This is a genomic window from Steroidobacter cummioxidans (assembly GCF_003104955.1).
The window spans coordinates 1-57,671 of sequence record NZ_LSRW01000012.1 but is presented as its reverse complement, the minus strand read 5'-3'; the positions used below and the strand labels follow the sequence as shown (position 1 = coordinate 57,671).

Genomic DNA, 57,671 nt, shown 5'->3' with positions numbered 1-57,671 from the left:
GACTTGAAGGTCGGGGCCCTCATCAGAGGCCGGCTCGTGCGGCTGTCGCGTGAGGAACACGTGCTGCTGATCACGATGCATCACATCGTTGCGGATGGCTGGTCCATCGGTGTTCTGTTTCAAGAGCTGGGTGTTTTGTACGGCAGCTTTCGGAGCCAGCGTTCCGCGGGGCTGCCGCCGCTTCCAGTGCAATACGCCGACTACGCGCAGTGGCAGAGAAACTGGCTGGCCGACGAGCAGTTGCAGACTCAGCTCGCATATTGGAGGGAGCACCTGCAGGGTGCTCCGCAAGTGTTGGAGCTGCCCGCCGATCGTCCACGGCCCTCGGTGCAGAGTTATCGAGGAGCCAACGTCGCTGTTTGTATCGAGCCTGCACTCACTGCAGAGCTGAAGCGGCTGTCGAGATCCCTGAATCTCACGTTGGCCATGACATTGCAGACCGCGTGGGCCATCGTGATCGCGCGGCTCAGCGGCACTCACGATGTGGTGCTGGGCATGCCGGTTGCGAATCGGCGCCGGGTCGAGATCGAGGGCCTGATCGGCTTCTTCGTCAACACGCTGGCCGTTCGCCTGCCGGTCGATGATGACTCCACAGCGAGTGATCTATTGCTGCGCGCCAAGGAAACGTTGCTCGGTGCCTATGCGCATCAGGACGTGCCGTTCGAACTCGTGGTCGAGGCGCTGCAGCCGGCGCGAAGCATGAGCCACAGCCCCATCTTCCAGAACATGTTCGTATTCCAGAATGCGCCGCGCCGGGCAACGCAGCTCGAAGGCCTGACCCTCTCCGAGCAGGAAGTGCCGTTGCAGACGGCGCAATTCGAAACCACGCTGACACTGCAGGAGGCAGGCGACCGGATCGTCGGCATGCTCAATTACGCGAGCGATCTGTTCGACGAGTCGACCATCAGCCGTTGGCTGAGATGTTTTCAGACGTTGCTGCAGGGCCTGGTACTGGACCCGCAGCTGCCCGTCGGCCGGTTGCCGCTCCTGACTGCCAGCGAGCAGCAGCAGATCATCGATCGGTGCCAGGCAGTGCAGACGTTTCCGCAAACGCCAGCTTCATTCCATTGAATTTGTTCGAGGCGCAGGCGGGGCGCACGCCTCACGCTCTTGCCGTGACCTACGAGGGCGAGTCGCTCTCGTATGCCGAGCTGAACCGCAAGGCGAACCAGCTTGCGAACTATCTCAGAGAAAAAGGTGTTGGCCCGAACCAGCCGGTGGGCATCTGCGTCGAGCGCGGTCTGGCGATGGTGATCGGCCTGCTCGGGATTCTGAAGGCGGGCGGCGGTTATGTGCCGCTCGATCCGAACTATCCCGCCGATCGATTGCAGTACATCCTGGACGACGCCGCACCGAGCGTGGTGTTGATCGAAGAGAAGTTGAGACCGGCATTGCCGCCGACGCGAGCCACGGTGGTCGCCCTGGACAGCGCGTGGGCTGAGATCGGCCAACGGCCGGACTCAGTGGCTGTCAATCCGGCGGACTCTCATCCCGAGCATTTGGCGTACGTCATCTACACCTCGGGCTCCACTGGTAAACCCAAGGGAGTGATGGTCGAGCATCGCAATGTCACGCGCCTGTTCGCTGCCACCGATCATTGGTTCAAGTTCAACGAGCGCGACGTGTGGACGCTGTTCCATTCATTCGCGTTCGATTTTTCGGTGTGGGAGCTGTGGGGCGCGCTGTTCTACGGTGGCCGTGTCGTCGTCGTTCCATATCGGACCGCACGCTCGCCGCAGGACTTCTATCAGTTGGTTTGCGATGAGCGCGTTACCGTGCTCAATCAGACGCCCAGCGCGTTCGCGCAATTGATCGATGCCCGAGCGCGAGCTCCTCAGAAAAAGCATTCACTGCGCGTAGTGATCTTCGGCGGCGAGGCGCTGGAGCTTCGCATGCTTCGACCGTGGATCGAGCTGGAGGGCGCCGAACAGACGCAGCTGGTGAACATGTACGGAATCACCGAGACCACCGTACACGTCACTTACCGGCCGCCACTGACTAGAGAACAGATCGAGCGGGAGCATGGCAGCGGCATCGGCCAACCCATCCCGGATCTGTCGGCGTACTTGCTGGATCGTCACCAGCAGTTGCTGCCCATCGGAGTCGTCGGGGAAATGTACATCGGCGGTGGTGGCGTCGCGCGCGGCTACTTGAACCGTGCTGAGCTGACCGCCGAGCGATTCATACGCGACCCATTCAGCGCCGACCCGCGAGCCCGCCTGTACAAGACCGGCGATCTCGGTCGCTGGCGGGCCGATGGAACGCTCGAATATCTCGGCCGCAACGATCTGCAAGTGAAGATCCGTGGCTTCCGCATTGAGTTGGGCGAGATCGAAGCGCAGCTCGCGCGGCATGCCGAAGTGAGAGAAGCCGTGGTGCTCGCGCGTGCAGATGTGCCAGGGGACAAGCGTCTCGTGGCCTATGTGATTGCGGTGGATGCAACAGCACCGAAGGCGGACGCGTTGCGTGCGCACCTACGAAACCTGCTGCCGGAATACATGGTGCCGAGCGCCTTCGTGATGCTCGAAACCTTTCCGCTCACATCGAATGGCAAGCTGGATCGGCGCGCCTTGCCGGCGCCCGAGCGCGACGCCTACGCCAGCAGGGAATATGCAGCGCCGGTCGGCGACACGGAGCAGCTGCTGGCGCAGATCTGGAAAGACTTGTTGCATGTGGAGCAGGTCGGTCGAAACGACAACTTCTTCGAGCTGGGCGGGCATTCGCTGCTGATCATGCAAATGATGGAGCGCGTACGCGGACATGGGTTGACGACTGAGGTTCGCCGGGTGTTCGAGAGTCCCACGCTGGCGGATCTGGCGGGAACACTGACCCGCGCGACGACCAGCGCCGTCCAAGCGCCGCCAAATCTTATTCCACCGAACTGCGCGGTCCTCACGCCGGAAATGCTGCCGCTCATCGATCTGAATCTCGAACACATCGAGCGCATCGTGGCTGCAGTGCCGGGCGGAGCGTCGAACATCCAGGACGTCTATCCCCTGGCGCCGCTGCAGGAGGGCATTCTGTTTCATCACCTGATGAGCGAGCACGGCGATACTTACGTCGTTCCGACATTGCTTGCGGTTGCGTCGCGCCGGGAGGTGGACGAGTTGATCGCCGCCTTGCAAGGGGTGATCGATCGTCACGACGTGTTGCGCACCGCCGTGCTGTGGGAAGAGTTGCCCCAACCGGTGCAGGTGGTTCATCGCAAATCCAGGCTGCCGGTTGAAGAGGTCGTGCTGGATGGAGCGCGCGACGTGAGGGAGCAAGTGGCGTCGTGGCTCGACGCGCCAACGCAAATCATGGACTTGCGGCTCGCGCCCTTGCTGAGGTTGCGTATTGCCGCTGACCCGAACTGCGGGCAGTGGTTCGTCTTGCTCACCCAGCACCACATCGTGAGTGACAACACGTCTCAGGCCATCGTCTTCTCGGAGATCGCCGCGCACCTCGATGGTCGCAGTGAAGTGCTGCCAGCGCCATTGCCATACCGCAATCATGTGGCGCAGGCATTGGCTTATGCGCGCACGCACGACGCAGAAGCGTTCTTCCGAAAAAAGCTGGGGGATGTCGACGAGCCTACAGTGCCTTTCGGATTGCTGGACGTGCGCGGTGATCACCTCGACGTTATTGAGGCTCAAGAGACGTTGTCTTCCGAGCTTGCACAACGGGTGCGTGCGCAGGCGCGTCGCCTGGGCGTCAGCGCCGCTACTTTGTTCCATGCGGCCTGGGCAGTCGTAGTTGCCAACACCAGCGGAAAGGATGATGTGGTGTTCGGCAGCGTGCTGCTCGGTCGAATGCACAGTAACAACGGTGCGCAGCAGATCCTGGGAATGTTCATCAACACTTTGCCGTTGCGCTTGAATCTGCGCGCAGCGACGGCCGCCGGGCTGGTCGAAAATACGCAGCGCGAACTGGTGGACTTGCTGAGTCACGAGCAGGCCTCGCTGGCGGATGCACAGCGTTGCAGTGCTATCGACGGCGCCACGCCTTTGTTTACAGCGCTGTTGAACTTCCGGCACGGGGTCGGTGCGGGCGCTGCGAGCTTGTCGAGCAGGCCGGATATTCAGGTGTTGGCGGAGCGCACGGGGACCAACTATCCCATCACGGTGTCGGTGGACGATCTGGGTGAGGGCTTTTCAATCACTGCTCAGACGCATCGCCACGTCGATCCACAGCGTGTCGCGGCGTATTTGCGTACTGCTGTCGAGTCGTTGCTGGACGCGCTGGAGCATTCACCGAATGTTCGGGCGTTGACGTTGCCCATCCTGCCGGCGCTGGAGCGGCAGCAGGTGATAGAGCAGTTCAATGCCGCCGACATCTCCTATCCTCGCGGCAGGCTCGTACATCAGTTGTTCGAGGAGCAGGCGCTGCGTACGCCAACAGCTATTGCCGTGCTTCACGACGAGCGATCGATCACGTATGCGGAGTTGAACGAAGAGGCCAACAAACTGGCGCGCTATCTGCTCGCTCTGGGCGCAGGGCCGGAAGAGCTGGTGGGGATCTGCGCCGAGCGCAGCATCGAAATGGTGATCGGTCTGCTGGGCATTCTCAAGGCCGGCGCTGCTTATCTGCCGCTCGATCCGAACTATCCCGCCGAGCGTCTGCGTTACATGCTCGACGATGGTGCTCCACGTGTCGTGCTGACACAGCAGTCATTGACCGCGTTGTTGGGCCAGCACGAGGCGGCGATCTCCCTCGAAGAAGTGTTCAAAGACATGGGGAGCCTGAGCGCGCGGAACATCGCAGCGTCGGAGGTTGCCCAGGATCCTCGGAACACGGTGTATGTGATCTACACCTCTGGATCCACTGGGCGGCCGAAGGGTACGGCCATGCCGCACGCGGCCATGGTGAATCTGATCGAATGGCATCGCCACACATTCGGAAGCACAGTGGGACAGCGGGTGCTGCAGTTCGCAGCGCTTAGCTTCGACGTCGCATTCCAGGAAGTCTTCTCCACGCTGGGCACGGGCGGCACGCTGGTGTTGCTCGATGAGTGGATGCGTAGAGATCCGCGTGCGCTGGCGGAGTTGTTGGCGAGCCAGGAGATTGCGAGGTTGTTCGTGCCGCCGTTGATGTTACACCGCATCGCGGAGACTGTTGCGACCGAGAGCGCACATGTGGATCTGTCGAGGCTGCGCGATGTGATTACTGCAGGCGAGCAGCTGCGCATCAGCCCGGAGATCTCTGCCATGTTTGGCAAGTTGCAGGGTTGCCGGCTACACAATCATTACGGTCCCACCGAGACGCATGTAGTTACGGCGCTGACCCTGCAAGGCGAGCCGCAGGCCTGGCCGGTGCTGCCCTCGATCGGTCGACCGATCGCGAACACACATATATATGTTCTCAACCGGCAGGGTTTGCCCACTCCGATTGGCGTTGCCGGAGAGGTCTACATCGCTGGAGAAGGTGTGGCGCGCGGCTACCTGCGGCGCCCAGGACTTACCGCCGAGCGATTCATCAGTGCTGCGTTCGGCGCAGCCTCTCGCTGTATGTACAAGACGGGAGACCTGGGGCGATGGTTGTCCGATGGGACCCTGGAGCACTTGGGGCGCAATGACGATCAAGTGAAGATCCGAGGCTTCCGCGTTGAGCTGGGCGAAATCGAGGCGCGGCTGGCTTTGCACGAATCTGTGAAAGAGGCCGCGGTCATTGCTCGGGAGGATGTTCCCGGCGAGAAGCGCCTCGTAGCTTATGTGACGAGTGCTGAGGCCACGCCGCCGACGGTCGAGAGCTTGCGCGAACATATAAAGGCTGCGCTGCCGGAGCACATGGTGCCGAGTGCCTTCGTCGTTTTGGAGTCCATGCCACTGACGCCGAGCGGCAAGTTGAGTCGACGATCGTTGCCGCAGCCCGAGCTGGGCGCCTATGCCAGCAAGGAATACGAACCTCCTCGAGGCGAAGTGGAGCAAGCGCTCGCTGAAATTTTCCAGGAGCTGCTCAGAGCCGATCGGGTGGGACGGGATGACAGCTTCTTCGAGCTCGGCGGCCATTCGATTCTGGCGATGCAAGTCACCGCGCGCATTCGCTCCAACCTGCGCGTGGAGATGCCCATCAAAACCATTTTCGATCGCCCGACGATTGCCGAGCTCGCCGAATATGTAGCGGAGCGGCAGGTCGATACGCACGAGTTGCTGGCGAGAGTGGCGTCGATGGCAGACGAGGATGCACGTGCATTGCTGCACGGACTGCGAATGGAGGCATGATGGTGAGCAGAGATTCCGCGATCGCAAAGGAGCAGCGGGACTCGCTGTCCGAGGAAAAGAAAGCACTATTCGAACTGCTGTTGAAGCAAAGTGCCAGCCACGGGCAAAAGATTCGCGCGTATCCGCGCGTTGTCGGCGAGCGCCAGGATTTCCCCGTCTCGGGAACGCAGCAGCGACTGTGGTTCATCGATCAGCTCGAAGGCGGCAGCCGGGCTTATCACCTCGCGATGAGTGTTCGCTTGCGCGGCCCCTTGGATGCAGATGCATTGCAGAGCGCGCTGGTGGCCTTGGTGGAACGCCACGAGGCGCTGCGGACGGTATTCCATCAAGTCGATGGAGCGCCCGTGCAGAGGATTCTGACGGAGGTGCGTTGTCCGCTGCAGCGGTCCGACGTTAGAGCGATGGAAGAGAGGTCCCGCGAGACACGATTGCTGGAGCTGTGCCAGGAGGAGCTGGCGGCACCCTTCGATCTGGCGGCCGGTCCACTGTTCAGAGCCCGACTGGTTTGCCTGTCCGATGACGACCACGTGTTGCTGCTGACCATGCATCACATCGTCTCCGACGGCTGGTCCATTGGCGTGCTGACGCGTGAGCTCGGCCTGTTGTATCAGGCGCAGCAGCTGAAACAGCCGAGCGCTTTGCCAGCGCTGCCTGTGCAGTACGCGGACTACGCTCAATGGCAGAACCAGCGGCTCGCCGGCGCAGAGCTGCAACGGCAGCTGAACTATTGGCACGAGCAGTTGCGTGGGGCGCCGGAGCTATTCGAGCTACCTACGGATCGGCCACGGCCCGCCGTGCAGAGCTATCGAGGTGCGAGTGTGCCTGTGTCGATTGCACCGGACGTCTCGGCTGGTGTAAGGGCACTGTCGCGGCGTTTGAAGCTGACGCCCGCGATGGTTCTGTACGCAGCCTGGACGATCGTGCTTGCGCGGCTGAGCGGACAAACCGATTTCGTCATGGGCATGCCGGTTGCGAATCGCCATCATCGCGAGTTGGAAGGCGTGGTCGGGTTCTTCGTGAACACACTGGCGTTGCGAGTGCGCCTGGAGGGCGATCCTTCGGCCGCCGATTGGCTGGAGCAGGTGAAGGCGTCGATGCTGGCCGCGTACGATCATCAGGACGCGCCGTTCGAAGCAATCGTGAAGTTGCTCAATCCGACGCGAAATTCCAGTTACAGCCCCGTCTTTCAGACGATGTTTGTGTTTCGTAACACGCCGGACGCCGTGCTGCGGATTCCGGGGCTCGCGGTGACCGAGCAGCCGCTACCGTTGCACACCTCGCATTTCGATCTGACCTTGCTCATGCACGAGGCCGATGAGCAACTCGCCGGCACGATCAACTATTCCGGCGATCTGTTCGACGCCGCCACCATGCAACGGTGGGCGGGATGTCTGGAAGCCGTGCTTCGAAAAGTCATCGCAGCACCTTCGATTCGAATCAGCGAACTCCCGCTCATGAACGACGCCGAGCGTCAGCTGGTGCTGGAGCAGTTCAACAGCGCCGAGTTGGCGCGCTGGCCCGAGCAGCTGCTGCACGAACGATTCGAGCGTTGTGTGCGCCTCGAACCGGATACGGTTGCCATAGTTTATGAAGGGCAGTCGCTCGCGTACGCCGCGCTCAATGCGAAAGCCAATCAGCTCGCACGACAGCTTAGACGAGCGGGCGTCGGCCCCGATCAGCGCGTCGCACTGCTGGTCGAGCGCAGTCTCGATCTGGTCGTCGGCTTGCTGGGAATTTTGAAGGCAGGTGGCGCGTATGTGCCGCTCGATCCCGTGCATCCGGACGATCGATTGGCATACATGGTCGAAGACAGCGCGCCCGTTGCGCTGGTGACGCAAGCTAGCCTGGTCGAGCGTGTCGCTGCGCCGGCGCGATGTGCGGTGTTTCTGATCGATGAGGCATCGTGGGCGGCATCCGATCTGGCTGCCGAGCAGACGGACAATCTGAGTGCCGATGACATCCGCTTGCAGGGCTCGCATCTCGCCTATGTGATTTATACCTCGGGCTCTACTGGCAAACCCAAGGGGGTCATGGTCGAGCACCGCAACGTCCTCTACTTCATACAAGCCATGGAGGCCGGCATTCATGGGCTCGCGCCCGATTGCCGTCACATTGCGTGGAATTCCTCGTTCGGCTTCGACATGGCCGCGAAAGCGTGGGGTCAGTTGCTGATGGGGCGCACGGTCCATCTGTTGCCTGAGTCGAGCCGCTCGAGTGCGGAAGGCCTGTTGGCATTTCTGGAAGAACATCGCATCGAAGCGATGGAATGCACGCCGTCGCACTTGCGCATGATGCAGGAGGCGGGCTTCCTCAAAGGTCGTGCGAGCAGCATGCGAAAGTTGCTGTTGGGCGGTGAAGCCATCGATTCGTCCACCTGGAAATTGCTCGCCGCATCTGAGCAGACGCAGTTCTTCAATATGTACGGACCGACAGAATGCAGTGTCGACGCGAGCTGCGGCCCCATACGAGGCGACTTCCCCAACGTCGGGCGCGTCATGCACAACGCGCGTATCTACATTCTGGACCGTCATCGACTGCCGGTTCCGACCGGCGTGCCCGGCGAAATCTATATTGCTGGAGCGGGCGTGGCCCGCGGCTATCTCAATCAGAACCGACTCACCGCCGAGCGCTTCGTTTCTGACCCGTTCAGTGCGGATCGGCGCGCGCGCATGTACAAGACCGGCGATCTGGCGCGATGGCGCAGCGATGGCACGATCGAGTACGTTGGCCGCAACGATCATCAGGTCAAGATTCGCGGCTTCCGCATCGAGCTGGGAGAAATCGAAGCGCAGTTGAGTGCGCATCCGCAGGTGAAAGATGCTGTGGTGATCGCGCGCGAGGATGTGCCGGGCGACAAGCGCCTGGTCGCATACGTCACTGCGCGACAGAATGAAGCACCTGATGCACAGACGTTACGATCTCATCTGAAAGAAACGTTGCCGGAGTTCATGCTGCCGAGCGCTTTTGTCGCCCTGGCAGCGGTGCCATTGACGGCCAACGGCAAGCTCGACCGCAGAGCATTGCCGATGCCGGATGCCGATGCTTTTGTGAGCCGGCGCTACGAGCGGCCGAGCGGTGAGGTCGAGGAAATCCTCGCCGGCATCTGGCAAGGGCTGCTGCGTGTCGAGCGTGTCGGCCGGCACGACAATTTCTTCGAGCTGGGCGGCCATTCGCTGCTGATCGTGCCGATGAAGGAGCGGTTGAGTCGTATCGGTCTGGCCGTCGAGCTGCGCAGCATCTTCGAGAGCGCGACGCTCGCGGATCTGGCCGGCACCATCACCAAAGCGGTCGTCGGAAAGTTCGCCGTCGCGCCTAATCTCATTCCGCCGGATTGCACGGCCATCCAGCCGGAGATGTTGCCGCTGATCGAGCTGCAGCCAGAGCATATCGAGCACATTGCCCGTGCGGTTCCCGGAGGCGCGGCGAATATTCAGGACATCTATCCGCTCGCGCCCTTGCAGGAGGGCATCCTGTTTCATCACCTGCTGAGCGAGACCGAAGGCGGGGACGCCTATGTAGTTCCCTGCTTGCTGTCGGTCCCCTCGCGGGAACGCCTGGACGATTTCGTGGCCGCGTTGCAGGCGGTTGTTGATCGTCACGATGTGTTGCGTACCGCTGTGCTTTGGGAACATTTGCCACAGCCGGTGCAAGTGGTCAATCGGCACGCCACGGTGCTCGTGGATGTGGTGACGCTACAGCCTGATCGCGATGTCAGGCAGCAACTCGACGAATGGATGGCCCCAGATCAGCAACGACTGGATCTGCGGCGAGCGCCGTTGGTGCGCCTGCAGGTCGCGGCGGATCCCGCAGGGTCCTGCTGGTACGTTTTGTTCCAGTTGCATCACATCGTCGCCGATGCGACCTCCGGAAAAATCATCGTTGCCGAGATCGCCGCGCATATCAAAGGTCGCGCCTGGACCCTGCAGGAATCGATTCCCTATCGCAACCATGTCGCACAGGCACTCGCATACGCGAGCCGGCAGGATGCCGAGGTGTTCTTCAAGAGCAAGCTTGGAGAGATCGATGAACCGACAGCGCCGTTCGCTCTGGTGGATGTTCATGCAGATGGCAGCCACATCGAGGAGCACTCCCAACCCTTCGACGATGGTCTCGCCCAGCGATTGCGTGCGCAGGCAAGACGACTCGGAGTCAGCGCGGCGACGCTGTTCCACGCGGCCTGGAGTCTCGTGGTGGCTCACACGACGGGGCGCAACGATGTCGTGTTCGGCAGTGTTCTGCTTGGGCGATTGCACGGCGAGGCCGGCGGAAAGCTGGTCGTCGGCATGTTCATCAACACGCTGCCGCTGCGCCTGTCGTTGCAGGGGCAGACGGCAAAAGGTCTGGTGGAACTGACTCAGCGGGAGCTGGTGGAGTTGCTGAGCCACGAGCAGGCTTCGCTGGCCGTGGCGCAACGCTGCAGCGGCATCGCAAGCTCGACACCTCTGTTCAGCTCGCTGTTGAACTACCGGCATAGCAGCGGCAAGGGCGATCCGAACTGGGATGGAATCGACGTCCTGCAATCCCGCAACGGCACGAACTATCCGATCACACTCTCGGTCGACGATCAGGGCGACGGATTCAGCGTCACTGCCCAAACGGATCGACGCCTGCCGCTGCAGCGGGTGACGGGGTATCTGATAACGGGCGTGGAATCATTGGTTACTGCGCTAGAGCGCGAGCCTGAGGCACCGGCGCTCTCGCTGGGCATCCTGCCGGATCAGGAACGGCGGCAAGTCATTGAGCTGTTCAACGCAACGGAGCAGGTCTATCCGCAGGATGCGTGGGTTCATACGTTGTTCGAAGATCAGGCCGCGCGTACGCCCGAGGCGCGTGCTGCGGTCTACCAGCAGGAATCCATCAGCTACGACGAGTTGAATCGTCAGGCCAACCGGCTCGCTCGGCATTTGCGGGGCCTGGGCGTGGGCCGCAATCACGTGGTCGGCATCTGTGTCGATCGCAGCCTGGAAATGCTGGTCGGCTTGCTCGGCATCATGAAGTCGGGGGCGGGCTATATGCCGCTGGACCCGAGCTATCCCATGGAGCGACTCCAATACATGCTCCAGGATGCCGCGCCGCCAGTCGTGCTGACCCAGGATCACTTGCAAGAAACATTGTCAGGGCTGTGGAGCGGACCAGCCATTTCACTCACGCGTATGCGCAGCGAGCTTGCGGCGTATTCCGATGAGAACTTGTCGTCGACCGAGCTGGAGTTGACGCCGCGGGATCCGGTCTATGTCATTTATACGTCGGGCTCGACGGGGTTGCCGAAGGGCACCGCCATGCCTCACCGCGCCATGGTCAATCTCATCGAGTGGCATCGTCGGCATCTCAGCAGCGAGGGGCAGCGGGTTCTGCAGTTCGCGGCACTGAGCTTTGACGTTGCCTTCCAGGATACGTTCACGACCCTGTGCACAGGCGGCACATTGGTGCTGTTGGATGAGAGCGTACGCAGGGATCCGCGGGCCTTGATGAGCCTGTTGAACGAGGGCCACGTCGAGAAGGTATTTGTGCCGCCGCTCGTGCTACAGAGTCTTGCGGAGTACTCGCAGACCAGCCGCATCGTGCCGCGCAGTGTTCGAGACATCATCGTTGCTGGCGAGCAGCTTCGTGTGAGTCCCGAGATGGTGCGCCTGTTTGCGCAGCTCAATGGCTCTCGGCTGCACAATCACTATGGTCCGACCGAAACCCATGTGGTTACGGCGCTCACATTGGCTGGCGATCCCGCGGCCTGGCCGGCGCTGCCAACCATTGGTCAGCCGATTGCGAACACCAGCATCTATGTGCTCGGTGAGCACCGCATGCCGGTGCCGGTTGGCGTGCCGGGCGAGATCTACATAGCCGGTCGCAATGTGGCTCTGGGGTATTTGAATCGGGCGGAGCTGACCGACGCCCGGTTTGTGCCCGATCCGTTCGACGACGCTCCGCAGGCGCGCATGTACAAGACGGGGGATCTTGGCTGCTGGCGCGCAGATGGGTCTATCGAGTATCTCGGACGCAACGACGATCAGGTGAAGATCCGCGGCTTCCGGATCGAGCTCGGTGAGATCGAGGCGCAGCTCGCGCTCCATCCGCAGGTCAAGGAAGCCGCTGTCGTCGCGCGAGAAGATGTGCCGGGACAAAAGCGATTGGTCGCGTATGTCACCGTGGCCGAGCCACCGGAACCCACCCATGAGCAGCTGAAGGAGTTTTTGCAAGAACGGCTGCCAGAATTCATGGTGCCCGCGGCCTATGTCGTTCTGGAACAGATGCCGGTCACGCCGAGCGGGAAGTTGAATCGACGTGCGCTGCCGGCGCCAACGATAGGGTCTGACACTTCCGAGCATTACTGCGCCCCCGAAGGAGATGTCGAGGCAGCGATCGCTGCGATGTGGAGCGAGTTGCTGGGCGTCGAGCGCGTCGGCCGACACGACAACTTCTTCGAGCTCGGCGGGCATTCGCTACACGGCATGAAGCTCATCGTGCGCGTCGAAGAGCACTTCTCGGCGCATCTGCCGGTCGCCGCGATCTTCCGTCATTCGACGGTGAGCGCGCTTGCAGAAGTCGTTAGCGAGTTGATGGTGGTGGGCAATACACGCGCCGACGAAATGGCTTTCGTCGAGGGCGTTATTTAACCAGGGAAGGATGACGATGAACGCAGTGAGACAGGACGTTGCTGAGCGGGCGAAGAGTGCCATCGAATACATCCGGGAGCGGGGCGGCATGTTGTGGTCCGAAAATGGCCAGCTTCGCTATCGGATGCCGAAAGGCGCGCTGGAGCCGGACATCATGGAGGCACTGCGCGCGTCGAAGCCGCAGATCATGAAGCTTCTCGATGCGACGGATCATCCTGTGCAGGCGGGCCGCCCCGGGCGCGCGCTTGCGCCGCTCACGTTTTCTCAGCTGGCACATTGGACGCTCTATAATCTCGGCGAGAAGCAGGGTATCCGGCAAGTTGCCTCCGTCACTCGCCTGCGCGGCCGCTTGAACATCGACGCCTTCAATACGAGCGCAGATGCCCTCGTGCGCCACCACGATGCCTTGCGAACTCGCATCGTCAGCATCGACGGCCAGCCAATGCAGGAGATCGCAGAGCACATTCATTACAAGCCGCAGATGGCGGATCTGCGCGGCATGAACGAGAGCCAGTGCGCAGCTGAAGTTCAGCGTGTCATCAACGAAGCGATTCTCGGGCCGGTCGATCTCGCCAGGGATGCGCTCTTCGTCATGCGCTTGCTGACCGTCAAAGCAGACGAGCATCTGGTAATCATGGCGATGGAGCATACGATCTCGGATGCCGCATCGATGAACATCCTATCGCGGGATCTGCTGCTGGGTTATGAGAAAGCCATGCAAGGTCAGGCGCCGTCGCTGCCACCGGTACACGTCCAGTTCGCCGACTTCTCGGCCTGGCAACGAAGCACGCTACCGGCTTGGCTGGAGCGCCATGGCGAGTATTGGCAGCAGGTCGTGGCGCAGAGCGGGCGCTTGCGATTTCCAGCGGACGCGTCGTTGTCACCGGCGGCCGCGCGTCCGGGATGGGAGATCGCCTATTTCGACATCGAGCGGGAGTTGCGAGCGGAGCTTGCTGCCTGGTGCAGACAGCGCCGGACCACCATGGTCATGGCCGCGTTCACCGCATATATCGCAGTGTTGATGCGATGGTGTGATGCGACCAATGCCGTCGTGCCATTTCAGAGCGACAGCAGGACCCTTGCCAAGCTCGAGAACACGGTCGGCTTCATTGCCTCGCTGCTGTACTTTCGCATCCAGCTGACCGGGCGCGAAAGCTTTCTGGATCTGCTCGCACTGGTCGAGGACGAATACTGCCGCGCCACCGAGCACGCGGACTCGTGCTACCTGGAGTCCCGAGTGCCGCGGCCCGATTTCACCCGTAATGGGTGCTTCAACTGGATTCCTCAGGGAGCGGCGACGTCTACTACTGTGCTCGACGGGGCAGACGCGTTGCAGGTCGAGCCAATGACTTTCCAGAGCCCGATGCGTCGTCGGATCGAGAAGGATTGCGAGCCTTCGGTGGTGCTGTTCGACAGCGGCGATGGGGTCCGCGGCGGGGTGTACTTTCCATTGAGCCGATTTGCGATCGAGACGATGAACCGCTTCGGGCAGGGTTATCTCGAATCGTTACGGACGCTGCTGCGGCAGCCAGAATCGCTGGTCAAGGACCCACCGGCAATACAATAGACACAACGGCCCCGCGCGGCTCGTTGTCGCGTATTTCCAATCTGCCTTGATGGGCTAGTGCCACCTGTCGAACCAGAGCGAGCCCGATGCCCGAGCCATCGGGCTTCGTGGAATAGAAAGGCAGCAGCAGCCGGTCGCGCTCGTGCTCCGGCAGGCCCAGGCCGTTGTCGGTCACGGTGATGACGACCTGGCTCGCTTCGACCGTGCATTCGAGCTTCACTGCGGCATCGGTTGTGTGTTCGGTCGCGTCCAGAGCGTTTTGCAAAAGATTGAGAATGGCGTGTTCCAACAGCGCCGCGTCGGCAGGGAAGGTGGCATCGAGCGGCGTCACGCTGGTGAGCAGTCGAACGTTGCACCGGTCAACTTCGGCGGCGACCAGCTTTTGAATGTCACTGACCAGGCGCGCCGCGGAAATTGTTTGAATCACCGGTGGCGGCAGGTCGGCGACGCGTCGATAGCGCTCGATGAAGCTCATCAGGCCAAGACTGCGGCGTCGGATGGCATCGATGGATCTCGCCACGTCGTCGTTCGCCGCAGGCTCGGGCCGATCCCGCAACTGGGCTTCGAGGCTTTCCGAGAGCGAGGCGATGGGCGTCAGCGAATTCATCATCTCGTGCGCAATCACGCGCGCCATGTCCTGCCACGCCTTCACTTCGACCGCATCGAGCTCGCCGGCGACTCGCTGTAGCGAAATCAGCCGTTCAGGCGCGTGACCCGGTGCCGAGAATTGCGCAGCGGTGCACAGCAGATGTCGGCCATCGGTGAACTGCACGATCTGTCTCGCGCCGGGCACGAGCGATAGCAGCGTGTGCACGGCGGTCGCGTCGAACTCTGCAATGTCGCGCAGTTGCGTGGCGGTTCCTTTGAGCAGGCTGTGAGCCGCGCGATTGATGCGTCGAATGCCGCCGTTTGTATCGACAATGATCAGCGCTGCAGCGACGGTATCGAGCAGTGTCTGTAAGTATTCGACGCGACGCTGCTGCGCATGGTCGCCACTGCTCTCAATCGGAATGCCGACGGGTCCGTCAGCGGTTCGTCTGACCGCGCGCACGAAGTCGACGCCGATCAGTAGCAGTAGGGTGAGGACGATCGCGAGCGTCGCGTAGAGCTGCGTGTGCACTAGCAGAATCGCGACGAGCCAGACGAGTCCGCCAATGGCTATCGCCCGAGCGGCGAGACCGAGAGCGAAGCCGCTCGAACGTGGCGCTCTATAGTCCATGCTTCGACATGCGTCGATACAAAGCGGGCCGGCTCAACCCTAACGCCGAGGCAGTGAGAGAAATATTGCCGGCATGTCGAGCCAGTGCTTTCTCGATCGCCTGACGTTCGATAGTTTCCAGATCCAGCGCCTCGCTGCCTCGCCGGGTGCGGGTGAGCTCGATGCCACCGAGCACGGCTTCGACAAGCGCTTCGTTGCGCCAGGGCTTGAGGACGAAATCGGCGGCGCCGCGCTTGAGTGAATCGACCGCCAACGCCACGCCGCCATAAGCCGTCATCAGTACGACTGCCAGCGCCGGGTCAACTTCGCGAATGATGGCCAGCGCGTCCAGTCCGTCTGCGCCGTTGCGTGCGCCCCGAGTGAAATTCATGTCGAGCAGCGCGGCGTCGAACGGCGTGGCTTGCAAAGTGTCGCGTAGCCCATCGGCGGACGTGGCAGTCTCGACCCGCTGCACGTGCGGCTGTAGAGCGAGGCGCGCGGCCCGCAGCACATCCACATCGTCCTCGATGATCAGCACGACGCCATCGTTGCTCATGCTCGAAGCGTAGTCCGTCCCACGCTCAGTCGACAAGCGGGCTGTCGTTGTCCGTTTTCGGACAGCGGCTGCGGCCAGCCCCGAGAAAAAAACGCACAAACCCTTGTCCAGCCGAATGTTTGTACTCGGGTGTAGGTCTCGTACACTGGCTCGCGGAGGTTGGCATGACAGCGGCCATGGATATTGCAATCGTGCGGCCGTGGTGGCGCAAACCGAGGACGTTACGACTCATCGCGATTCCCACGGCTGGTGTGCTGGTCGCATTCATGCTGAGTGCCTGGTTCGGCGATGCTCAACGCAGCTTGCGAGTGCCGGTGACCAATGTGGAGATCTCGACAGTAACGCAAGGGATGTTTCGCGATTTCGTGCCGCTGCGAAGCAAGGTCGTGCCGCGCGACGTTGTGTACCTGGATGCACTGGAGGGCGGACGTGTCGAGCGCGTGCTGGTGGAGCCGGGCGATGTGGTGACAGCCGGACAGCCGTTGGTGGAGCTGACCAATACCCAGCTCGAGCTCGATGTGCTCGATCGCGAGGCGCGGCTGGTCGAGTCGATCACCCAGCTGCAGGCGTATCAGACGCAGCTGGAGCAGAACCGGCTCAGCAACGACAAGGCGTTGGCATCGATCGACTATGACATCGCTAGGCTGACGCGCGCCCTGGAGCGCCGAGAAGCATTGGCGAAGAGCGGCATGCTGCCGAGAGAGGCCAGCGATACGGTGCACGACGAGCTCGAGTTCATGCGCAAGCTGCGGCCCTTGCAGGCACGAAGCAACGAACAGCAGAACCAGTTGCGCGTCCAGCAGCTGCCGCAGATCTCGGCGCAACTGAGCAAATTGCAGCAGGACATTGGCATCACCCGGCGCAAGCTGGAGCAGCTCACCGTGCGTGCGCCCGTCGACGGGCTCATGACTGCCATCGATCTGAAAGTCGGTGAGAATCCGGCCCGAGGTGCGCGCTTGGGTCAGATCACACCGGATACTGGTTACAAGCTCTCCGCCGATATCGATGAGTATTATCTCGGACGGCTGCGCGTCGATCAGACTGGGACGATCGAGTTCGATGCACAGCAGGTGACCGTTCGGGTGAAGCGTGTACTGCCGCAGGTGACGGAAGGGACGTTCAAAGTTGAGCTGGCGTTCGAGGGCGAGCCGCCGAGGGGGTTGCTGGCCGGGCAGGGGCTGCAAGGCAGGCTGGCACTCGGCAATGACACGCCGGCGCTGGTGTTGCCTGCCGGCGCTTTCCTTGTGGAGACCGGGGGCGATTGGGTCTTCGTTCTCGATGTCGGGCGCAACGAGGCGCAGCGGCGACGGATCAAAACCGGCAGGCGCAATGCCGAGCAGGTTGAGGTCCTGAGCGGCCTGGCGGCTGGCGAACGGGTCATCACGTCGAACTACAGTGGTTTCGCGCGCATCGATCGCATCGAGCTGGTGAATTAGATCTGCCTAAGGAGCAGCAGGCATGCTGAAGCTGGACAATCTTTCGAAAACGTATCGCACCGATGAAGTGGAAACGCGCGCGCTGAGCGGCGTGTCCCTGGAGATTCAGGCCGGCGAGTTCGTCGCCATCATGGGGCCTTCGGGGTGCGGCAAGTCCACGTTGTTGAACATTCTCGGGCTGCTCGACAGTCCCAGCAGCGGCTCGTACTGGTTTTTCGGCGAGGACGTGGCGCGTCATTCGGAGCAGCAGCTGACGCAACGACGCCGCAGCGGCATCGGCTTCGTGTTCCAAAGCTTCAATCTCATCGACGATCTGAACGTCACCGAAAACGTCGAGGTGTCCTTGCTCTATCAGGGCATGAGCCGTGCCGAGCGGGTCAAGCGCATCGTCGCGGCGCTGGATCGTGTGGGATTGAGTCATCGTGCCAAACACTTGCCTCATCAGCTGTCCGGCGGTCAGCAGCAGCGCGTGGCGATTGCGCGCGCGCTGGTTGCCAATCCAAAGTTGATCCTCGCCGACGAGCCCACCGGCAATCTGGATACCGAGAATGGCGCGGAGGTCATGGCGATGCTCGGCGATATCAACCAGTCGGGGACGACGGTCGTCATGGTGACGCACTCGCTGGCGCACGCCGCCCATGCCAGGCGCACGATCAAGTTTCTCGACGGTCGGGTGGTCAGCGAGACATTGCTGGCCGCGTAGATCATCGGCATGCTGCGCAACTTCCTGGCCGCAGCCCTGCGCAATCTGGAGCGCAATCGTTTCTATGCGGTCGTAAGTATCGCCTGCCTTTCGGTGGGGCTCGCGGCCACGTTTCTCGCCGTGGCCTATATCGATCATCTGCGTTCCTACAATCGCTGGATCGCCGATTATCAGCAGGTGTTTTGCATCTCGCTGTCCTATACGTTGCCGGGCCTGGCGCCCATCGATCTGGATACGACGCCCATCGATGTTTCGCCTTGGGCCGCGGCAAACGTGCATGGCGCAGTCGAATCCACGCGCATCGTGAACGGGCGTTACGTCGTGCGACAGGGGAACGTCGAGGCGTACGAATGGATCGCCTGGGCCGACAGCAATCTGTTTCGCGTGCTGCCGATGCCCGTTTATGCGGGCGACCTGCAGCAGGCGCTGACACAGCCGAACTCGATCGTGCTGACGCGCACGCTGGCCCGTAAATACTTCGGCGACGAAGCCGTGCTCGGCAGGATACTCGAGTTCAATCGCGAGCATCCCATGGTGGTGCGGGCGGTGCTGGAAGATTTGCCGCCCAACACTCGCATCAACGGGGCTGAAGCCATCGGCATGCTGGCCTCATCGAGCACTGCTTTTTCAGTGATGAATCTGAACCGCGGCGAATGGAGCACTTTCAGCTTCGTGCGCGTGCAGCCAGGGGTGACGGTAGAGCAGTTCAATGCGGGCCTGGCCGGTTACCGACGCGAGGGGTCTTCCGTAAAGGTGCAGTTGCGCGCGACGCCTTTGGATCGGCTCGTGTACTCGCGCGATCGACAGGCTGTGGTGTATGCGACGCCAGTGCTGGCGGTGCTCGTGCTGCTGATCTCCTGCATGAACTTCATCAATCTCACGACGGCACGCTCCATCCATCGCAGCACGGAGGTGGGCGTGCGCAAAGCGGCTGGCGCGGGTCGGGTCAGCCTGATAACTCAGTTCATGGGCGAGGCGTTGATCTTCAGCACCGTGGGCATGGTGATTGCGCTATCTGCGTGCGAGCTACTGTTGCCGGTCGCGCGTACTTTGCTCGATGTGCCGATGACCTTCGAGTACTGGCGTAGCCCGCAGCTGCTCGCGGCGATCGTGGCAATCACCGTCGTCACCGCGGCGTTGTCCGGCTTTTATCCGGCGGTGCTGCTGTCACGATTGAACCCCGCGTCCATATTGAATGGCGGTCGCAGTCGTTCAGGGCAGAGCAGGGGATTGCGTCAGTCGCTGGTGGTCGCTCAGTTCGCGATGCTCGCGGCGTTGGTCGTGTCGGTGATCGTTGCCGGACAGCAGATCGATCATCTGCTGAAAAAGAGCCAGCGCTTCGACGGTGAACACATGCTGCTCATCCACTCGACCTGCCGACGCGCTTTCGTGGACGAAGTGCAGAAGCTGGCGGGAGTGGCGGGTGCAGCGTGCGCGCTGGGTGCGCCGATCAATATCGTGACCAGCAACGCGGCCGCGAAGCTGGCCGACGGCACGCGTCGATCGTTCGAAATCGTGCGCATCGATGCCGGCTTTCTCGAGCTGTATGGCTTTCGACCGCTGGCCGGCCGTTTCTTTCGAGCCGATCAGCCAGCCGATATCACAGCAGGGGATTCGGCTGCAGTACAGCGAGTCGTCATCAGCGCCACGGCGCTGCGCGAGTTTGGCTTCGAATCCGCCGAGGCCGCGTTGGGTCGCGATCCGTTTCCCGGCTCGGGGCAGCCGTTCGAGATCATCGGTGTGGTGGACGACTTTCGGCTCGGGCGTTTCGATGAGCCCATGTACTCGGTGGTGTATGTCGCCGAGCCGTCTCGCGCTCAGTTGCTCAGCGTGAGGCTGCGGGGAGAGCGCCTGCCCGAGACACTCGATCGGATCGACGCTTTATGGCAGCGGCTCGGCGATCCGGCGCCGATCAACCGGCTGTTTCTCAGCGAGTCGCTCGACTCGATGCATCGCTCCATCGTTCGGCAACGTCAGATCTTCAGCGCGTTCGCGGTGCTGGCGGTGAGTCTGGCGATTGTCGGTTTACTGGGGTTGGCCTCATCCGCCGCGGAGGAGCGACGGCTGGAGATCGGCGTTCGCAAAGCCTTTGGCGCCGACACGTCTGCGATCGTGCGCTTGATCCTGTGGCGCTTCATGAAGCTCGCCGCCGTTGCCGGAATCGTTGGCAGCGCGATTGCGTTGCCGCTGATGAAGCGTTGGCTCGATGGGTTCGAAGATCGAATCGACCTCGAGCCATGGATGTTTGCTGCCGCGTGCTCCCTGATCGTGGGCGTGGCGGTGCTGACCGTACTGGGTCATTCCTTAGTCATTGCGCGAGCGCGACCGATTGCAGCACTGCGCATTCAGTGACTGGATCAGACTGCTTTTTCAAAGTCACCCGGCTTCCATGAGCCGTCGAACGCGGCCTGTTGCGGACCGTAGATGCGGAAGTAGGCGAACCACCCCTTGCCGGGAAGGGTTTTGATCCAGCGCTGCTCCTGACCTCTGGGCGTGCTCGGTCCGAAATACAGATCGACGCTCTTGCCGGTGGTCTCTTTCAGCTCGAATAGCGAGCGCAACGCGGCCCGCTTTTGCTCGGTCTGTATCTGCGAACGAGTGTCCGTGTCGTAGACCGTCACGGACCAGAACAGCTTGCCCGGCACGGGCAGCGGCACCGTGAGCTTGTACGCGCTGCCGCCATCGAGAAATGCGCCGGCTTTATCGCTCTGAGCGAGCCAATACAACGAGCCTGCTTTCGGGTCCCGACGAAACATCGCGGGCGAGGCACCGATCGCTTGATAGAACCACTTCTCGCGCGCTTCCAGGTCGAGTCGGTCGTGAGTGTTGAAGTCGCCATCTTCGTAACGCAGGCTCACCCATTGCCATTTGCGATCCGGCCACGGCAAACGATCCGGCCGACGATCGCCAAACGCCTGCACTCGCATCTGCGCATTGGCCGCCCGTGCGGCTTCTTCGAGAATCGATTTCATGCGCCCGTCGGGCTTGAAGGGTTTGCCTTTCTCGATGCCCAGGGCGGCGAGCTCGCCGTACTCGTTGTGATAGCCCTCGAACATGGGTTCGGTGTCCAGCGTCTGATGCAGCACTTCCCAGAATTCGATGTTGTCTTCCCAATCCAGCGGCGTCGTGTCCTGAGTTTTGCCGGTGGCGTCCAGCCACTTCGGTTCCTGCCACGGCGTCTTGGGATCGAGCGGATACACCTTGATCGTCTTGATCCGTTCCTTCGCGCCTTTCACATCGCCTTCCACTGGCAGCGAGCGCACGGCGACGATCTGACGGTTGCTGCTGGCCCGATGGACGAAGTAGCCGGTTTCGGGCACTGCGCCGTGGTAGTACGGGCCGATCAGCAGATGTTTGCCGCCCTGGCCGGCATCGGGCCCTGGCAGGCCCATGTCCGCGACCCAGCGCTGGTTGATATCCATCGAGCAAACAATCAACGGTCCGGGCGCCAGTTCGACGACCAGCGGCCCAATGCTCAGATCGAGCAGCAACGGACCATACGGCGTATCGGAGTTCGCGGTGTACACCAGTTGCTCCGGCGCGCAATCGAGAATGCCAAATACTTTGTTGGGGACGACGCCGATCTGCCCGTTGCCTCGGATGATCGCCGCGCCCGACACGGTCGGATAGAAGAATTTGTAAGCTTGAATTGCGCGGTCGAGATCCGCGTCGTCATAGGCCTGTTTCATCGTGTCGCGCGTGGGGAAGCCACGCTCGAACGTGTAGCGGCTCGGGCTGCCGGCGTATGCCATGGGGAACTCCTGCTGTTGAAGAATCAGTGTGGAGCCCAGTGTCGGCGGCGCACATACGCGCGACGGGCACGCGCATGTTCATCTCGCGACGTACGGCAAACGCCTGCGTCTACTCGGTCTCACACGCCGGCTGACCGGGATATTCCAGCTCCATCATCACCCACTCGCGACGGGCCGCGCCGAAGCGCGAGCCGATGTCGCAGAGGGTGCGGTCGAGTTGTTCCATCGGCTTGAGATCGGCCGCGAGCGGCAGGGGATTGGCATCGACCGCTGCAGGTTCGGGCAGAAGAGTGATGCCGCTGCGAAGCTTTACCGGCGCCGGTGCGGCCGCTTGCACTTTTATATGTCCCGTGCGAGACCAGGCATCGGCGGTGAATGCGAGCGCGATGTCGTCCATGCCTTCGACGACATCGACGCGCATTTCATCGTTGCGCCAGAACGCGAGCTTGTTGAGGATAAAACTCAGTCCGCGTGAGAAGTTGAGGCCGAATAGCGAACTGTCGTGCACGGGTGTCCACGACTCCACGCCAAAGTCGTCCGCGAGCGACTGTGCCTTCTCGGGTCCGCCGATTGCTTCGATCAACGCGAGCATGGTCGGCACCGACGCTGTGATGCCGGTGGTCGTGGCAATGTTGCTGTCGATCACATATCGCTGATGAGGCACATAAACGGCTGCGGGATGCTGCTCGCGCAATTCATCCAGGTAGTACCAGTGTGTCGTGAAGCGACGATGATCCAGCAGGCCGGCGTTGCCCACGACCAGTCCACCGGCGCAGATGCCGATGATGCGTGCGCCGTGATCCGATTGTTGTTGCAGCCAGGTCAGAATCGCGCCATCGGTGTTGTCGCTCATGGCCGGCACGATCACGTAATCGGCGCCCGTAGGATACGTTCGATCGAACGTTGCGAGATCCTGTGCGATTTCGACCTGTAGCGCAGGATATAAAGAGACGGGTCCAGAGCGAGGCGCGACGGCATGCACGTCAGCAATGTCCGCACGTTGCAGAACTGCATGCGTCAGCAAAAAATCCGTGATCTCCGTGCCTTCATTGCGGGCAACGACGGCGATGACGGGCTTGCCGTCACGCCGCGGCTTGATGGCTTCGATGAATGCTGTGGCCTGCTGTGCGGCCAAGGCCGCGTCTGCGGCAGGCGGCGAGGGCACCTTGGAGCCGCAGCCCGTCATTGCACACAGAGCAATCGCAGTCAGTGTGCCAATCCAGCCGATTGTGTTCACGGAAGACTCCTTGTCAACGACCAGGAGCGACCGGTTATACATCTCCTCCGCGGCTGGGGGCACCCCGTAGCGATTACATCTATCGCTGTTTGAGCGCGGCCTCGATCGTTTGAGCGATCGCGAGCAAACGATCGTCGCTGCCGCGCCGTCCGATGAGCATCAAGCCGACCGGCGGCTCGCCAGGACGATGGACCGGCAATGAAATTGCGCAGCCGTCGAGGAAGTTCGCCAGCGATGGATTGCGCAGGCAGAGCACATTCAGCCGCGCGTAATCCGCGTCGTGTTCGAACGCTGTGAACGGCGGCGGAATGATCGGCGTCGTCGGCAACACCAGAGCATCCACGTCGCTGGTGGCGCGCTCGACACTCGCGATCACCTCGGCGCGCGCATCGTGCATGTCGCGCACATCTTGGTAGGTCAAATCGACGCCCTTGATGATCCGGCTCGCGACGCGAGGGTCGTACTGCTCGCGATCGCGTTCGATCAACGGACGATGCCACGCATACGCTTCAGCCGTTGCAATCCCGCCGCGTGAGTTGATCTCCGGAATGCGCAGCAACTCCGGCAACGGCCGGCGCGAGATCGAAACACCTGCGCGTGCCAGTTCATCGACGCCGCGCTCGAATGCCTTCGTCACATGCTCGTCCATGTCATTCAGTACGAGCGACGTTGGCAATTGCAGTCGAATGTCGTTGAGTGAAACGGAAACTGGTGCGCGAGGCGTTACACCTCGCAGGATCGCGTCGAGCGTCGCGCAGCACGAAACACTGTTCGCCAGCGGTCCAATCGAATCGAGCGAATGGGCCAGCGGGGTCGCGCCATCCCGCGGCACGCGGTGTGCCGTCGGTTTGAAACCAACGATGCCGCAGAACGCAGCAGGGATTCGACAGGAGCCGCCGGTGTCCGTGCCCAAGCTCGCCACCGCCATGCCGTCCGCCACAGCAACTGCGCCACCCGACGTCGAGCCGCCGGGAATCCGGCCGGTCGCGCGATCGAACGGGCTCGCGGGGGTGCCGTAGTGGGGATTCAATCCCAGGCCGGAGAACGCAAATTCGGTCATGGTGTTGCGACCGATGAAAATGAACCCGGCGCCGCGCAGCCGGGCAATCACGGGAGCATCGCGCAGGGCAGGCGGCTCATTGGCCAGAATGCGCGACCCCGCGCGAGTGACCTCGCCGGCGACATCGAACAAATCTTTGACTGCGATGGGGATGCCCGCAAACTCGGGCAACGTCGCGCCGGCCGCTCGCTGCCGGTCGATCTCGTCCGCCTGGGCACGGGCGCTTTGCGCAGCGACGGTCATGAAGGCGCGCGAGCCCTCGCCATTTGGATCGGTGATTCGATCCAATGCTTCGTCGACGAGTTGGCGGGCACGCACGGTGCCGCGGGTCAGAGCCTGGGTGAGTTCGTTGAGTGTTCGCATGGGGCGTGAGTTTGCCATGGGGGCGGGTCGGGGAACCCCTCATCCGGCGCTTGGGGACGTCGCTCACAGTAGCGGACCGGCGACATTGCCCTGGGGCGGGCTTTCGGGTCCAATGCCCGACCTCGCGGGTTGCCACTAGGAGGCAGGGTGAAGATTGCCCTCGCCATCATTGCGATGCTGCTGCTGGGCACGTGTTCCCAGCCGCCGAGCGTCATGGAGCAGATATTGCGCAGTGGCGAGCTGCGCGTCGTCACCCGCAACCTGCCGAGCGCCTACTACCTGGGTGCGGATGGGCCGCAGGGGCCCGAATTCGATCTGGCCGCGCGCTTTGCCGCCGAGCTGGGCGTCAAACTGTTCATTTACTCCGTGCCCAACGTCGCCGACGTGGTGCGCGAGCTCGAATCGCGACGGGCTCACATCGCCGCGGCCGGCCTGACTCGCGGCCTGCGCCTGCCGGCGGAAGCGGGATTCGGGCCGCCGTATCAGCAGGTGCGCGAGCATCTGATTTTCCGCCAGGGCGATCCGCGACCGCGACGCCTCGATCAAACCTACGACGGTCACATCGAAGTCGTTGCCAGCAGTGCGCACGCCGCCACGCTCGAGCAGCTGCGCGTTCACTACGGCAACCTGTCGTGGGTCGAGAATCCCGCGGTGGAAACGGAAGAGTTGTTGTATCGATTGTCCCGGCGCGAGTTCGATTACACCGTCGCGGATTCGAATGAGTTCGCCATCGGTCGCGCCTTCCATCCCGAGATTCGAATTGCATTCGACTTGTCCGGCGGCAAGGCACTGGCGTGGGCGGTGGATGCGCGCGATCCAACTTTGCTCAAGCGCGTCACCGCGTTCTTTTCATCGGCACGCGCCGAAGGCCGGCTCGCGTCCATTCTCGATACTTACTATGGCGCCACGGACCGCTTCGATTACATCCAGGCGCGCGTGTTCATGGAACACATCGAATCGCGTCTGCCGCAGTATCGGCATTGGTTCAAAGAGGCAGCCGCGGAGATCGGTGTCGATTGGCGCCTGCTGGCGGCGGTCGGTTATCAGGAATCGCATTGGGATCCGGGCGCGACTTCTCACACCGGCGTGCGCGGTTTGATGATGCTCACCGAAGAAACGGCGCGGGCACTGAACATCGGCGATCGACTCGATCCGCGCGCCAGCATCTTTGGCGGCGCGAAATATTTCGTGTGGCTGCGTGAGCAGGTTCCCAAGCGCATTCTGGAGCCGGATCGCACCTGGTTTACGCTGGCTGCGTACAACGTCGGTGTCGGCCATCTCGAGGACGCACGCATCCTGACGCAGATGCATGGCAAGAATCCGGATGCATGGAATGACGTGCGTGAGCATTTGCCGTTGCTGACGCAAGAGAAGTGGTATTCGCGAGTGAAGCGCGGTTATGCCAGAGGCTGGGAACCGGTGCGCTTCGTCGAGAACATCCGCGGCTACATGGATATTCTGGATTGGGTCGCGACCGATACGGGCCCGGCGGCACAACGCGAAGGCGGCATGACGACGAGCGCAACCAGCACCGTCGCGCCCACCAATCCGAACAGCATGCTAACGCCGCGGCGTTCGCCTTAGTAAGAGAGAAGTGACTCGTGACTAATGACTAATGAATGATCAGATGGGCTCTTTCATGCCTCGGTGTGGCCCGCCGGGGCTGACCTCGAGGCATGAAAGTACTCGTTCTGACCAGTCACCAGTCATTAGTCACGAGTCACTTCTCTCTGACTAGCGCTTTTTCTGCTGCGCCTTCTCGGCGTACGTGCGAGCCAGCTCTTCGGCGAACAGCGTCGGCAGGTTCTGCTCGTTGCGCTGATTGAGCACGTGATAGAACTCGGTGTAGAGGTCCCAGTACTTCATCTTGTTGGCTGCGCCGAGCAGCGCGCCGCGCTTCAAGCCGCGGTCGAACTTTTCCTGCAGCTCGCCCGGCTCGATCCGATTCATCACTTCGTCGATAGCAGCCTGGATGGCGGCCGACAGCGACTGCTGATGCGCCCGCAGATCGGCAAACGAGTCGCGGATCGCGTCCACCGGTCCGAGATAACGCGAGTTGTTGTGACCGTCGAACAGCTTGACCAGCGCTTCATCGACGCTGGCCGAGAACTTGAGCGGATTGTTGTCGGCCGGCTGAATGCCCGTCTGGCTCAGACGCAGTCGGTTCTTCTGATCGGCACGCCCTTTGAGCACGTCCATCAAGCCGAGCACGACCTCGCGAGTCATCTGACCGGCGAGTTGCATCAGCGCATGCTGAGTTTCCAGCGGGATCGACGCCGGATCGATACCGGCGCCGCGACAGAAGGCTTCGACGCCATTGCTCGGCTCGACCATGGCATCGGTGGAGCGACGGCCGGTGCGCGGCTCGGGCGCTGCAGGCTTCTCGGCCGGGCGGGACATCGCGCCTGGATTAGTCAACGCCTGCAATGACTTGCGATCGTACGGCTGGGTCTGCATCTGCCAGTCTTCGGGCTTGCGGCCAGCCGCGGCGCCTGGCGGATCGCCTCGGTCCGGGCCGTCCAGCAGCGAAGTAAAGCCGCTGCGCGAGGGTTTGCCCGGCACGGTGTTGTTCGGCAGACCGGGGCGCGTGGGCTGCATGTCGATGCCCAGCGCTTTGTTGATATCGAGCATGCTGGGAGACGAGCTGCCGGCGCTGGCCGGGGCAGCAGGGGCCGGCTTGATGGCCGCGTCGGTCAACAGGTCGGTGAGGTCCAGCTCTTCGCCCAGGTCCACTTCCGGCGGGGGCGCACCGCGGCGAGCTGGCGAGCGCGCCGGTGCGGGCATCTGGCCGCTGGCATCCGGGGGGAAATCCTGGCGTTCATCGATGCTGACGATGATTTCGTAGTCGCCCAAACGCAGCCGATCGCCATCTTTTAGCGCATAAGCGCCGTCCACCGAGGCGGGCACGTCGGAGCCATTGATGAAGACGCCGTTGGTGCTGGTATCCTCCAGCATCCATTGGCCGGCACGAAACTCCACTTTGCAGTGGTGGCTGGAGATGTAGCGATCGGGGTCCGGCAGGATCCAGTCGTTGTCTGCGGCACGGCCGATCCGCCCGCCGGTGACGCCAAACAGACGTGAGCTGCGCTTGCCGAGCGCCTTATAGTGATCGCTGATGATGCGGAGTTTCAGTGCCATTGACCGAAAAAATTCAGGAGATTGCTTACGCGGTAGCGGTCGCGGTGGCGCCGGGTAAATGACCCGGGAATGTTACATAGCCTGGAACCGCAGCCTACCAACCTAGGCCCAACAGCAAGATGGCAACCAGTCACATTTTCAAGGTCGTGTTTGTCAACCAGGGCAAGGTCTACGAGATCTACGCCCGCAAGGTCAGCCATGGCTCGTTGTTCGGCTTCGTGGAAGTCGAGGAACTGGTGTTCGGCGAGCGTTCCGCCGTCGTGGTCGACCCCACCGAGGAGAAGGTGAAAGCTGAATTCGAGGGCGTCAAACGCACCTATCTGCCGATGCATTCGGTGCTGCGCATCGACGAGGTGCGGCAGCAGGGCGTAAGCAAGATCAGCAACTTCGAGGGCTCCAACGTCACGCCCTTCCCGATGCCCGTGTACACCCCGGGCGACAAGAAGTAGCCACGCACTGACACGGGGACGGAAGGGGACAGATTTCAAATCTGTCCCCTTTTGGCCCCGGCCGTTTCGGCCCGCTTGCCGGCCGCATTTTCGCTGGTATTTCCGCTATCATTCGCGCCCGTTCCGCTGCCCCCTTCCGCACCGCATGCTGACACTGTCTGGCGCGCCTGCACTGTCGGATTTCCGCTCTGCTCGCCTGCTTGCTGCCCTTCGTTCGCGCGTCCCCGCCGTTGCGTCCCTGAGCACGCGCTTCACGCACTTTGTTCAAGCGCGACGGGAACTTAGCGCTGAAGAACGCCGCGTCCTCGAGGCGTTGCTGACGTACGGGCCGGCGCAGCCGAGCGCGGCGCCGGGCGCGGACGAGCAGCTGATCGTCGTCATCCCGCGGCCGGGCACGATTTCGCCGTGGTCGAGCAAGGCGACCGACATCGCGCAGGTGTGCGGGCTGGAGGCGATCGAGCGCATCGAGCGTGGCATCGCTTACTTCGTGCGCGGCTCCAAGCCCTTGTCGGCGGCGGACCTCGAAGCGATGGCACCGGTGCTCCACGACCGGATGACCGAAGCGGCGGTGTTTTCCTACGACGACGCGGCTCAGTTGTTCGATCACCAGTCGCCGCGCCGCCTGAACACTGTCGCGCTGCTGGCTCGCGGCCGCGAGGCGCTCGTCGAAGCGAACGAGTCGCTCGGCCTGGCCCTGTCGGCAGACGAAATCGATTACCTCGCCGAGAATTTCACGAAGCTGAACCGCGATCCCACCGACGTTGAGCTGATGATGTTCGCGCAGGCGAACTCCGAGCATTGCCGGCACAAGATCTTCAACGCGGACTGGATCATCGATGGCGAGCGTCAGCCCAAGTCGCTGTTCGCCATGATCAAGAACACGTACGCGAAGAACTCGCGCGGCGTGCTTTCCGCCTATCGTGACAATGCCGCCGTGATCGAAGGCCCGGTGGGCCGCCGCTGGTTCGCCGATGTGAATCAGCACGCGTACGCGTTCAACGACGAGCCCATCGACATCCTGATGAAGGTGGAGACTCACAACCATCCGACCGCGATCTCGCCGTTCCCCGGCGCGGCGACGGGCTCGGGCGGTGAGATTCGTGACGAAGGCGCGACCGGCCGCGGCGGCAAGCCGAAGGCGGGCCTCGCGGGGTTCTCCGTTTCTCACCTGCGCATTCCCGGCTTCGAGCAGCCTTGGGAAAAAGATTTCGGCAAGCCCGGGCGCATTGCGTCGGCACTCGACATCATGGTCGAGGGTCCGCTGGGTGCCGCGGCTTTCAACAACGAGTTCGGCCGTCCGAACATTCTCGGTTACTTCCGTACGTTCGAATTGGAAGCCGAGAAGTCGGGCGCACGCGCCACACTGCGCGGCTATCACAAGCCCATCATGATTGCGGGCGGCGTCGGCAACGTGCGTCGCATGCATGTCGAGAAGTCGGACATTCCTCCAGGCGCGAAGATCGTCGTGCTCGGCGGGCCGGCGATGCTCATTGGTTTGGGTGGCGGCGCGGCTTCCTCCGTCGGCAGCGGCGCGAGCACCGAAGATCTCGATTTCGCGTCCGTGCAGCGTGGCAACCCTGAAATTCAGCGGCGCGCGCAAGAAGTCATCGATCAGTGCTGGGCGATGGGTCAAGACAATCCCATCCTGCTGATTCACGACGTCGGCGCGGGCGGTATATCCAACGCGATCCCCGAGTCGATCGCACACACCGAAGGTCGCGGCGGTCGCATTGACCTGCGCACTGTGCCGTCGATCGAGCCCGGCATGTCGCCGGTCGAGATCTGGTGTAACGAAGCGCAAGAGCGCTACGTGCTGCTGATCGATGCGAAGGATGTGAAACGTTTTGCCGAGCTGTGCGAACGCGAGCGTTGTCCGTTCGCGGTGGTCGGCGACATCACTGACGATGGCTGGCTGAAGGTCGGCGATCCTCTGCTCAAAGATCCGCCGGTGGACCTGCCGCTCAATGTCATGCTCGGCAAGCCGCCGAAGATGACGCGCGACGTGCAGAAGCTGCCGTCGCTCGGCGACGATTTCACGAGTGCCAATCTCGATGTGCGCGACGCGGCTTATCGCTTGCTGCGCTTTCCGGCCATCGCGGACAAAACGTTCCTCATCACGATCGGCGATCGCACCGTCGGTGGCATGATCAGCCGCGATCCGATGGTGGGTCCGTGGCAGGTGCCGGTCAGCGACGTGGCCGTGACGATCAGCGATTACACCTCCGCGACCGGTGAAGCGATGGCGATGGGCGAGCGCACGCCGCTCGCGCTGCTGAATGCGCCGGCATCCGGTCGCATGGCGGTTGGCGAGGCGGTTACAAACATTGCTGCTGCCGACGTCGCCGCGCTGGATCAGGTCCGCTTGTCCGCGAACTGGATGGCCGCTTGCGGCGAACCCGGCGAAGACGCGGATTTGTATGCGACGGTGAAGGCGGTCGGTGAGGAGTTCTGTCCGGCGTTGGGGATCACCATCCCGGTCGGTAAGGATTCGTTGTCGATGAAGACCAGCTGGCAGGGCGATCAAGGTCCTCGCCGGATGGTTGCGCCGCTGTCGTTGATCGTTTCGGCGTTCGCGCCGGTGGGCGATGTCAGTCGCACGCTCACGCCGCAACTGCGGCCGGAGCTCGACAGCGACCTCGTGTTGATCGATCTGGGCGCGGGGCGCGATCGCCTCGGCGGTTCCTGTCTCGCGCAGGTATTCGGCAAGCTCGGTCACGAAGCGCCGGATTGTGACGATCCGAAAGTGCTCGCGAATTTCTTTGCCGCCATCGCGGCATTGCGCGCGGCCGGTTCCATCGTCGCGTATCACGATCGTTCCGACGGCGGTTTGTTTGCAACGCTCGCCGAGATGGCGTTCGCCGGACACTGCGGCGTCGATATCGATCTGGGTATCGAGCTGCGCGATTGCGTCGCCGCGTTGTTCAGCGAAGAGCTGGGTGCGGTGCTGCAGGTTCGTAGCAGCGATGTGAAATCCGTGCTGAGCGTGCTGGATCGTCATGGCCTCGCCACGATGAGCCGCGTCATCGGTAAGGTGACGAAAGCCGACCGCGTGCGCGTTCGTTCCGGCGGCGAGTCGCTGTTGGACGAGTCGCGGACCGAGCTGCATCGTGCGTGGTCGGAGACCAGCTTCCGCATGACGCAGCTTCGCGATAATCCGCAAGGCGCGCAGGAGCAGTTCGAGTCGGTGACCGATCCGAACAACCCGGGTCTGAACGTCAAACTCAGCTTCGATCTGAATCAAGACATCGCCGCGCCATTCATCGCGAAGGGCGCGCGGCCGAGGGTGGCGATCCTGCGCGAGCAGGGTGTGAACAGCCATGTCGAAATGGCGGCTGCGTTCCATCGCGCCGGCTTCGCGCCGTTCGACGTTCACATGACCGATCTGGTCGCGGGGCGTTTCGATCTGAACGATTTCCGCGGCATGGTCATTTGCGGCGGCTTCTCGTACGGCGACGTGCTGGGGGCCGGCGAGGGCTGGGCGAAATCCATTCTGTTCCATTCGCAGCTGCGTGACTCGTTCACGAAGTTCTTCAACCGGTCAGAGACATTCTCGCTCGGTGTTTGCAACGGCTGTCAGATGATGGCGGCGCTGCGCGAGCTGATTCCGGGCACGGAGCATTGGCCGAAGTTCGTGCGCAATCGTTCCGAGCAATTCGAAGGCCGCCTGAGCCTCGTCGAAGTGGTGAAATCGCCGTCGCTGTTCTTCGCCGGCATGGAAGGCTCGCGCATGCCGATCGCCGTCGCGCACGGTGAGGGTTATGCGGACTTCGCAGGTCGCGGCAACATCGACGCGCTGGTCGGCGCCAATCTCATGTCGCTGCGTTTCGTCGACAACCATGGCAACGCGACGGAACGTTATCCCGAGAATCCCAACGGCTCACCTCGGGGCCTCACCGGCATCACGACGCCGGACGGCCGAGTGACATTGCTGATGCCGCATCCGGAGCGCGTGTACCGCACGTTCCAGAATTCGTGGCATCCGGATGGGTGGAGCGAGGACAGCCCGTGGATGCGGATCTTCCGGAACGCCCGCGTCTGGGTGGGGTGACGCTGCACCATCTGCGGATGCGGGTGCCTCGTGCCAGGGGCATATAGTCGCGCCCTCTTCGACTCAGTGGAGGGTTCCGCCATGGGATTGCTCGATCAAATCGGCGGCATGCTCGGAGGACATCGGCAGGCTAGCGACCCGAGCGAAGCCGCGAATAAAGGCCTGTTGCAACAAGTTATCGGCATGCTCAGCGCGCCGGGCGCGCTGAACAATCTCACCAGTGCTTTCCAGGGCGCCGGCCTGGGTAACGTGTTGCAGTCGTGGATAGGCAAGGGTGAGAACCTGCCCATTTCCGGCGAGCAAGTGAAACAGGTGCTGGGATCGGGCACGGTCTCGGATTTGGGAGCACGCGCCGGACTGAGTGAATCGGACACTTCCAACAAGCTCGCGGGCATGCTGCCGCAAGTCATCGACAAGCTGACGCCGGACGGCAAGCTGCCGTCACAAAGCGATCTGAGCTCGTCGCTCTCGTCGATGGGCAAACTGTTCCACTGACCGAGATTTATTTCCAGCTGCCGGCGGCTTGTTGAGCCGCCGCATTCACCGGGCGGGCGATCAAGCCGGTCTGGGTTATCGAGATCTCATAACGGGCGCCGTCGGACATCGGCATGTAAGCGGCATTGCCGTAGACGGCGTCCACGAAGGGCAGGCGAGTGGGCTTGTCGAGCGTGATCTGCCACAGATCCAGCCCGGGGTTTTCGGCGAGCGGATACACCGTGCGATCGGCGGTGCGCTCCTGAGTGATGTCGCGATAGCGGCCGCTGACGCGCTCCAGGCGATACTGCGCGTCGAGGCCAAACAGATTCGCCCAGCCTTTCCATTTCAAGACGCGCGCGTCGAGTTGCCACTCGTCGCCGGACAAAACAAACATCTGGATCTCGCCGTTCGGCACTTGCGTGAGCGTGGCGTTGAACGTCTGCGGTGCGCGCTGCTCGAACACGATCTCGGCGACCGGGCGCTCGAGCGTCAGACGAGCGTAGGTATGCAGATTCAACGATACGACGAACAACAAGGCTGCAATGGCGAGTAGCAGTGCGCCCGTGAAGGCGCTACCGCCAGCGGCGAGGAATCGGGCGCGGAACAGCCGCTGACACGCGAGTATCAGCAGCAACAGTCCGAAGATGGCGATGATTAGAATGACTGCGTTGGAGATCACGCGTTAGCCGTCCGTGTCAGCGCCATCTTGGATGTCCTCACGCGTCGAGCTTCTTGTAACGGATGCGATGCGGAGTGGCCGCATCGTCGCCCTTGCGACGTTTGAAGTCTTCGACGTATTCCGCGTAATTGCCTTCGAACCAGGCCACTTCGGAGTTGCCTTCGAAGGCCAGGATGTGGGTGGCGATACGGTCCAGGAACCAGCGATCGTGCGAGATCACGATGGCGCAGCCCGGGAAGCCCAGCAACGCTTCCTCGAGCGCGCGCAAGGTTTCCACGTCGAGGTCGTTGGTGGGCTCGTCGAGCATCAGGACGTTGCCGCCGCTCTTGAGCACCTTCGCCAGATGCACGCGATTGCGCTCACCGCCCGACAGCTCGCCGATCAGCTGCTGCTGCTGCGCGCCGCGGAAGTTGAAGCGACCGACGTAGCCGCGCGACGCGGTTTCGTAGTTGCCGACCTTGATCATGTCGAGTCCGCCGGAGATCTCCTGCCATACCGTGTTGCTGTCGGTCAGCGACTGACGCGATTGATCGACGTAAGCCAGCTGCACCGAGGAACCAATTCGGATCTCGCCGCTATCCGGTTTTTCCTGGCCGGTGAGCATGCGGAACAGCGTGGTCTTACCGGCGCCGTTCGGGCCGATCACACCGACGATGCCGCCGGCCGGCAGGTTGAAACTCAGGTTGTCGAACAACAGGCGCTCACCGAAGCCCTTCTTCAGGTTCTGCGCTTCGATCACCAGCTCGCCCAGGCGCGGGCCGGGCGGAATATAGATTTCATTGGTTTCGTTGCGCTTCTGGAATTCCTGCGAAGCCAGCTCTTCGTAGCGCTGCATACGAGCCTTGCTCTTGGCCTGGCGTGCTTTCGGATTGGAACGCACCCACTCCAATTCGCGTTCCAGCGTCTTGCGCAGGCCTTCCTGTTGTTTCTCTTCCATGGCCAGGCGCTTTTCCTTCTGGTCGAGCCAGGAGGAATAGTTGCCCTGCCAGGGAATGCCGTGGCCGCGGTCCAGTTCCAGGATCCAGCCGGCGACGTTGTCGAGGAAGTAACGATCGTGCGTGACCGCGATGACGGTGCCGGGGTACTGCTCGAGGAAACGTTCCAGCCAGGCGACCGACTCGGCGTCCAGGTGGTTGGTGGGCTCGTCGAGCAGCAGCATGTCGGGCTTGGACAGCAGCAGGCGGCACAGCGCGACGCGGCGGCGCTCACCGCCGGAGATCTTGGTCACATCCGCGTCCCAGGGCGGCAGACGCAGGGCGTCGGCGGCCACTTCCAGCGTGCGCTCCAGTTCCCAGCCGCCCTTGGCGTCGATGGCGTCCTGCAGCTTGGCCTGCTCTTCGAGCAGCTTGTTCATCTCGTCCGGATCCAGGTCGGGATCGGCGAACTTGTCGCTGACCGCGTTGAAACGGTCGATCAACGACTGCACTTCGCCGACGCCTTCGAGCACGTTGCCGCGCACATCCTTGTTTGGATCCAATCCCGGCTCCTGTTTCAGGAAGCCGATCTTGATGCCGGGCTGCGGGCGGGCCTCGCCGTCGATCTCCTTGTCCTCGCCCGCCATGATGCGCAGGAGCGAGGATTTACCCGAGCCGTTCAAGCCCAGCACGCCAATCTTGGCACCCGGAAAAAACGACAGGGAGATGTCCCGCAGGATGATGCGCTTGGGCGGCACCACCTTGGAGACGCGGTTCATGGTGTAGATGAATTGGGCCATGGGATCTGTGGCTCGCTCTCGAGGCTTGAAATCGTTACGGGCGCGGAACGCGCGCAAGGAGCGGCATGATACAGGGATCGGCCCGCGGGCGGAGCGGCCGATTTTTCACGCTCCTGCCTGGAATCCCGTACTTGCTAGCGCCTTCCCCGCATGGTTGCGAGGGGGCCAATGTCGGCACTGTGCGGGCCTGCTGGTCAGGAGCTCAAGGAACGTAAGTGATGGGGTGAACCACGAGTCGAGCGAGGCATGGCACGCCATGCAGATTTCCGAGGTAGTGCAAACCCTCGGTACCGATGCAGACGCCGGGTTGTCTGGCCGAGCAGCCGCCGACCGGCTGCGGCGGTTCGGCCCCAATAAACTACCTGCGCGCCACCGGCGCCCGGCCTGGCTACGGCTGCTGCGCCAATTTCACAATGTCCTGATCTACGTGATGCTCGCCGCGGCAGTCATCACGCTGACGCTTGGCCACTGGATCGATACCGGTGTGCTGCTGGCGGCGGTGGTCGTCAATGCGGTGATCGGTTTCATCCAGGAAGGCAAGGCGGAAACGGCGCTCGATGCCATTCGGCAGATGCTGTCGCTGCACGCGATGGTGCTTCGGGATGGCAAGCGTGTGGAAGTGTCCGCCGAGGATCTCGTCCCGGGGGATGTCGTCGCGGTCGTGTCGGGCGACCGGATTCCGGCCGACCTCCGTATCGTCAGCGCGAAAAATGTGCGCGTGGACGAGTCGCTGCTGACCGGTGAATCGGTCACGGTGGCCAAATCGGTCGCGCCGGTGGACGGCTCGGCGGTGCTCGCGGAGCGGCGCTGCATGCTGTACTCCGGCTCATTGGTTGCGTCGGGAAGTGCCACAGGAGTGGTGGTCGCTACGGGTGTCCGCACGGAACTGGGCGGCATCGGCGCAATGATCGCCGCGGTCGAGGAAGTATCCACGCCGCTGGTGCGTCAGATCGCTCAGTTCAGCCGTTGGCTGGCCGTGGCCATTCTGGTGCTGTCGGCGATGACATTCGTAATGGGTGTCTGGTGGCGCGGCCACGGCGTCAGCGACATGTTCATGATGGTCGTCGCGCTGGCGGCGTCGGCGATTCCGGAAGGATTGCCGGCGATCATGACGGTGACACTCGCCTTGGGCGTGCAGCGGATGGCGCGCAGAAATGCAATCGTGCGCAAGTTGCCGGCGGTGGAAACATTGGGCGCCGTCACTGTGGTCTGCTCCGACAAGACCGGTACGCTCACCAAGAATGAAATGACCGTGCAGCGAGTCATCGCCGCGCCCGGCGTGTTCGAGGTCGGTGGCGTGGGCTATGAGCCGAGCGGTGCAATTCTGTTTGCTCACCACGCGGTAGCGGTTCAGCAGGATTCCATCTTGCGCGAGGCCGCGCGTTGCGCCGTGTTGTGTAACGACGCCGCGCTGCATTCATCGCCAGACGGATGGAGCATCGCGGGCGATCCGACCGAGGGCGCGCTACTCACATTCGGTGTGAAAGCCGGCATCGATCTCGACGCTGCACGGTTCGAAATGCGGCGGACGGATGTGATTCCGTTCGAGTCCGAGCATCGCTTCATGGCAACGCTGCATGCCGATCCGCGCGGCGCCGCGGTCGTCTATTTGAAAGGCGCGCCCGAAGTAATCATGAGCAAATGCACGGCGCAGATGGGTCGCACTGGGCCCGCGGCGCTCGATGTCGATTACTGGCGCCGCGGAATCTCTGATCTCGCCGGTCGCGGCATGCGCATCCTCGCGCTCGCGTGCAAGCCCGTCGATGCATCTCAACATCACCTGTCGACCGATGACGTCGAGCAGGGCTGCACACTGCTCGCGCTGCTCGGAATGATCGATCCGCCGCGTGAGGAGGCGATTGCCGCCGTGGCCCAGTGTCACGCGGCGGGAGTGCGCGTCAAGATGATCACGGGCGATCATGCGGATACCGCGCGTGCCATTGGCGCACAACTCGGCATCGGCCGGGGAAATGCGGCGCTGACCGGCGCTGAAGTGGAAGTGCTGGACGATGAGGCGCTGCGTGCCACCGTCGAAAGCATCGATGTGTACGCGCGCGCGAGCCCCGAGCACAAACTGCGGCTCGTGCAAGCGCTACAAGCGAATGGCGATGTGGTCGCGATGACTGGCGACGGCGTCAACGACGCGCCTGCGCTGAAGCGCGCCGATATCGGCGTCGCCATGGGGCGCAAGGGCACGGATGCAGCCAAGGAATCTGCGGATATGGTCCTCGCGGACGATAACTTCGCGACCATCGGCAAAGCGATCCGCGAGGGGCGCGCGGTTTACGACAACATCAAGAAGTTCATTCTGTTCATGCTGCCTACCAATGGCGGCGAAGCACTCGTGATCGTGGTCGCGATCCTGTTCGAGCTGACCTTGCCGATGACGCCCGCGCAGATTTTGTGGATCAATATGGTGACATCCAGCACGCTCGGTCTCGCGCTTGCGTTCGAGGCGGCGGAGGACGATGTCATGCGGCGGCGGCCGCGCGCACCGGATGAGCGGTTGCTGAGCGGCTTCTTCATCTGGCGTATCGTGATGGTGTCGGTCTTGATGATGCTGGCCGCACTCGGGTTGTTCCTCGGGGAAATGCAACGCGGCGCTACGCTGGAGGCGGCGCGCACGATGGCGGTGAATGCCATCGTGGTGAGCGAGATGTTCTATCTTGTGAACAGCCGCTTCATCCATGCCACGGTGCTGTCGCGCCGTGGTTTGCTGGGCAATCCCTACGTCCTGGTGGCGATTGCTGTATGCGCGGTGCTGCAGCTCGCGTTTACTTACTGGACGCCGTTTCAGACCGTGTTCGGTACGACCGGGTTGTCCGCGGCGGAATGGGGGCGGGTGTTACTGGCGGGCGCCTTCGTGTTCGTCGTGGCCGAGATTGAAAAGTTGATTCAGCGTTCGCGCGGGCGGCGTCAGCACTACCAGCCGTCGCAAGACACGCTGCAAGCGTTACGAGGAGAGAATATATGAGCACATCGATCGGAAAAATCGTCGTCGCCACCGATTTCTCGATGTACTCGCATCGTGCCGCGCTCCGCGCCGGTGCGCTTGCGAAGGAGCACGGGGCCGGACTGCAGCTGCTGCACATCCTGGACAGAGCATCGGTGAAGGCCCTGCAACGGTTCTCGCAGGCCGATTCGAGTGGCGACGCCGTGCTCGTCGCCGAGGCCCGGCAAAGGCTCGAGGCGCTCGCGGGCGATGTGGTCGCGGCCGGCGGTGCCTCGAGCGAATGCGTCGTGGAGATTGGCGAGGTCAACGATGCGGTGCTGGCGATGGCGGCGAGCTCGGACCTGCTCGTGTTGGGCGCCCGCGGACTGAATCCCGCCAAGGATCTGCTCCTGGGTGCCACCGCGGAGCGCATCGCGCGCCGCGTTCAGCGTCCGCTGCTGGTGTCCAAGCAGGATTCGCGGATCAATTATGATTCTGTGATCGTGCCGGTGGATTTTTCCGATCATGCTCTGCAGGCGCTCCGCTTTGCGCGAGTGCTGGCGCCTGGGGCGGTGTTACACGTCTTCAACGCGTACGACCCTCCGTTTGCCGGGCGGTTGAGCTCGTCAGGGGTGTCCGAAGAGGCGATGGCGAACTATCGCCATACCACGCGGCTGGAAGCCGAGGCCGAGATGCGAGAGTTCCTGGCGCGCGTGCCCGATGTGAAAGACGTTAACGTGCTCGTCGAGTTGGGCGATGCGCGCACGGCGATCGCCGCGAAGGCCGAGGAGCTGGGCTGTAATCTCATCGTCATGGGCAAGCAGGGCCGGTCCTGGTGGTCGGAGCTCCTGCTCGGCAGCCTGGCGCGGCGGACCATCGAACTGGCCCCGTGCGACGTCGCCATTGTGCCGTCCCACTGATCGGGGATTTTCGATGATTTGCTCCGGGTGACTACCCACCCGGGGCTGAGTCATGCAGCATTGCGCCTGATGACTCTCTACCTCGTACTGCTACTACCGTTCGTCGGCGCTCTGGGTGCCGGCCTGCTCCAAGCCAACGCCCGCAACGTGGAGGCGTGGCTCGCGGCTGCAGTCGCGATTTCCTGTGCAGTCCTGCTCGGCAGGTTCTACCCGGAGGTGGCGGCCGGCGAGGTGGTGCGCGCCTCGGTCGACTGGCTGCCGCAATATGGGCTGTCGTTCGGGCTGCGCCTCGACGGCTTCGCGTGGATGTTCGCCATGATGGTGACGGTGATCGGCGCGCTGGTGGTGCTCTACGCCCGCTACTACATGTCGCCCGCCGACCCCGTGCCGCGCTTCTTCTCCTTCTTGCTGGCGTTCATGGGCTCGATGCTCGGCGTGGTGCTGTCGGGCAACCTCATTCAGCTGGTGATGTTCTGGGAGCTGACCAGCTTTACCTCATTCGTGCTGATTGCCTATTGGTATCACCGTGCCGACGCGCGAGCTGGAGCGCGCATGGCGCTGACAGTGACCGCGGCCGGTGGCACGTGCTTGCTCGCGGCGGTACTGATGCTCGGGCACATCGCCGGTGGCTACGAGTTGGACGACGTGGTCGCGGCGACGCAGGCGATCCGGGCGCACGAGTTCTATCCCTGGATCGTCGTGCTGGTGCTGCTCGCCGCTTTCACGAAGAGCGCGCAGTTCCCATTCCATTTCTGGCTGCCCCGTGCGATGGCGGCGCCGACGCCGGTGTCCGCGTATCTGCACTCGGCGACCATGGTCAAGGCGGGCGTGTTCCTGCTGGCGCGGATGTGGCCAGTGTTGTCGGGAACCGATCTTTGGTTCGCGATCGTCTGCAGCGCCGGGCTCGCGTCGCTGCTGCTCGGCGCCTATGCGGCGACCTTCCAGCGCGATATGAAAGGCGTGCTGGCTTATTCCACCATCAGCCACCTCGGGCTGATCACGCTGCTGCTGGGCATGAACAGCACGCTCGCGCTGGTGGCCGCCGTGTTCCACATGCTCAATCACGCCACCTTCAAGGCGTCGCTGTTCATGGCGGCCGGCATCGTGGACCACGAGACCGGCACGCGGGATCTGCAACGTCTCGGCGGTCTGTATCACGCCATGCCCATCACAGCGACGCTGGCGACGGTCGCGGCCGCGGCCATGGCCGGCGTGCCGCTGCTGAACGGGTTCTTGTCCAAGGAAATGTTCTTTGCCGAGACCATCTTTGCGGGCGAAGAGCTGTGGGTGCGCATTGCGTTGCCGGCGGTCGCCACGCTGGCCGGCATGTTCAGCGTGGCGTACTCGGCGCGCTTCATCCGGCAGGTGTTCTTCGGCAAGGCGCCAGGTGAGTTGCCGCGCGAACCGCATGAGCCCACGCGCTGGATGTTGCTGCCCAGCGCCACCCTGGTGCTGGCCTGTTTGCTGGTGGGAACGCTGCCGGCGATCACCATCGGCCCGGTGCTCGAGCTGGCAACGCGGTCCATCCTGGGCGATGAACGCATGCCGCACTACAGCCTTGCCGTGTGGCACGGCCTGAACACGCCGCTGATGATGAGCGCGGCCGCGTTCCTCGGCGGCATTGCCATTCACATATGGTTGACGCGCCAGGGGCATCCGGTCGGCATGTTGACGCCGTTGTTCCGGCGCTTCGACGGCAAGCGCGCCTTCGCGGTTGCGCGTGTCACGCTGGTCCGCGCCGCGACCAAGCTGGCGCGCATCATGTCGTCGACGCGCCTGCAGACTCAGCTGGCCTTGATCGTGTTCTTCATCATCGCCATGGCGGCGGTAGCGACGACGGGGCACTTGGGAATCGACCTCGGTACTCATCTGGCGTCGATCGATCCGGCCTTCGCACTGCTGTGGCTGGTGGGCGGCGCTTGTGCCATCGGCGCGGCGTTGCAGGCGAAGTTCCACCGTCTCGCGGCGTTGATCATGGTGGGCTGCGCAGGTCTGGTCACCTCACTGACGTTTGCATGGTTCTCCGCGCCCGATCTGGCGTTGACGCAAGTGAGCGTGGAAGCCGTGACCACCGTCCTGCTGCTGCTCGGACTGCGGTGGATGCCAAAACGTCTGCCGTTGGAGTTGCAGAATCGAGATACCACCCGCGCACGTTTCCGCCGGTTGCGCGATGCAACGCTGGCGGTGGTCGCCGGCCTGGGAATGGCAGTGTTGGCTTACGCGGTACTCACGCAGCCCGCCGGACCGAGCATCAGAGACTTCATCGTCGAGAACGCATTGCCTCGCGGCGGCGGCCAGAACATCGTCAATGTCATCCTGGTCGACTTCCGCGGCTTCGATACGTTCGGCGAGATCACGGTGCTCGGCATCGTCGCGCTGACGATCTACAAACTGTTGCGACGGTTCCGGCCGGCGCCCGAAGTCATGGCCACCTCATCGGAGAAGCGCGATCCGTCGCGTGAGCTCCCCGACCCGCGTGATCCGGTACCTCGAGGCGCGTTGCTCGTGCCCGCCATTCTCGGGCGGTTGTTGTTGCCGATGGCCGGTGTGGTCTCGGTGTTCTTCCTGCTGCGCGGTCACAACGCGCCCGGCGGCGGCTTCGTCGGTGGGTTGGTGATGGCCACGGGCTTCATCGCGCAATATCTGGTGAATGGCACCTTGTGGGTGGAGTCGCGCATGCGCATCCATCCGCAATATTGGATCGGCGGCGGCCTGCTGTGCGCGGCCGGTGCCGGCGCGCTCGCGTGGTTCGCGTCGAAANAACCCTNNTTCTTTGTCTGCAATCGTGTGGGAGCCCAAATTGCCATTGATAGGCAAATTGCATCTGTCGAGCGTGCTGCTGTTCGATCTCGGCGTCTATTTCCTGGTGGTCGGCACGACTACGCTGATGTTGATCGCACTGGCTCATCAGTCGCTGCGCAGCCATCGGCGCGTGTCCGATGACGATACGATGACCAGCGTCAGGATGGTGCGCTGATGGAGCTGATCTACTCTGTGGCCATCGGCATCTTCTGCGCCTGCGGCGTGTGGCTGGTGTTACGGCCGCGTACGTTCCAGGTGATTCTCGGGCTGGCGCTGCTGTCCTACGCGACCAATCTGTTCATTTTCGCGATGGGGCGTCTGACGCTGGACCGTCCGCCGCTGATTGATCCCAATGTGGTGCCCGATCCGGCGTTGTTCGACGATCCGATCCCGCAGGCCCTGGTGCTGACCGCCATCGTGATCGGCTTCGCGACCACGGCGCTGTTCCTGGTCATGTTGATCGCGGCGCGCGGCTTCACCGGCACCGATCATGTCGATGGCGTGGAGAAGGGCGAGTGAGCACGTTGTTACAACACTTGCCGGTCCTGCCCATCGTCTTGCCACTCGTGAGCGGTGCGCTGCTGTTGTTTCTGCCGCAGTCGCGCACCATGCTGCGGTCGTCGATTGCATTGCTGACCATTCTTGCCCAGGCGGCGATTGCCGCGTACCTGCTGTACCGGTTGATCAAGCCGCAATCCGGACTGCTCGAGCATGGGGTGGAGGTATACCTGCTGGGCGGTTGGGTCGCGCCGTATGGCATCGTGCTGGTCGTCGATCGATTGGCGGTGTTGATGCTGGCGCTGACCGCGGCCATCGCTTTGCCCGTGCATGTTTATTCGCTGGCACGGTGGGATCGCGTCGGCGTGCACTATCACTCGATGGTGCTGTTCCTGTTGATGGGCCTCAACGGCGCATTCCTCACCGGCGATCTGTTCAATCTGTTCGTGTTCTTCGAGATCCTGCTGGCCGCCTCGTATGGCCTGTTGATGCATGGCTCGAACGCAGTGCGCGTGACAGCTGGCTTGCACTACGTCGCGGTCAATCTGATCGGCTCGCTGATCTTCCTGACCGGTGTGGCGCTGATCTACGGTGTCGCTGGCACGCTGAACATGGCGGACCTGGGCCTGCGCTGGGCGGCGCTGGCAGACGCGGACCGCGGCCTGTTCGAGGCGGGCGTGGGCATCCTCGGCATCGCGTTCCTGATCAAGGCGGGCGTCTGGCCGCTCAATTTCTGGCTGCCGCGGACGTATAGCGCCGCCAGCCCGCCGGCGGCTGCGATGTTCGCGATCATGACCAAGGTGGGTGTGTACTCGCTGCTGCGCATTGGCTCGTTGCTGGCGCAGCCCGACGCGCCGGTGCCATTCGGTGGGCCGTGGCTGTTCTATGGCACGGTGGCGACGATCTGGTTCGGCATCGTTGGCATGCTCGCTGCGCGACAGTTGACGCGATTGGTGGCGTTCTCGGTGATCGTTTCTTCCGGCACGCTGCTCGCAGTCATCGCGCTGCGCGTCACTCCGGCCCTCGCGCCGATGCTGTTGTATCTGATCGCATCGGTCCCGGCGGGCGCGGCCTTCTTCCTCATCGCCGGCATGAGCGAGCGCATGCGCGTCAACTCGGTCACCGAAACGATGGCGCCGCAGCCGACCACGTACACCGCATTCATGGCAGGCGAGCCGGCCGAGGTCGCCGATAACGAGGTCGACGAAGTCGGCGTCGCGATCCCGGCCGCGCTGGCTTTCCTGGGCCTGGCGTTCGTCAGTTGCGTGATTCTCACCACTGGCCTGCCGCCACTGGTGGGCTTCCTCGCCAAGTTCTCGATGATCTCGGCACTGCTGGGGCCGGCGCTGGATGAATCGTCGGCGGATGCATGGCTGCTGATCGTCTCGCTGCTGGTCGCGGGATTCACCGGCCTGTTCGCGCTGACCAATCGCGGCATGCGGACCTTCTGGCAGACCGGACGCGCGACGCCGCGGCTGCGCTTCATCGAGGCGGCACCGGTCGCCTTCCTGATCGTGCTGTGCGTGACCATGACCATCCTCGCCGGCCCGGTCATGGAATATCTCGAGGAGACGATAGAGTGGCTGCAGGATCCGGCGGCATATATCCAGGCAGTCATTCCCAGCGCGGAGGTGGCGTTATGAAGCGCATTCCCGTGCTGTTTCCTGTGGGCTTGGCCGTGCTATGGCTGGTACTCACAGGGTCGCTGTCGCTCGGCAATATCCTGCTGGGACTGGTGGTCGCATTCGGCATGGTGCTCAGCTTTCAGAAGCTGCGGCCCGTGCGGCCGCGTCTGCACCGAGTACACGTCGGCTTCATCCTGCTGTTCGTGGTGCTCAAGGACATCATCAAATCGAACATAGCGGTGGGCCGCATCGTGCTGGGACTGACCGGCAGGCGCGAAGTGAAAAGCGATTTCCTCGACATTCCTCTGGATTTACGCGATCCGCACGGGCTGGCGGTGCTCGCCATGATCGTGACCGCAACGCCGGGCACGGTCTGGTCGGGCCTGACCGATGACTCCTCGGTGCTGAAACTGCACGTGCTGGATCTGCAGGATCCGGAGGAATGGATCCGCATCATCAAACAACGCTACGAGCGGCCGCTGCGGGAGATCTTCGAATGAATGCCGTACTGCATGGGGCGGTGTGGTTCGCGCAGTTGTGCTTCGCGCTGGCGATGGTGAATGCCGCGATCGCCATGATGCGAGGACCGACCGCGCAGGATCGCGTGTTGTCGCTCGACACTCTGTATATCAACGGCATGCTGACGCTGCTGTTGTTCGGCGTGCGCTGGACTTCGTTCGTGCATTTCGAGGTGGCCATGCTGATTGCGCTGTTCGGCTTCGTCGGCTCGGCGTCGCTGGCGATGTTTCTGTATCGAGGCGAGGTGATCGAGCCATGATCCCGGAGATTCCTGCTTGGGCGGCGTTGCCGGCCACGGTGCTGCTCATCATCGGCGGGCTGCTGACGCTGGTGGGCTCCATCGGACTGCTGCGGCTGCCGAACTTCTTCATGCGCATCCACAGTGTTTCCATGGGCAACACGCTCGGCGTGGGCTGTGTGCTGGTGGCGTCGATGCTGATTGCTACGGCCGTGGCGGAAAGCCCGGTGATTCATGAGCTGCTGATCACCTTGTTCGTGGTATTCACCGCGCCCATTACCGCCATCGTGCTGATGCAGGCCGCGATCAGAAGAACCAAGCCGCCACGGAAGTGATTTGCGCCGGAATCGCCAGCTCTGGCTATGCTGGCGAGCTTGCGGGTAGAGTGCGCCATTCGATTGTTTGCGTGGCATCGATGTTCGCACCCGGGGTGTTTCGCCGTGTCTGAAGCCAGCCGCAGCGTGTTACTCGTCTCCGGTGACGAAATCGCCCGCTATGGGTTTGGCGACGGCCACCCGTTCGGGACCGACCGGCACGAAGCGTTCATGCGCGAGCTGCACAATTGCGGCATGGACGGCCGAGTCCTGCGCGCCGGGGCGCGGCCCGCCACCCGCGAGGAGCTGGAGTGGTTTCACACGCCTGCTTACATCGATCTGGTGCGTGAGCGCTCGGTGACCGGCCACGGTTATCTGGATGCCGGCGATACCCCGGCATTCCGCGGGGTCTACGAAGCGACCAGCAGTGTCGTCGGCGGCACGCTGACGGCAGTCGAAGCCGTCATGTCCGGCAAAGCCCGGCGAGCGTTCATTCCTATTGCCGGCCTACACCACGCGGCACCCGAGCGGGCTGCGGGGTTTTGTGTCTTCAACGACTGCGGAATCGCCGTCCACTATCTGCGCCATCGCCATCAGCTGAAGCGCGTTGCCTACGTGGATATCGACGCCCATCACGGCGACGGCGTGTTCTATGCGTTCGAGGACGATCCGGATCTGCTGTTTGCGGACCTGCACGAGGACGGCCGATATCTCTATCCCGGCACGGGCCATGCGAATGAGACCGGGGCAGGGCCGGCGCGTGGCACCAAGCTCAATATTCCGCTGCCGCCGGGCGCTGACGACGCCGAATATCACCAGGCCTGGGCGCGGGTCGAGGAGTATCTGCTGGCCGGCCGTCCCGAGTTCATCCTGCTCCAATGCGGCGCGGACAGCCTGGACGGGGATCCAATTACTCATCTGCGCTTCAGCGAGGCTGCGCATGCGCATGCTGCCGCCCGCTTGTGCGCCATCGCCGACCAGCTCGGCCACGGCCGCGTCGTCGCCATGGGCGGCGGGGGCTACAACCGCCGCAATCTGGCCCGGGCCTGGACCCGGGTGGTCGAGTCCTTCCTGGACAGCGAAGAGCAGACAGCGGCCCACCTGGAAGCCGGCTAGCTTTCCGCGGCTGTGCCTGCCCGGGTTTGACGTAGCTGCCTCCGACAGCGCAGCCGCTTTCCCGTACAATCGGCGCCCCTACTGCCGAGGTATCCATGTTTCCCGCCAACGCGACTATTGCCGGCTTCGACCCGGAATTGCAGGCTGCGCTCGACGCTGAGCGTCGCCGCCAGGAAGCCCACATCGAGCTGATCGCTTCTGAGAACTACGCCAGCCCGCGCGTGCTCGAAGCCCAGGGCTCGGTGCTGACGAACAAGTACGCGGAAGGCTATCCCGGCAAGCGTTATTACGGCGGTTGCGAGCATGTCGACGTGGCTGAGCAGCTGGCCATCGATCGCGCCAAGCAACTGTTTGGCGCCGCTTACGCCAATGTGCAGCCGCATTCCGGCTCACAGGCCAATGCCGCCGCCTATCTGGCGCTGATCAACCCGGGCGACACCATCCTGGGCATGAGCCTGGACCACGGCGGTCACCTGACCCACGGCGCCAAGGTGAATTTCTCGGGCAAGCTGTTCAAGGCCGTGCAGTACGGTCTGAATCCGGCTACGGGTGAAATCGACTACGACCAGGCCGAGCGTCTGGCGCAGGAGCACCGTCCGCGTCTGGTCATCGCCGGGTTCTCGGCGTACTCGCGCGTGGTCGACTGGGAGCGTTTCCGCAAGATCGCCGATAGCGTCGGCGCCTATTTCCTGGTCGACATGGCGCATGTCGCCGGCCTGGTCGCGGCGGGTGTGTATCCCAGCCCGGTGGGCATTGCCGACGTGACGACTACGACGACGCACAAGACGCTGCGCGGTCCGCGTGGTGGCCTGATCCTCGCGCGAGAGAACGAAGAGGTTCAGAAGAAGCTCAACTCGCTGGTGTTCCCGGGCACGCAGGGCGGCCCGCTGATGCATGTGATCGCTGCGAAGGCAGTGGCGCTGCTCGAAGCGTTGCAGCCAGAGTTTGCGACCTATCAGAAGCAGGTCGTCGCCAACGCGCGCGCCATGGCGGCTGCGTTCATCAAGCGCAATTACAAAGTGGTGTCGGGCGGCACGGACAATCATTTGTTCCTGCTGGACCTGATCGGTCGCGACATCACGGGCAAGGATGCGGACGCGGCGCTGGGCCGTGCGCACATCACGGTCAACAAGAATGCAGTGCCGAACGATCCTCGCTCGCCGTTCGTCACCAGCGGTCTGCGCATCGGCACGCCGGCGTCGACCACTCGCGGCTTCAAGGAAGCGGAAGTGACCGAAGTGGCGAACTGGATCGCCGACATTCTCGATGAGAATGGCAGCGAGGCCGCCGTCAACCGGACCCGGGCGAAGGTGGAAGAGATCTGCCGCAAGTTCCCGGTCTACACGCAGGCCAAGTAATCAGGAACAGCTCGGCGGTTTCTTCGGCACATGCATTGCCCTTTTTGTAATCACGAAGAAACGAAGGTCATCGATTCGCGGCTGGCGGGCGAAGGACAGCAGATTCGCCGCCGCCGCGAATGTTTGCAGTGCGGTGAGCGCTTCACGACTTTCGAGACCGCCGAGCTGGTCATGCCTCGCATCATCAAGAGCGACGCCAGCCGCGAGCCGTTCAACGAGCAGAAGCTGCGTGGCAGTCTGCTCAAGGCGCTGGAAAAGCGCCCCGTGGCGAGCGAGAAGCTGGATGCCGCCGTCGTGCATATTTGTCACAAGCTGCGTGCGCTCGGTGAGCGTGAAGTGGCTTCCCGGCTGATCGGTGAGATGGCCATGGAAGAGCTGCACTCGCTCGATGAAGTTGCGTACGTGAGATTTGCATCGGTGTATCGCAGCTTCCAGGACGTGGATGCGTTCCGCGAAGAGATCGAGCGCATGCGTGCTCGCGTGCGCGATACCGAAGGTCAGTTGCCGTTGTGGAACGGCGGCGACAAGAAGAAATAAGCATGTTTTCGCGGGTCGACGAACGGCTGATGCAGCGGGCGATCGAGCTGGCCGCGCTCGGCCGTCACACCACGCCACCCAATCCCAGCGTTGGCTGCATCGTTGCTCAGGGTGAGCGGATCGTCGGCGAGGGCTGGCATCGCAAGTGGGGCGAGCCGCATGCCGAGCCGTTGGCGCTGCAAGCGGCAGGTGCGCAGACGCAGGGTGCGACGGTGTATGTCACGCTCGAGCCGCACTCATATCAGGGCCGCACACCGCCGTGCACTGATGCACTGATTCGTGCGGGCGTGAGGCGCGTCGTTATCGGCGTGCTCGATGCAAATCCGAAAGTCAGCGGCGATGGCGTGCGCCAGCTGCAGGCGGCGGGCATCGATGTGCAGGTTGGATTGCTGGCCGATGCGGCCCGCGAGCTGAATCTGGGTTTCGAGAAACGCATGCTCACCGGCCGCCCGCGTGTGATCGTGAAATCCGCCATCAGCCTGGATGGACGCATCGCGCTCGCGAATGGGCAGAGCAAATGGATCACAGGCGATGCTGCACGGGCCGATGTGCAGCAGCTGCGATCGCGAATGAGTGCGGTGTTGACGGGCATCGACACGGTGCTGGCGGATGATCCGCAGTTGAATGTGCGCGACCCGTCGATCGATATGCTCGGCCGTCAGCCGCTGCGAGTCGTGCTCGACAGCAAGCTGCGCATGCCGCCGACCGCGGCGATGCTGAAGCTGCCGGGTGAAACGGTGGTTTTTACGGCTGCTGCCAGTGCCGCGCGCAGCGCCGGCGCCGAATTGGTGGCAGCGCCGTTGGACGCCGACGGTCGCATCGACCTCGAGTTCGTGCTGGCCGAGCTGGGGCGTCGGATGTGCAATGACGTGCTGGTCGAGGCGGGGCCGACGCTGGTCGGTCGAATTCTGCAGCTCGGCCTGGCCGACGAGATGATCGCCTACGTGGCGCCCCTGCTGCTCGGCCCGGACGCGCAGGCCATGGCGAGCCTGCCGGCACTACAGACGCTGGATCAGGCGCAACGATATACAATGCATGCCGTCGACCGGATCGGCGACGACGTGCGCTTGACCCTGCGCCGCCGCCCGGAAGCCTCATAGTCTTTTTTTATCAGCCCCTGGTCCAGTCTGCTGGCAAAGTGCGCTCCTGAGAGTTGATTGGCGATTCGCGAAATGTTTACTGGAATAGTGCAGTCGGTTGGCGAAGTCCGTGCGCTCACACCGCGCGGCGGCGATGTCGAGTTGCTCATCGGCGCGCCAGGGCTGGATCTGAAATCGGTCGCCATCGGCGATAGCATCAGCTGCAGCGGCTGTTGTTTGACCGTGACGCGCATCGAAGGCGATGCCTTCGCCGCGGACGCCTCGTTGGAAACATTGAACGTCACGACGCTGGGCCAGTGGCGCGCCGGTCAGCAGCTCAATCTGGAAAAGGCGCTGTGCGCCGGCCAGCCGCTCGGCGGTCACTACGTGACGGGCCACGTCGATGGCATCGCCACGGTGACCGAACGAGTCAACGATGCGCGCTCGATCCGCGTGCAGTTCGAAGTGCCGGCAGCGCTCGCTCGTTACATCGCTCGCAAGGGCTCGGTCTGCATCGACGGCGTCAGCCTCACGGTGAACGATGTCGAGGGCGCCAGATTCTCCGTCAACCTGATTCCTCACACGCTCGAAGTGACCACCTTGAACGAGTACCGCGTCGGCACGCGCGTCAATTTCGAAGTGGATATCATCGCGCGCTACCTCGAGCGCCTGAACGCTCCCGCCTGATTGGTTTGAGACTCGCATGAAGCTGAATACTATCGATGAGATTCTGGCCGACCTCCGCGCCGGCAAGATGGTCATCATCATGGACGATGAGGATCGTGAGAACGAAGGCGACCTGGTGATGGCCGCCGAGTTCGTCCGCCCCGAAGATGTGAATTTCATGGTGCGCTATGCGCGCGGCCTGATCTGTCTCACCTTGACTCGCGAGCGTTGCAAACAATTGCGTTTGCCGCTGATGGTGAGCGACACCAACATCGACCATCGCACCAACTTCACGTTGTCCATCGAAGCGGCGGAAGGCGTAACGACCGGCATTTCCGCGCACGATCGTGCTGCCACGATCCGCGCTGCTGTGAAGCCCGAGGCCAAGCCGGAAGATCTGCGCCAGCCCGGCCACATCTTCCCAATCATGGCGCAGCTGGGCGGCGTGCTCACGCGCGCCGGTCACACCGAAGCCGGTTGTGACCTGACGCGTCTGGCCGGCGTCGAGCCGGCAGCGGCCATCGTCGAGATCCTGAATGACGACGGCACCATGGCGCGGCGTCCGGATCTGGAGAAGTTCGCCAAACAGCACGGCCTCAAGATCGGCACCATCGCCGACCTGATCCGCTATCGCCTGGAAAAGGAACGTTCGGTGGAGCGCATCGCCGAGCAGCAGGTGCAGACCGAGTTCGGCGCGTTCCGCATGTTCTGCTACGAAGATCATGTGAATCGCACCGTGCACCTGGCGCTGGTAGCCGGCGAGCTGTCCAACGAGCAGCCGCCGCTGGTGCGCGTCCATTTGAAGAACACGTTGAGCGACGTGGTCGGCATTCACGAGCCCGCGCTCGGCTGGCCGCTGCGTTCGGCCATGGCTCGCGTCGCGAAGGAAGGCAATGGCGTCATCGTGATCCTGCGGCCGGAAGAGACGGGCCGCGATCTGATGGACGCCGTGCAGGCCATCAGCCACACGGAGAGCGCCCATACGCCCCGCCACGTCGGCCCGGAAGTGCTGCGAACCTATGGCATCGGTGCGCAGATCCTGCGCGATCTGGGTGTCAGCCGGATGCGGGTGCTGTCGGCTCCGAAGCAGATGCAAGGCCTGTCGGGTTTCGACCTGGAAGTGGTCGAGTACGTCCACGGCTGAGGCCGCCGACGCCGCGCCATGCGGAAAGAGGGGCCTGGCGCGTCCTAGGCCCTGCGGGCCTATTTTCCGTATACTTCGCCCCCCATCCAGCCTGCGCTGCCTGCGTATCCCATGGAATCCATCAAGACCCTCGAAGGCGACCTGCAATGTCGCGAGCTGCGCTTTGCCATCCTGGCGGCGCGCTTCAATGAATTCATCGTCGATCAGCTGGTGAAAGGCGCGGTCGACTCGTTGCGTCGCCATGGCGCCAGCGACAAGCAGATCGAGATCGTGCGCGCTCCGGGTGCGTTCGACCTGCCGGTCGTGGCCCGCAAGCTGGCGCTGAGCAAGCGTTATGACGCCATCATCGCGCTCGGCGCCGTAATCAAGGGTGCCACCGCGCACTTCGATTATGTCGCGGGTGAGTGCGCCGGCGGCCTGGCTCGGGTGGCGAACGACACCGGCGTTCCGGTCTCGTTCGGCGTGCTGACGACGGACACGATCGAGCAGGCGGTGGAGCGTGCCGGTACCAAGGCAGGTAACAAGGGTGCCGATGCGGCCGTGACCGCCATCGAGCTCGCCAATCTGTTGCGCAAGATCGAAGCTTGATGACTGACGAGGCTCCCAAACCAATCGCTCGTGGCACCGGCTCTCGCGCGCGCTCGCTCGCTCGCAAGCTGGCGATGCAGGCGCTGTATCAATGGCAGCTGACGCAGCAGAGCGCCGAGGAGATCCAGCAGCAGTATCTGGAAAGCGAAGACTCGGCCGGCGTCGATGAGGATCATTTCATCGAGCTGGTCAGCCGGGTCATCGCGCGCAATGAAGCGATCACTACCGCGTTGAAGCCGTTCGTCGATCGTCCGCTGGAGCAGCTCGATCCGGTCGAAGCGGCCATCCTGATGATCGGCATGTACGAGCTGCAGCAGCGTCTGGATATTCCGTACCGCGTGGTGATCAACGAGGGCGTCGACCTGTGCAAGCGCTTCGGCGCCACCGACGCGCACAAGTACATCAACGCCGTACTCGATCGCGCCGCCCGCGAGATCCGCGCCGCCGAACGGCAATAGCCGCCGTCCTCAACTGAGGCTACTCTTTCCGTATGAGCCTCGGAGAATTCGACATCATCGCCCGTTACTTCGCGCGCCAGAGCGCGCGAAGCGACGTGCTGCTCGGCGTCGGCGACGATGCGGCCGTGCTCGATACGCATGCGGGCCGCAAGCTGGTCGTCGCGATGGACACCGTCGTCGAGGGCGTTCATTTCCTGACCGACAGCGACGCAGCCGATATCGGCTACCGCGCGCTCGCGGTGAATCTCAGCGATCTGGCGGCAATGGGCGCCGAGCCGGCGTGGATGACTTTGTCACTCTCGCTGTCGCGTGCCAACGAACAATGGCTCAACGGTTTCGCCAGCGGCCTGTTCGAGCTGGCGGATGAATACAACGTCGCGCTCGTCGGCGGCGACACCGTGCGTGGGCCATTGGTCATCACCGTGCAAATCGCCGGCTGGGTCGAATCCGATGCCTGGCTCACGCGTGCCGGTGCCAGGCCGGGCGATCTGTTGTTTGTTTCTGGCATTCCCGGCGAAGCGGCCGCGGGGCTTGCCGTGATTCAGCGTCGTATCCTGGGCGGCGAATCTGCTGCTTTTCTCAGCCATCGTTTCCTGCGGCCGCGACCTCGAATCGAGCTGGGCCGGCAATTGCGAACGGTAGCGACAGCGGCCATGGATGTTTCCGATGGGGTGCTCACCGATCTGAAGAAACTTTGCGCAGCCAGCGGCGTGGGTGCGCAGCTGAACGTCGACTTGTTGCCCGAGTCCGCCGCCATGCGAGAGCTGTTCGAAGCAGACGATTGTTTGCAGTACGCACTGGCCGGCGGCGACGACTACGAGTTGCTGTTCACTCTTCCGGCCGAGCGGGCGGCCGCTGTGCTGAGCTCGCTGCAGCTTCAGCAGCGAGTGACGCAAATTGGCGTCATTACGGCAGATACGGATGTGGTGTGCCTGCGTGACGGCCAGCCGTTCAGGATCAAGCGCGCCGGCTACGATCATTTCGCGGCCGGTGAGCCATGAAGTGGAGTGCGGATCCTGCGCTGATGCGCGACCCCGTGCATCTGGTCGCATTTGGCTTCGGCAGCGGCCTGAGTCCTTGGGCGCCGGGCACATTTGGGACGCTGATCGCAATCCCAATCGTGCTTTTTGTGATGCAGTTCGGCTTTGCCGCGCATCTGGGCTTCGCGATCTTCGCAGCGCTGTTCGGAATCTACGTCTGCGGCGAGAGTGCCAGGCGGCTGGGCGTGCACGATCATCCTGGTATCGTATGGGACGAAATCGCCGGCTTCGCCGTCACGATGTTGACGGTGCCGGCGAATGTTTACTGGGTATTGGCCGGATTCGCTCTATTCAGGCTGTTCGACATCTGGAAACCCTGGCCGATCCGCGAGGCTGATCACAGACTCTCCGGCGGGCTGGGAATTATGCTCGATGATGTTATTGCGGGCATTTTCGCGGCAGCGATTTTGCTCGGAGTGCGAAACATCCTCTAGTCCAGTGAGCCCGAAGTGAGCCCGAGCAGTGAGATGGGCGGTCTGATGGCACAGCGCAACGCCACACGCGAACAGCGCATTCCCGAGAAGATCGGGAAATATGTCATCGTCAAGGAAGTCGGTCGCGGCAGCACCGGCGTCGTTTATCTTTCTCACGATCCTTACTATCGCCGCGACGTGGCGATCAAGGTCTACAACCTCGAGTCGCACGACGAAGATCGCGCGCGCGTGACGCGCAAGATGTTCCTTTCCGAAGCGCACATGGTCGGTATGCTGCAGCATCCGAACATCCTGCCGATCTTCGATGCCGGCGAGGAAAACGGTCACTACTACATCGTCACCGAGCACGTGCACGGCGCCCGCACGCTGTCGGCTTATTGCAAACCGGACAATCTGCTGCCCGTCGATGACGTGGTGGAGATCATGTACAAGTGCGCCAAGGCGCTGCACTACGCACACAGCCGCGGCGTCATTCATCGCGACATCAAGCCGTCGAACATCATGCTCACGCAAGCCAATGACGTGCGCATCATCGACTTCGGTATCGCGTTGGTCGCAGACTCGGATATCTCACGCATCGAAGGCATCGCAGGCAGCCCGTCGTACATGTCGCCGGAGCAGGTGCAGTCGCTCGAGATTACCAATCGCTCCGATCTTTATTCGCTCGGCGCGGTGTTGTACGAGATGCTCACCGGCTTCCGTCCGTTCCGTGGCGGCAATCTTTCCAAGCTGCTGCATCAGATCGTTTACGCCACCGCGCAGCCGATTCATGCACTGCGTCCGGATATTCCAGAAGTGCTGGAGACTTCAGTCGCCAAGGCGCTGCAGAAGGATCCGGCCAAGCGTTATCGCAACGGTCTGGAACTGGCGGCCGATCTGACGCGCGTTCACCAGGCGCTGCGCGATGGGACATCGAAGCTCGATCGTCAGGAACAGTTCTCCATCCTGCGCACGCTGAAGTTCTTCCACGACTTCTCGCAGTCGGAGATTCTCGAAGTGCTGCGCGCGAGCACGTGGCAGGACTACGATCAGGGCGAGGAGATCGTCAAGGAAGGCGAGATGGACGATCGCTTCTACGTCATCGTCTCCGGCAGCGTCGCCGTCATGCGCGCCGGCAATCACGTCGGTCAGCTCGAAGCGGGCGAGTGCTTCGGCGAGACGAGTTATGTGCGCGGCGCCAAGCGTCTCGCGACCATCAAAGCACTCAGCGGCGTGACGCTGATGAAGGTCAGCTCGACACTGCTGGAGCAGAGCTCGGCGGCGTGTCAGCTGCGCTTCAACAAGGTGTTCTTGAGAAGCTTGATCAGCCGACTGCAAAGCGCCAGCTGATAACGCTGCAACGGTTATTGTCCGGCCAGTGCCATCAGTTGCGGCACGACCCGCTCCAGATGCTGGCTCACGATCGGCTCCACTCTGAATAGCCTGGGCTCGCGCACAAACATCTCCTCCAGTGCGCGCGCCACCTCTTCTAAAGGATTGTTTGCGTACCCGCCGCTCGCCAGATGCCCGAGCGCATACGCGAGCATGAAACGATCCGTGCCCAGGATGTGCCACTGGACGGTATGCACCAGCTCATGGAAATGAACCGACTCGTCCGTCGCTCGGGTGCGGTCGACGAAATAGAGATCCCCGTACGTGGTGCCGGCCGCATTCATCTGCTCGAATTCGGAAAACTGATGCAGTCCGAGCACGGTGAGCGGCGGCTTGGGAACGATGTCGACCTCGACCACGTGAGCACGGCTCAGCGTTTCGCTATCGAAGTAGTGGCTGAGACGAGCAAACCCCAGCGAGGTTAGCGGCCGGGCTGCGGGGCGATGCTCCGCCACGGTGGTATCGATCCACCGGCGAATTGCTGGAAGCCTGTTCTGGAGGGCTGAGATGTCCATACAGGGCATTGTATGCCCTGTCATATAAAGGCTTACAAGGTCCGGAAGTCGGTAGTCGGGTTACGAGCCGACCGCTTCGTCCTTGTCGTTCTCGATCAACGCATACGCCGAATGGTTGTGGATGGACTCGAAGTTTTCCGCTTCCACCACATACGCGCGCACGCGAGCTTCGTTGTTCAGTCGGACGGCGACGTCACGAACGATGTCTTCGACGAACTTGGGGTTCTCATAGGCGCGCTCGGTGACGTGTTTTTCGTCGGCGCGCTTGAGGATGCCGTACACCTCGCACGAGGCTTCGGACTCGGCGATGTCGATCAGCTCTTCCAGCCACATGTGGCCATCGACCTTGGCCTTGATGGTGATGTGGGAGCGCTGGTTGTGGGCGCCGTACTTGGAAATGTCCTTGGAGCAGGGGCACAGGCTGGTGGCGGCGACCACGACCTTGAGCCACAGCTCGGACTGGCCGTTGTGCAGCTCGCCGATGAGGGACGCCTGATAGTTCATCAGGCTCTCGACCTTGGAGACCGGCGCCTGCTTCATCACGAAGAACGGAAATTCCATTTCGATGTGACCGGTCTGCGCGTCCAGCTTTTCGGTCATCTGGACCAGGATGTCACGGAACGATTCCACCGAGATCTCACGTTCGTTGCCGTGGAGCAGCTCGACGAAGCGTGACATGTGCGTGCCCTTGAAGTTGTGGGGCAGGGCCACGTACATGTTGAAGTTGGCGATGGTGTGCTGCTCGCCGCTGGAGCGGTCCTTCACGCGCACCGGGTGATAGACGTCCTTGATGCCGACCTTGTTGATCGGGATGCGGCGGGAATCAGCGCGCGCCTGCACGTCCTCGATGGAGGTCGGGGTGGCTACGCTTTTCGGCAATGTCGACATACTGAATTTCCGGACCGGGCCGGAGCTTCCGGCCTAAGGGCTCATCGATTTGGTCGGGTCCAGTATAGATCAAGGGGCGGGGACCGTTTCCCTCGCCCTGGAAATACTGCTATGCCCAGAACTGAGGTATCGGGCCGCCTCAACCGCCGACGGCGAGGCGCTTTTCGCCCTGCCACCAGCGGGCAATGGCGCTTTCCAGGGACGCCAGATCCAGCCCGGCGGCCGCCAGGCAGTCCTCGCGGGAGCCGTGCTCCATGAAGCGGTCCGGGATGCCGAGGTTCAGGGTCGGCGGAATATGCCCATGCGCGGCCAGACATTCCGTAATGGCCGAGCCGGCGCCGCCGGCCACGACATTCTCTTCTACGGTCACGATCGCGCGGTGATTGGCCGCCACGCGCACGATCAGCTCTTCGTCCAGCGGCTTGATGAAGCGCAGGTTCACGACGGTCGCATCGATCTTTTCGGCGATCCGCTCGCACAGCGGGACCATGGCGCCGACCGCGAAGATCGCCAACCCGCTGCGGCCCTCGCGCCGGATCTGGGCTTTGCCGATGGGCAGGGCGCGCATGGTCGATTCGATCGTCGCGCCCGGTCCCTGGCCACGCGGATAGCGCACAGCTGCCGGCAGATTGGACTGCACGGCGGTGTACAGCATCTGGCGGCACTCGTTCTCGTCGGCCGGGGCCATCACGATCAGATTCGGAATACAGCGCATGAACGACAGGTCATAACTGCCCTGATGCGTGGCGCCGTCGCCGCCGACCAGGCCGGCGCGATCGATCGCAAAGGTCACCGGCAGGTTTTGAATCGCGACGTCGTGGATCATCTGATCGTACGCACGCTGCAGGAACGTCGAATAGATAGCGACCACCGGCCGCAACCCTTCGCAAGCCATGCCGGCCGCCAGCGTCACTGCGTGCTGTTCAGCGATGGCAACGTCGAAGTAACGAGACGCGAAACGTTTGGAATATTCGACCAGGCCGGAGCCTTCGCGCATCGCCGGCGTAATTGCGACCACTTTGGGATCGGCAGCCGCCATGTCGCACAGCCATTGGCCGAACACCTGCGAGTAGCTCGGGCCGCTGGCTTTCTCTTTGAAGATCACGCCGCTTTTGGGATCGAACGGACCGGGGCCGTGCCACTTGATCGGATCGGCTTCGGCGGGCGCGTAGCCTTTGCCTTTGCGCGTGATCACATGCAGGAACTGTGGGCCTTTCAGATCGCGCACGTTGCGCAGCGTGGCGACCAGCGCATTCACATCAACATCGTGGCCCATCGATGGGGCCCCGATGTAATTTGAAGCCCAGTTCCTCGAAGATCGTGCCCGGCAGCACCATGCCTTTCATGTGCTCTTCGGAGCGGCGCGCCAGCTCCCACACGGTGGGCATGCGGCTCAACACCTTCTTGCCGCCTTCGCGCAGCGTCGCATACAACTTGCCGG

38 protein-coding genes and 3 pseudogenes (1 of these 41 running past the window's edge) are annotated in these 57,671 nt (G+C 62.7%); 30 read left to right on the top strand and 11 right to left on the bottom strand.

Annotated features, from left to right (window positions below; translation table 11 throughout):
* From D0550_RS07560 to D0550_RS07545, 4 genes and pseudogenes are all read left to right on the top strand, one after another.
* Positions 1 to 1,071, top strand: partial view of an HAD-IIIC family phosphatase gene (locus D0550_RS07560; protein ID WP_161965688.1) — the 3' end only. 2,505 nt of this gene lie to the left of the window's left edge; the window shows 1,071 of its 3,576 coding nt (coding positions 2,506-3,576); its start codon lies off the left edge, out of view; its stop codon occupies positions 1,069 to 1,071.
* Between the two features lie 5 nt (positions 1,072 to 1,076).
* Positions 1,077 to 6,200: pseudogene (locus tag D0550_RS07555) on the top strand (amino acid adenylation domain-containing protein); the annotation flags it as partial.
* A 2-nt stretch (positions 6,201 to 6,202) separates the two neighbouring features.
* Positions 6,203 to 12,811, top strand: a complete 6,609-nt coding sequence (locus D0550_RS07550; protein ID WP_161965686.1) for a non-ribosomal peptide synthetase — start codon at positions 6,203 to 6,205, stop codon at positions 12,809 to 12,811.
* A gap of 16 nt (positions 12,812 to 12,827) precedes the next feature.
* Complete coding sequence (locus D0550_RS07545) at positions 12,828 to 14,378, top strand: condensation domain-containing protein (protein ID WP_161965685.1); 1,551 nt, start codon at positions 12,828 to 12,830, stop codon at positions 14,376 to 14,378.
* On the opposite strand, the gene D0550_RS07540 is transcribed toward D0550_RS07545, so the two are convergent.
* Positions 14,353 to 15,597: a sensor histidine kinase gene (locus D0550_RS07540; RefSeq protein ID WP_116808509.1), complete on the bottom strand. Its 1,245-nt coding sequence runs from the start codon at positions 15,595 to 15,597 to the stop codon at positions 14,353 to 14,355. The two genes, D0550_RS07545 and D0550_RS07540, sit on opposite strands and share 26 nt — an antisense overlap.
* Complete coding sequence (locus tag D0550_RS07535) at positions 15,587 to 16,132, bottom strand: response regulator transcription factor (RefSeq protein WP_116808508.1); 546 nt, start codon at positions 16,130 to 16,132, stop codon at positions 15,587 to 15,589. The genes D0550_RS07540 and D0550_RS07535 overlap by 11 nt, the downstream gene beginning before the upstream one ends.
* A gap of 164 nt (positions 16,133 to 16,296) precedes the next feature.
* Between D0550_RS07535 and D0550_RS07530 the strand changes: the two genes are divergently transcribed.
* The 3 genes from D0550_RS07530 to D0550_RS07520 are packed head-to-tail and all read left to right on the top strand — an operon-like array spanning position 16,297 to position 20,623.
* On the top strand, positions 16,297 to 17,568 hold the full coding sequence (locus tag D0550_RS07530) for an efflux RND transporter periplasmic adaptor subunit (RefSeq protein WP_116808507.1): 1,272 nt from the start codon (positions 16,297 to 16,299) through the stop codon (positions 17,566 to 17,568).
* A 22-nt stretch (positions 17,569 to 17,590) separates the two neighbouring features.
* Positions 17,591 to 18,271 (top strand): ABC transporter ATP-binding protein, encoded by a 681-nt coding sequence (locus tag D0550_RS07525; protein WP_116808506.1) that lies wholly within the window; start codon positions 17,591 to 17,593, stop codon positions 18,269 to 18,271.
* A gap of 9 nt (positions 18,272 to 18,280) precedes the next feature.
* A complete protein-coding gene (locus D0550_RS07520) occupies positions 18,281 to 20,623 on the top strand; it encodes an ABC transporter permease (RefSeq protein ID WP_116808505.1) in 2,343 nt (780 codons plus the stop codon).
* 5 nt (positions 20,624 to 20,628) lie between these two features.
* On the opposite strand, the gene D0550_RS07515 is transcribed toward D0550_RS07520, so the two are convergent.
* The 3 genes from D0550_RS07515 to D0550_RS07505 form a co-directional block, all read right to left on the bottom strand.
* Positions 20,629 to 22,023 carry a DUF1254 domain-containing protein gene (locus tag D0550_RS07515; protein WP_116808504.1) on the bottom strand — a complete coding sequence of 465 codons (1,395 nt, stop codon included), beginning with the start codon at positions 22,021 to 22,023 and terminating at the stop codon, positions 20,629 to 20,631.
* A 109-nt stretch (positions 22,024 to 22,132) separates the two neighbouring features.
* Positions 22,133 to 23,209, bottom strand: coding sequence for a DJ-1/PfpI family protein (locus D0550_RS07510; protein ID WP_414717274.1), 1,077 nt, complete (start codon positions 23,207 to 23,209; stop codon positions 22,133 to 22,135).
* A 130-nt stretch (positions 23,210 to 23,339) separates the two neighbouring features.
* Positions 23,340 to 24,683, bottom strand: a complete 1,344-nt coding sequence (locus D0550_RS07505; RefSeq protein ID WP_116808502.1) for an amidase — start codon at positions 24,681 to 24,683, stop codon at positions 23,340 to 23,342.
* A gap of 147 nt (positions 24,684 to 24,830) precedes the next feature.
* On the opposite strand from D0550_RS07505, the gene mltF reads away from it, so the two are divergent.
* Positions 24,831 to 26,267: a membrane-bound lytic murein transglycosylase MltF gene (mltF, locus tag D0550_RS07500; protein ID WP_116808501.1), complete on the top strand. Its 1,437-nt coding sequence runs from the start codon at positions 24,831 to 24,833 to the stop codon at positions 26,265 to 26,267.
* Positions 26,268 to 26,417: 150 nt separating this feature from the next.
* Here mltF and tagH read toward each other — a convergent pair whose 3' ends face one another.
* Positions 26,418 to 27,821 carry a type VI secretion system-associated FHA domain protein TagH gene (gene tagH, locus D0550_RS07495; protein ID WP_116808500.1) on the bottom strand — a complete coding sequence of 468 codons (1,404 nt, stop codon included), beginning with the start codon at positions 27,819 to 27,821 and terminating at the stop codon, positions 26,418 to 26,420.
* A gap of 119 nt (positions 27,822 to 27,940) precedes the next feature.
* On the opposite strand from tagH, the gene D0550_RS07490 reads away from it, so the two are divergent.
* From D0550_RS07490 to D0550_RS07480, 3 genes are all read left to right on the top strand, one after another.
* Entirely contained in the window at positions 27,941 to 28,270 is a 330-nt protein-coding gene (locus D0550_RS07490) for a DUF1820 family protein (protein WP_116808499.1), read from the top strand.
* Between the two features lie 145 nt (positions 28,271 to 28,415).
* On the top strand, positions 28,416 to 32,318 hold the full coding sequence (purL, locus tag D0550_RS07485) for a phosphoribosylformylglycinamidine synthase (RefSeq protein ID WP_116808498.1): 3,903 nt from the start codon (positions 28,416 to 28,418) through the stop codon (positions 32,316 to 32,318).
* 30 nt (positions 32,319 to 32,348) lie between these two features.
* Positions 32,349 to 32,813 (top strand): YidB family protein, encoded by a 465-nt coding sequence (locus D0550_RS07480; protein WP_414717270.1) that lies wholly within the window; start codon positions 32,349 to 32,351, stop codon positions 32,811 to 32,813.
* 7 nt (positions 32,814 to 32,820) lie between these two features.
* On the opposite strand, the gene D0550_RS07475 is transcribed toward D0550_RS07480, so the two are convergent.
* Both D0550_RS07475 and ettA read right to left on the bottom strand, forming a co-directional pair.
* Complete coding sequence (locus D0550_RS07475; RefSeq protein WP_116808496.1) at positions 32,821 to 33,474, bottom strand: cation/multidrug efflux pump; 654 nt, start codon at positions 33,472 to 33,474, stop codon at positions 32,821 to 32,823.
* A gap of 37 nt (positions 33,475 to 33,511) precedes the next feature.
* Positions 33,512 to 35,188 (bottom strand): energy-dependent translational throttle protein EttA, encoded by a 1,677-nt coding sequence (gene ettA / locus D0550_RS07470; protein ID WP_116808495.1) that lies wholly within the window; start codon positions 35,186 to 35,188, stop codon positions 33,512 to 33,514.
* Positions 35,189 to 35,444: 256 nt separating this feature from the next.
* Here ettA and D0550_RS07465 point away from each other — a divergent pair, with 256 nt between their 5' ends.
* The 19 genes and pseudogenes from D0550_RS07465 to D0550_RS07375 all read left to right on the top strand — a co-directional run bounded on the left by D0550_RS07465 (position 35,445) and on the right by D0550_RS07375 (position 54,785).
* Entirely contained in the window at positions 35,445 to 38,162 is a 2,718-nt protein-coding gene (locus D0550_RS07465; RefSeq protein ID WP_116808494.1) for a cation-transporting P-type ATPase, read from the top strand.
* Positions 38,159 to 39,040: a universal stress protein gene (locus tag D0550_RS07460; RefSeq protein WP_116808493.1), complete on the top strand. Its 882-nt coding sequence runs from the start codon at positions 38,159 to 38,161 to the stop codon at positions 39,038 to 39,040. The genes D0550_RS07465 and D0550_RS07460 overlap by 4 nt, the downstream gene beginning before the upstream one ends.
* A 69-nt stretch (positions 39,041 to 39,109) precedes the next feature.
* Positions 39,110 to 42,017: pseudogene (locus D0550_RS07455) on the top strand (monovalent cation/H+ antiporter subunit A).
* Complete coding sequence (locus tag D0550_RS07450; RefSeq protein ID WP_116808492.1) at positions 42,017 to 42,361, top strand: Na+/H+ antiporter subunit C; 345 nt, start codon at positions 42,017 to 42,019, stop codon at positions 42,359 to 42,361. The pseudogene D0550_RS07455 and the gene D0550_RS07450 overlap by 1 nt, the downstream one beginning before the upstream one ends.
* Entirely contained in the window at positions 42,358 to 43,983 is a 1,626-nt protein-coding gene (locus D0550_RS07445; protein WP_116808491.1) for a monovalent cation/H+ antiporter subunit D, read from the top strand. Before D0550_RS07450 ends, D0550_RS07445 begins: the two co-directional genes overlap by 4 nt.
* Entirely contained in the window at positions 43,980 to 44,465 is a 486-nt protein-coding gene (locus tag D0550_RS07440; protein WP_116808490.1) for a Na+/H+ antiporter subunit E, read from the top strand. Before D0550_RS07445 ends, D0550_RS07440 begins: the two co-directional genes overlap by 4 nt.
* Positions 44,462 to 44,743 (top strand): K+/H+ antiporter subunit F, encoded by a 282-nt coding sequence (locus D0550_RS07435; protein ID WP_116808489.1) that lies wholly within the window; start codon positions 44,462 to 44,464, stop codon positions 44,741 to 44,743. The genes D0550_RS07440 and D0550_RS07435 overlap by 4 nt, the downstream gene beginning before the upstream one ends.
* The gene (gene mnhG, locus D0550_RS07430) at positions 44,740 to 45,057 is read left to right on the top strand and encodes a monovalent cation/H(+) antiporter subunit G (RefSeq protein WP_116808488.1); all 318 of its coding nucleotides are present in this window, start codon (positions 44,740 to 44,742) and stop codon (positions 45,055 to 45,057) included. Before D0550_RS07435 ends, mnhG begins: the two co-directional genes overlap by 4 nt.
* 105 nt (positions 45,058 to 45,162) lie before the next feature.
* Positions 45,163 to 46,152, top strand: coding sequence for an acetoin utilization protein AcuC (locus tag D0550_RS07425; protein ID WP_206606149.1), 990 nt, complete (start codon positions 45,163 to 45,165; stop codon positions 46,150 to 46,152).
* Between the two features lie 95 nt (positions 46,153 to 46,247).
* Positions 46,248 to 47,510 carry a serine hydroxymethyltransferase gene (gene glyA / locus D0550_RS07420; protein ID WP_116808486.1) on the top strand — a complete coding sequence of 421 codons (1,263 nt, stop codon included), beginning with the start codon at positions 46,248 to 46,250 and terminating at the stop codon, positions 47,508 to 47,510.
* Positions 47,511 to 47,540: 30 nt separating this feature from the next.
* The gene (nrdR, locus tag D0550_RS07415) at positions 47,541 to 48,047 is read left to right on the top strand and encodes a transcriptional regulator NrdR (protein ID WP_116808485.1); all 507 of its coding nucleotides are present in this window, start codon (positions 47,541 to 47,543) and stop codon (positions 48,045 to 48,047) included.
* Between the two features lie 2 nt (positions 48,048 to 48,049).
* On the top strand, positions 48,050 to 49,147 hold the full coding sequence (gene ribD, locus D0550_RS07410) for a bifunctional diaminohydroxyphosphoribosylaminopyrimidine deaminase/5-amino-6-(5-phosphoribosylamino)uracil reductase RibD (RefSeq protein WP_241520753.1): 1,098 nt from the start codon (positions 48,050 to 48,052) through the stop codon (positions 49,145 to 49,147).
* Between the two features lie 72 nt (positions 49,148 to 49,219).
* On the top strand, positions 49,220 to 49,813 hold the full coding sequence (locus tag D0550_RS07405) for a riboflavin synthase (RefSeq protein WP_116808484.1): 594 nt from the start codon (positions 49,220 to 49,222) through the stop codon (positions 49,811 to 49,813).
* A gap of 16 nt (positions 49,814 to 49,829) precedes the next feature.
* Positions 49,830 to 50,936 (top strand): bifunctional 3,4-dihydroxy-2-butanone-4-phosphate synthase/GTP cyclohydrolase II, encoded by a 1,107-nt coding sequence (gene ribBA, locus D0550_RS07400; protein ID WP_116808483.1) that lies wholly within the window; start codon positions 49,830 to 49,832, stop codon positions 50,934 to 50,936.
* 111 nt (positions 50,937 to 51,047) lie between these two features.
* Entirely contained in the window at positions 51,048 to 51,524 is a 477-nt protein-coding gene (gene ribH, locus D0550_RS07395; protein ID WP_116808482.1) for a 6,7-dimethyl-8-ribityllumazine synthase, read from the top strand.
* Positions 51,524 to 51,982: a transcription antitermination factor NusB gene (gene nusB / locus D0550_RS07390; RefSeq protein WP_116808481.1), complete on the top strand. Its 459-nt coding sequence runs from the start codon at positions 51,524 to 51,526 to the stop codon at positions 51,980 to 51,982. Before ribH ends, nusB begins: the two co-directional genes overlap by 1 nt.
* A 32-nt stretch (positions 51,983 to 52,014) precedes the next feature.
* Positions 52,015 to 52,983: a thiamine-phosphate kinase gene (gene thiL / locus D0550_RS07385; protein WP_116808480.1), complete on the top strand. Its 969-nt coding sequence runs from the start codon at positions 52,015 to 52,017 to the stop codon at positions 52,981 to 52,983.
* A 23-nt stretch (positions 52,984 to 53,006) separates the two neighbouring features.
* Positions 53,007 to 53,456: a phosphatidylglycerophosphatase A family protein gene (locus D0550_RS07380; RefSeq protein WP_241520752.1), complete on the top strand. Its 450-nt coding sequence runs from the start codon at positions 53,007 to 53,009 to the stop codon at positions 53,454 to 53,456.
* A 15-nt stretch (positions 53,457 to 53,471) separates the two neighbouring features.
* The gene (locus D0550_RS07375; protein WP_153067081.1) at positions 53,472 to 54,785 is read left to right on the top strand and encodes a serine/threonine-protein kinase; all 1,314 of its coding nucleotides are present in this window, start codon (positions 53,472 to 53,474) and stop codon (positions 54,783 to 54,785) included.
* A gap of 14 nt (positions 54,786 to 54,799) precedes the next feature.
* Here the strand turns inward: D0550_RS07375 and D0550_RS07370 are convergent, their stop codons facing one another.
* The 3 genes and pseudogenes from D0550_RS07370 to dxs all read right to left on the bottom strand — a co-directional run.
* Positions 54,800 to 55,282, bottom strand: coding sequence for a hypothetical protein (locus D0550_RS07370; RefSeq protein WP_116808477.1), 483 nt, complete (start codon positions 55,280 to 55,282; stop codon positions 54,800 to 54,802).
* 120 nt (positions 55,283 to 55,402) lie between these two features.
* Positions 55,403 to 56,230, bottom strand: a complete 828-nt coding sequence (gene folE2 / locus D0550_RS07365; protein WP_116808476.1) for a GTP cyclohydrolase FolE2 — start codon at positions 56,228 to 56,230, stop codon at positions 55,403 to 55,405.
* Between the two features lie 139 nt (positions 56,231 to 56,369).
* Positions 56,370 to 57,671, bottom strand: a pseudogene (gene dxs / locus D0550_RS07360) (1-deoxy-D-xylulose-5-phosphate synthase); the annotation flags it as partial.

Coding starts and splice junctions, on each gene's coding strand:
- D0550_RS07545 (WP_161965685.1), top strand. CDS start 12,828: ATGAACGCAGTGAGACAGGACGTTGCTGAGCGGGCGAAGAGTGCCATC.
- D0550_RS07540 (WP_116808509.1), bottom strand. CDS start 15,597: ATGGACTATAGAGCGCCACGTTCGAGCGGCTTCGCTCTCGGTCTCGCC.
- D0550_RS07535 (WP_116808508.1), bottom strand. CDS start 16,132: ATGAGCAACGATGGCGTCGTGCTGATCATCGAGGACGATGTGGATGTG.
- D0550_RS07530 (WP_116808507.1), top strand. CDS start 16,297: ATGACAGCGGCCATGGATATTGCAATCGTGCGGCCGTGGTGGCGCAAA.
- D0550_RS07525 (WP_116808506.1), top strand. CDS start 17,591: ATGCTGAAGCTGGACAATCTTTCGAAAACGTATCGCACCGATGAAGTG.
- D0550_RS07520 (WP_116808505.1), top strand. CDS start 18,281: ATGCTGCGCAACTTCCTGGCCGCAGCCCTGCGCAATCTGGAGCGCAAT.
- D0550_RS07515 (WP_116808504.1), bottom strand. CDS start 22,023: ATGGCATACGCCGGCAGCCCGAGCCGCTACACGTTCGAGCGTGGCTTC.
- D0550_RS07510 (WP_414717274.1), bottom strand. CDS start 23,209: ATGACGGGCTGCGGCTCCAAGGTGCCCTCGCCGCCTGCCGCAGACGCG.
- D0550_RS07505 (WP_116808502.1), bottom strand. CDS start 24,683: ATGCGAACACTCAACGAACTCACCCAGGCTCTGACCCGCGGCACCGTG.
- tagH (WP_116808500.1), bottom strand. CDS start 27,821: ATGGCACTGAAACTCCGCATCATCAGCGATCACTATAAGGCGCTCGGC.
- D0550_RS07490 (WP_116808499.1), top strand. CDS start 27,941: ATGGCAACCAGTCACATTTTCAAGGTCGTGTTTGTCAACCAGGGCAAG.
- purL (WP_116808498.1), top strand. CDS start 28,416: ATGCTGACACTGTCTGGCGCGCCTGCACTGTCGGATTTCCGCTCTGCT.
- ettA (WP_116808495.1), bottom strand. CDS start 35,188: ATGGCCCAATTCATCTACACCATGAACCGCGTCTCCAAGGTGGTGCCG.
- D0550_RS07465 (WP_116808494.1), top strand. CDS start 35,445: ATGCAGATTTCCGAGGTAGTGCAAACCCTCGGTACCGATGCAGACGCC.
- D0550_RS07460 (WP_116808493.1), top strand. CDS start 38,159: ATGAGCACATCGATCGGAAAAATCGTCGTCGCCACCGATTTCTCGATG.
- D0550_RS07450 (WP_116808492.1), top strand. CDS start 42,017: ATGGAGCTGATCTACTCTGTGGCCATCGGCATCTTCTGCGCCTGCGGC.
- D0550_RS07440 (WP_116808490.1), top strand. CDS start 43,980: ATGAAGCGCATTCCCGTGCTGTTTCCTGTGGGCTTGGCCGTGCTATGG.
- D0550_RS07435 (WP_116808489.1), top strand. CDS start 44,462: ATGAATGCCGTACTGCATGGGGCGGTGTGGTTCGCGCAGTTGTGCTTC.
- mnhG (WP_116808488.1), top strand. CDS start 44,740: ATGATCCCGGAGATTCCTGCTTGGGCGGCGTTGCCGGCCACGGTGCTG.
- glyA (WP_116808486.1), top strand. CDS start 46,248: ATGTTTCCCGCCAACGCGACTATTGCCGGCTTCGACCCGGAATTGCAG.
- nrdR (WP_116808485.1), top strand. CDS start 47,541: ATGCATTGCCCTTTTTGTAATCACGAAGAAACGAAGGTCATCGATTCG.
- ribD (WP_241520753.1), top strand. CDS start 48,050: ATGTTTTCGCGGGTCGACGAACGGCTGATGCAGCGGGCGATCGAGCTG.
- D0550_RS07405 (WP_116808484.1), top strand. CDS start 49,220: ATGTTTACTGGAATAGTGCAGTCGGTTGGCGAAGTCCGTGCGCTCACA.
- ribBA (WP_116808483.1), top strand. CDS start 49,830: ATGAAGCTGAATACTATCGATGAGATTCTGGCCGACCTCCGCGCCGGC.
- ribH (WP_116808482.1), top strand. CDS start 51,048: ATGGAATCCATCAAGACCCTCGAAGGCGACCTGCAATGTCGCGAGCTG.
- nusB (WP_116808481.1), top strand. CDS start 51,524: ATGACTGACGAGGCTCCCAAACCAATCGCTCGTGGCACCGGCTCTCGC.
- thiL (WP_116808480.1), top strand. CDS start 52,015: ATGAGCCTCGGAGAATTCGACATCATCGCCCGTTACTTCGCGCGCCAG.
- D0550_RS07380 (WP_241520752.1), top strand. CDS start 53,007: ATGCGCGACCCCGTGCATCTGGTCGCATTTGGCTTCGGCAGCGGCCTG.
- folE2 (WP_116808476.1), bottom strand. CDS start 56,230: ATGTCGACATTGCCGAAAAGCGTAGCCACCCCGACCTCCATCGAGGAC.